The organism is Escherichia sp. WS568, assembly GCF_046486085.1.
GTDB lineage: Bacteria > Pseudomonadota > Gammaproteobacteria > Enterobacterales > Enterobacteriaceae > Escherichia > Escherichia coli.
This window is the reverse complement of record NZ_JBJQMC010000004.1, coordinates 230,687-288,357: the sequence shown is the minus strand read 5'-3', so window position 1 is coordinate 288,357 and position 57,671 is coordinate 230,687. Positions and strand designations below refer to the sequence as shown.

The 57,671-nt window shown below is 52.5% G+C and carries 52 protein-coding genes (2 of these 52 running past the window's edge); 16 read left to right on the top strand and 36 right to left on the bottom strand.

Translation table 11 applies throughout. The features are described 5' to 3' along the window. From metQ to ACJHWR_RS06975, 5 genes are all read left to right on the top strand, one after another. Positions 1-490, top strand: partial view of a methionine ABC transporter substrate-binding lipoprotein MetQ gene (gene metQ / locus ACJHWR_RS06995; RefSeq protein WP_000874226.1) — the 3' portion only. 326 nt of this gene lie to the left of the window's left edge; the window shows 490 of its 816 coding nt (coding positions 327-816); its start codon lies off the left edge, out of view; it ends in the stop codon at positions 488-490. A gap of 117 nt (positions 491-607) precedes the next feature. Continuing rightward, on the top strand, positions 608-1,012 hold the full coding sequence (rcsF, locus tag ACJHWR_RS06990) for an Rcs stress response system protein RcsF (RefSeq protein ID WP_001202329.1): 405 nt from the start codon (positions 608-610) through the stop codon (positions 1,010-1,012). After that, entirely contained in the window at positions 1,009-1,716 is a 708-nt protein-coding gene (tsaA, locus tag ACJHWR_RS06985) for a tRNA (N6-threonylcarbamoyladenosine(37)-N6)-methyltransferase TrmO (RefSeq protein WP_000094026.1), read from the top strand. Before rcsF ends, tsaA begins: the two co-directional genes overlap by 4 nt. A 110-nt stretch (positions 1,717-1,826) precedes the next feature. After that, the gene (proS, locus tag ACJHWR_RS06980) at positions 1,827-3,545 is read left to right on the top strand and encodes a proline--tRNA ligase (protein ID WP_001260694.1); all 1,719 of its coding nucleotides are present in this window, start codon (positions 1,827-1,829) and stop codon (positions 3,543-3,545) included. A gap of 52 nt (positions 3,546-3,597) precedes the next feature. Next, the gene (locus tag ACJHWR_RS06975; protein ID WP_000360456.1) at positions 3,598-4,422 is read left to right on the top strand and encodes a YaeF family permuted papain-like enzyme; all 825 of its coding nucleotides are present in this window, start codon (positions 3,598-3,600) and stop codon (positions 4,420-4,422) included. Between the two features lie 155 nt (positions 4,423-4,577). Here ACJHWR_RS06975 and nlpE read toward each other — a convergent pair whose 3' ends face one another. Genes nlpE through ACJHWR_RS06960 form a run of 3 tightly spaced genes read right to left on the bottom strand, consistent with a single transcriptional unit; the run spans position 4,578 to position 6,266 of the window. Next, positions 4,578-5,288 (bottom strand): envelope stress response activation lipoprotein NlpE, encoded by a 711-nt coding sequence (gene nlpE / locus ACJHWR_RS06970; RefSeq protein ID WP_000251765.1) that lies wholly within the window; start codon positions 5,286-5,288, stop codon positions 4,578-4,580. A 13-nt stretch (positions 5,289-5,301) separates the two neighbouring features. Continuing rightward, the gene (gene arfB / locus ACJHWR_RS06965) at positions 5,302-5,724 is read right to left on the bottom strand and encodes an alternative ribosome rescue aminoacyl-tRNA hydrolase ArfB (protein WP_000635550.1); all 423 of its coding nucleotides are present in this window, start codon (positions 5,722-5,724) and stop codon (positions 5,302-5,304) included. Further along, the gene (locus tag ACJHWR_RS06960) at positions 5,721-6,266 is read right to left on the bottom strand and encodes a YaeQ family protein (protein ID WP_001185282.1); all 546 of its coding nucleotides are present in this window, start codon (positions 6,264-6,266) and stop codon (positions 5,721-5,723) included. Before ACJHWR_RS06960 ends, arfB begins: the two co-directional genes overlap by 4 nt. A 165-nt stretch (positions 6,267-6,431) precedes the next feature. On the opposite strand from ACJHWR_RS06960, the gene ACJHWR_RS06955 reads away from it, so the two are divergent. Next, positions 6,432-6,632, top strand: a complete 201-nt coding sequence (locus ACJHWR_RS06955; protein WP_000417058.1) for a YaeP family protein — start codon at positions 6,432-6,434, stop codon at positions 6,630-6,632. Then, a complete protein-coding gene (gene rof / locus ACJHWR_RS06950) occupies positions 6,619-6,879 on the top strand; it encodes a Rho-binding antiterminator (protein ID WP_233336588.1) in 261 nt (86 codons plus the stop codon). The genes ACJHWR_RS06955 and rof overlap by 14 nt, the downstream gene beginning before the upstream one ends. Before the next feature lie 48 nt (positions 6,880-6,927). Here rof and tilS read toward each other — a convergent pair whose 3' ends face one another. The 20 genes from tilS to rpsB all read right to left on the bottom strand — a co-directional run bounded on the left by tilS (position 6,928) and on the right by rpsB (position 30,418). Further along, positions 6,928-8,226 (bottom strand): tRNA lysidine(34) synthetase TilS, encoded by a 1,299-nt coding sequence (gene tilS / locus ACJHWR_RS06945; protein ID WP_012311864.1) that lies wholly within the window; start codon positions 8,224-8,226, stop codon positions 6,928-6,930. Positions 8,227-8,290: 64 nt separating this feature from the next. Next, positions 8,291-8,680, bottom strand: coding sequence for a VOC family protein (locus ACJHWR_RS06940; protein WP_000901100.1), 390 nt, complete (start codon positions 8,678-8,680; stop codon positions 8,291-8,293). A gap of 56 nt (positions 8,681-8,736) precedes the next feature. Then, positions 8,737-10,878 (bottom strand): lysine decarboxylase LdcC, encoded by a 2,142-nt coding sequence (gene ldcC, locus ACJHWR_RS06935; protein WP_001021006.1) that lies wholly within the window; start codon positions 10,876-10,878, stop codon positions 8,737-8,739. 98 nt (positions 10,879-10,976) lie between these two features. Next, positions 10,977-11,936, bottom strand: coding sequence for an acetyl-CoA carboxylase carboxyl transferase subunit alpha (accA, locus tag ACJHWR_RS06930; RefSeq protein WP_000055746.1), 960 nt, complete (start codon positions 11,934-11,936; stop codon positions 10,977-10,979). 12 nt (positions 11,937-11,948) lie between these two features. After that, on the bottom strand, positions 11,949-15,431 hold the full coding sequence (gene dnaE, locus ACJHWR_RS06925) for a DNA polymerase III subunit alpha (RefSeq protein ID WP_001294789.1): 3,483 nt from the start codon (positions 15,429-15,431) through the stop codon (positions 11,949-11,951). A 36-nt stretch (positions 15,432-15,467) separates the two neighbouring features. After that, entirely contained in the window at positions 15,468-16,064 is a 597-nt protein-coding gene (gene rnhB, locus ACJHWR_RS06920) for a ribonuclease HII (protein WP_000569423.1), read from the bottom strand. Beyond that, on the bottom strand, positions 16,061-17,209 hold the full coding sequence (gene lpxB / locus ACJHWR_RS06915) for a lipid-A-disaccharide synthase (protein ID WP_000139684.1): 1,149 nt from the start codon (positions 17,207-17,209) through the stop codon (positions 16,061-16,063). Before lpxB ends, rnhB begins: the two co-directional genes overlap by 4 nt. Next, the gene (gene lpxA / locus ACJHWR_RS06910) at positions 17,209-17,997 is read right to left on the bottom strand and encodes an acyl-ACP--UDP-N-acetylglucosamine O-acyltransferase (RefSeq protein ID WP_000565966.1); all 789 of its coding nucleotides are present in this window, start codon (positions 17,995-17,997) and stop codon (positions 17,209-17,211) included. The genes lpxB and lpxA overlap by 1 nt, the downstream gene beginning before the upstream one ends. Before the next feature lie 3 nt (positions 17,998-18,000). Continuing rightward, the gene (fabZ, locus tag ACJHWR_RS06905; RefSeq protein ID WP_000210739.1) at positions 18,001-18,456 is read right to left on the bottom strand and encodes a 3-hydroxyacyl-ACP dehydratase FabZ; all 456 of its coding nucleotides are present in this window, start codon (positions 18,454-18,456) and stop codon (positions 18,001-18,003) included. A gap of 104 nt (positions 18,457-18,560) precedes the next feature. Continuing rightward, positions 18,561-19,586, bottom strand: a complete 1,026-nt coding sequence (gene lpxD, locus ACJHWR_RS06900; RefSeq protein ID WP_001139282.1) for a UDP-3-O-(3-hydroxymyristoyl)glucosamine N-acyltransferase — start codon at positions 19,584-19,586, stop codon at positions 18,561-18,563. A gap of 3 nt (positions 19,587-19,589) precedes the next feature. Next, positions 19,590-20,075, bottom strand: coding sequence for a molecular chaperone Skp (skp, locus tag ACJHWR_RS06895; RefSeq protein ID WP_000758956.1), 486 nt, complete (start codon positions 20,073-20,075; stop codon positions 19,590-19,592). Between the two features lie 121 nt (positions 20,076-20,196). After that, entirely contained in the window at positions 20,197-22,629 is a 2,433-nt protein-coding gene (gene bamA / locus ACJHWR_RS06890) for an outer membrane protein assembly factor BamA (RefSeq protein ID WP_001240891.1), read from the bottom strand. A 29-nt stretch (positions 22,630-22,658) separates the two neighbouring features. Continuing rightward, positions 22,659-24,011, bottom strand: coding sequence for a sigma E protease regulator RseP (gene rseP, locus ACJHWR_RS06885; RefSeq protein ID WP_001314482.1), 1,353 nt, complete (start codon positions 24,009-24,011; stop codon positions 22,659-22,661). Positions 24,012-24,022: 11 nt separating this feature from the next. Then, positions 24,023-24,880, bottom strand: a complete 858-nt coding sequence (gene cdsA / locus ACJHWR_RS06880) for a phosphatidate cytidylyltransferase (RefSeq protein WP_000922440.1) — start codon at positions 24,878-24,880, stop codon at positions 24,023-24,025. A 12-nt stretch (positions 24,881-24,892) separates the two neighbouring features. Continuing rightward, positions 24,893-25,651 carry a (2E,6E)-farnesyl-diphosphate-specific ditrans,polycis-undecaprenyl-diphosphate synthase gene (ispU, locus tag ACJHWR_RS06875; protein WP_001295562.1) on the bottom strand — a complete coding sequence of 253 codons (759 nt, stop codon included), beginning with the start codon at positions 25,649-25,651 and terminating at the stop codon, positions 24,893-24,895. A 188-nt stretch (positions 25,652-25,839) separates the two neighbouring features. After that, on the bottom strand, positions 25,840-27,036 hold the full coding sequence (gene ispC, locus ACJHWR_RS06870; RefSeq protein ID WP_000811923.1) for a 1-deoxy-D-xylulose-5-phosphate reductoisomerase: 1,197 nt from the start codon (positions 27,034-27,036) through the stop codon (positions 25,840-25,842). A gap of 91 nt (positions 27,037-27,127) precedes the next feature. Next, positions 27,128-27,685, bottom strand: a complete 558-nt coding sequence (gene frr, locus ACJHWR_RS06865) for a ribosome recycling factor (protein ID WP_000622418.1) — start codon at positions 27,683-27,685, stop codon at positions 27,128-27,130. 149 nt (positions 27,686-27,834) lie between these two features. Next, positions 27,835-28,560, bottom strand: a complete 726-nt coding sequence (pyrH, locus tag ACJHWR_RS06860; RefSeq protein WP_000224573.1) for a UMP kinase — start codon at positions 28,558-28,560, stop codon at positions 27,835-27,837. A 146-nt stretch (positions 28,561-28,706) separates the two neighbouring features. After that, a complete protein-coding gene (gene tsf, locus ACJHWR_RS06855) occupies positions 28,707-29,558 on the bottom strand; it encodes a translation elongation factor Ts (protein WP_000818114.1) in 852 nt (283 codons plus the stop codon). Between the two features lie 134 nt (positions 29,559-29,692). Next, positions 29,693-30,418, bottom strand: coding sequence for a 30S ribosomal protein S2 (gene rpsB, locus ACJHWR_RS06850; protein WP_000246882.1), 726 nt, complete (start codon positions 30,416-30,418; stop codon positions 29,693-29,695). Positions 30,419-30,785: 367 nt separating this feature from the next. Between rpsB and map the strand changes: the two genes are divergently transcribed. From map to ACJHWR_RS06830, 4 genes are all read left to right on the top strand, one after another. Then, positions 30,786-31,580 carry a type I methionyl aminopeptidase gene (map, locus tag ACJHWR_RS06845; protein ID WP_001018194.1) on the top strand — a complete coding sequence of 265 codons (795 nt, stop codon included), beginning with the start codon at positions 30,786-30,788 and terminating at the stop codon, positions 31,578-31,580. Between the two features lie 61 nt (positions 31,581-31,641). After that, entirely contained in the window at positions 31,642-34,314 is a 2,673-nt protein-coding gene (glnD, locus tag ACJHWR_RS06840; RefSeq protein WP_001094562.1) for a bifunctional uridylyltransferase/uridylyl-removing protein GlnD, read from the top strand. Between the two features lie 30 nt (positions 34,315-34,344). Beyond that, on the top strand, positions 34,345-35,169 hold the full coding sequence (gene dapD / locus ACJHWR_RS06835) for a 2,3,4,5-tetrahydropyridine-2,6-dicarboxylate N-succinyltransferase (protein ID WP_001186652.1): 825 nt from the start codon (positions 34,345-34,347) through the stop codon (positions 35,167-35,169). A gap of 314 nt (positions 35,170-35,483) precedes the next feature. Continuing rightward, positions 35,484-35,870 (top strand): DUF3461 family protein, encoded by a 387-nt coding sequence (locus ACJHWR_RS06830; protein WP_000272188.1) that lies wholly within the window; start codon positions 35,484-35,486, stop codon positions 35,868-35,870. 53 nt (positions 35,871-35,923) lie between these two features. Here ACJHWR_RS06830 and cdaR read toward each other — a convergent pair whose 3' ends face one another. From cdaR to dgt, 3 genes are all read right to left on the bottom strand, one after another. Beyond that, entirely contained in the window at positions 35,924-37,081 is a 1,158-nt protein-coding gene (gene cdaR, locus ACJHWR_RS06825; RefSeq protein WP_000929433.1) for a DNA-binding transcriptional regulator CdaR, read from the bottom strand. A gap of 154 nt (positions 37,082-37,235) precedes the next feature. After that, complete coding sequence (gene degP, locus ACJHWR_RS06820; RefSeq protein ID WP_000753942.1) at positions 37,236-38,660, bottom strand: serine endoprotease DegP; 1,425 nt, start codon at positions 38,658-38,660, stop codon at positions 37,236-37,238. A 129-nt stretch (positions 38,661-38,789) separates the two neighbouring features. After that, entirely contained in the window at positions 38,790-40,307 is a 1,518-nt protein-coding gene (gene dgt / locus ACJHWR_RS06815; protein ID WP_000057067.1) for a dGTPase, read from the bottom strand. Between the two features lie 83 nt (positions 40,308-40,390). On the opposite strand from dgt, the gene mtnN reads away from it, so the two are divergent. From mtnN to ACJHWR_RS06800, 3 genes are read left to right on the top strand one after another with little or no spacing between them, the layout of a single operon-like run. Then, on the top strand, positions 40,391-41,089 hold the full coding sequence (gene mtnN, locus ACJHWR_RS06810) for a 5'-methylthioadenosine/S-adenosylhomocysteine nucleosidase (protein ID WP_000689844.1): 699 nt from the start codon (positions 40,391-40,393) through the stop codon (positions 41,087-41,089). Beyond that, a complete protein-coding gene (gene btuF / locus ACJHWR_RS06805) occupies positions 41,082-41,882 on the top strand; it encodes a vitamin B12 ABC transporter substrate-binding protein BtuF (protein WP_001129927.1) in 801 nt (266 codons plus the stop codon). Before mtnN ends, btuF begins: the two co-directional genes overlap by 8 nt. 37 nt (positions 41,883-41,919) lie before the next feature. After that, entirely contained in the window at positions 41,920-42,543 is a 624-nt protein-coding gene (locus ACJHWR_RS06800; RefSeq protein ID WP_000964221.1) for a TRIC cation channel family protein, read from the top strand. A gap of 46 nt (positions 42,544-42,589) precedes the next feature. On the opposite strand, the gene erpA is transcribed toward ACJHWR_RS06800, so the two are convergent. Genes erpA through yadX form a run of 4 tightly spaced genes read right to left on the bottom strand, consistent with a single transcriptional unit; the run spans position 42,590 to position 44,496 of the window. Next, positions 42,590-42,934, bottom strand: a complete 345-nt coding sequence (gene erpA / locus ACJHWR_RS06795; protein ID WP_001295564.1) for an iron-sulfur cluster insertion protein ErpA — start codon at positions 42,932-42,934, stop codon at positions 42,590-42,592. Then, a complete protein-coding gene (gene yadW, locus ACJHWR_RS06790) occupies positions 42,927-42,992 on the bottom strand; it encodes a small protein YadW (RefSeq protein WP_120795373.1) in 66 nt (21 codons plus the stop codon). Before yadW ends, erpA begins: the two co-directional genes overlap by 8 nt. A gap of 23 nt (positions 42,993-43,015) precedes the next feature. Beyond that, on the bottom strand, positions 43,016-44,437 hold the full coding sequence (gene clcA, locus ACJHWR_RS06785; RefSeq protein WP_000845408.1) for a H(+)/Cl(-) exchange transporter ClcA: 1,422 nt from the start codon (positions 44,435-44,437) through the stop codon (positions 43,016-43,018). 11 nt (positions 44,438-44,448) lie between these two features. Then, positions 44,449-44,496, bottom strand: coding sequence for a protein YadX (yadX, locus tag ACJHWR_RS06780; protein ID WP_211180485.1), 48 nt, complete (start codon positions 44,494-44,496; stop codon positions 44,449-44,451). A 165-nt stretch (positions 44,497-44,661) separates the two neighbouring features. On the opposite strand from yadX, the gene hemL reads away from it, so the two are divergent. Continuing rightward, the gene (gene hemL / locus ACJHWR_RS06775) at positions 44,662-45,942 is read left to right on the top strand and encodes a glutamate-1-semialdehyde 2,1-aminomutase (protein ID WP_000045305.1); all 1,281 of its coding nucleotides are present in this window, start codon (positions 44,662-44,664) and stop codon (positions 45,940-45,942) included. Between the two features lie 34 nt (positions 45,943-45,976). Here hemL and fhuB read toward each other — a convergent pair whose 3' ends face one another. The 6 genes from fhuB to hrpB form a co-directional block, all read right to left on the bottom strand. Further along, the gene (fhuB, locus tag ACJHWR_RS06770) at positions 45,977-47,959 is read right to left on the bottom strand and encodes a Fe(3+)-hydroxamate ABC transporter permease FhuB (protein ID WP_000044122.1); all 1,983 of its coding nucleotides are present in this window, start codon (positions 47,957-47,959) and stop codon (positions 45,977-45,979) included. Next, the gene (gene fhuD, locus ACJHWR_RS06765) at positions 47,956-48,846 is read right to left on the bottom strand and encodes a Fe(3+)-hydroxamate ABC transporter substrate-binding protein FhuD (RefSeq protein ID WP_001361647.1); all 891 of its coding nucleotides are present in this window, start codon (positions 48,844-48,846) and stop codon (positions 47,956-47,958) included. The genes fhuB and fhuD overlap by 4 nt, the downstream gene beginning before the upstream one ends. Beyond that, positions 48,846-49,643, bottom strand: a complete 798-nt coding sequence (fhuC, locus tag ACJHWR_RS06760; RefSeq protein ID WP_001158929.1) for a Fe3+-hydroxamate ABC transporter ATP-binding protein FhuC — start codon at positions 49,641-49,643, stop codon at positions 48,846-48,848. Before fhuC ends, fhuD begins: the two co-directional genes overlap by 1 nt. A gap of 50 nt (positions 49,644-49,693) precedes the next feature. Next, entirely contained in the window at positions 49,694-51,952 is a 2,259-nt protein-coding gene (gene fhuA, locus ACJHWR_RS06755) for a ferrichrome porin FhuA (protein ID WP_000124395.1), read from the bottom strand. A gap of 219 nt (positions 51,953-52,171) precedes the next feature. Continuing rightward, complete coding sequence (gene mrcB, locus ACJHWR_RS06750; protein ID WP_410226681.1) at positions 52,172-54,706, bottom strand: bifunctional glycosyl transferase/transpeptidase; 2,535 nt, start codon at positions 54,704-54,706, stop codon at positions 52,172-52,174. A gap of 93 nt (positions 54,707-54,799) precedes the next feature. After that, a complete protein-coding gene (gene hrpB / locus ACJHWR_RS06745) occupies positions 54,800-57,229 on the bottom strand; it encodes an ATP-dependent helicase HrpB (RefSeq protein WP_024175790.1) in 2,430 nt (809 codons plus the stop codon). A 73-nt stretch (positions 57,230-57,302) separates the two neighbouring features. Between hrpB and thpR the strand changes: the two genes are divergently transcribed. Next, positions 57,303-57,671, top strand: the 5' portion of a protein-coding gene (gene thpR / locus ACJHWR_RS06740) for an RNA 2',3'-cyclic phosphodiesterase (protein WP_001294704.1). 162 nt of this gene lie beyond the right edge of the window; the window shows 369 of its 531 coding nt (coding positions 1-369); it begins with the start codon at positions 57,303-57,305; its stop codon lies off the right edge, out of view.

The window sequence follows — 57,671 nt, the reverse complement described above, 5'->3', positions numbered from 1 at the left end:
TTTTGTTTATCCGATTGCAGGTTACTCCAAGAAAATCAAATCACTGGATGAACTGCAGGATGGTTCGCAGGTTGCCGTGCCAAACGACCCAACTAACCTTGGTCGTTCACTGCTGCTGCTGCAAAAAGTGGGCTTGATCAAACTGAAAGATGGCGTTGGCCTGCTGCCGACCGTTCTTGATGTTGTTGAGAACCCAAAAAATCTGAAAATTGTTGAACTGGAAGCACCGCAGCTGCCGCGCTCTCTGGACGACGCGCAAATCGCTCTGGCAGTTATCAATACCACCTATGCCAGCCAGATTGGCCTGACTCCAGCGAAAGACGGTATCTTTGTCGAAGATAAAGAGTCCCCGTACGTAAACCTAATCGTAACGCGTGAAGACAACAAAGACGCCGAAAACGTGAAGAAATTCGTCCAGGCTTATCAGTCTGACGAAGTTTACGAAGCAGCAAACAAAGTGTTTAACGGCGGCGCTGTTAAAGGCTGGTAATATTTAGGCTGTTTCCACAATTTGTAATATCATTCAGGACGGGCGCTTGCCCGTCTTGTCATTTTTACAAGCGCCTGATTCAATATTGACGTTTTGATCATACATTGAGGAAATACTATGCGTGCTTTACCGATCTGTTTAGTAGCACTCATGCTAAGCGGCTGTTCCATGTTAAGCAGATCCCCTGTCGAACCCGTTCAAAGCACTGCACCCCAGCCGAAAGCGGAGCCTGCAAAACCGAAAGCGCCGCGCGCCACGCCGGTCCGAATTTATACCAATGCAGAAGAATTAGTCGGCAAACCGTTCCGCGATCTCGGTGAAGTCAGTGGCGACTCTTGCCAGGCCTCTAATCAGGACTCTCCGCCGAGCATTCCAACCGCACGTAAGCGGATGCAAATCAACGCCTCGAAAATGAAAGCCAATGCGGTATTACTGCATAGCTGCGAAGTCACCAGCGGTACGCCAGGCTGCTATCGTCAGGCTGTATGTATCGGTTCTGCGCTTAACATCACGGCGAAATGAGCAGTTTCCAGTTCGAGCAAATAGGCGTTATTCGCTCGCCCTATAAAGAAAAATTCGCCGTTCCGCGCCAGCCAGGTCTGGTAAAAAGCGCCAACGGCGAACTGCATCTCATTGCTCCCTACAACCAGGCCGACGCCGTTCGCGGCCTGGAAGCGTTCAGCCATTTATGGATCCTTTTCGTCTTTCATCAAACGATGGAAGGCGGCTGGCGTCCAACTGTGCGTCCGCCTCGTCTTGGCGGTAATACCAGAATGGGTGTTTTCGCTACGCGCTCCACTTTCCGCCCTAACCCGATTGGTATGTCGCTGGTAGAGCTGAAAGAGGTTGTTTGCCATAAAGATAGCGTGATTCTGAAGCTCGGCAGTCTGGATCTCGTCGATGGTACGCCGGTAGTGGATATCAAACCGTATCTCCCCTTTGCTGAATCGCTTCCCGATGCCAGTGCCAGCTATGCGCAAAGTGCGCCAGCGGCAGAAATGGCGGTGAGTTTTACCGCAGAGGTCGAAAAGCAGCTTTTGACGCTGGAGAAGCGTTATCCGCAGTTAACGCTGTTTATCCGCGAAGTACTGGCGCAGGACCCGCGCCCGGCCTATCGTAAAGGTGAGGAAACGGGCAAAACCTATGCCGTCTGGCTGCATGATTTTAACGTTCGCTGGCGCGTCACCGACGCAGGTTTTGAAGTCTTTGCGCTGGAACCGCGTTAAATTCACGCCCTTCTCTTTTGACATTTCTTTTGCACTGGTAAACTAAATCACTTTTTTTGTCCCAGGCTCGCCTTGAGCCTGTTCTACCTTCCAACTGGAACCGTAACAACATGCGTACTAGCCAATACCTGCTCTCCACTCTCAAGGAGACACCTGCCGACGCCGAGGTGATCAGCCATCAGCTGATGCTGCGCGCCGGGATGATCCGCAAGCTGGCCTCCGGGTTATATACCTGGCTGCCGACCGGCGTGCGCGTTCTGAAAAAAGTCGAAAACATCGTGCGTGAAGAGATGAACAACGCCGGTGCGATCGAGGTGTTAATGCCGGTGGTTCAGCCATCTGAACTGTGGCAAGAGAGTGGTCGTTGGGAACAGTATGGCCCGGAATTGCTGCGTATTGCTGACCGTGGTGACCGTCCGTTCGTACTTGGCCCAACTCATGAAGAAGTGATTACCGACCTGATTCGTAACGAGCTGAGCTCTTACAAACAGCTGCCGCTGAACTTCTATCAGATCCAGACCAAGTTCCGCGACGAAGTGCGTCCGCGTTTCGGCGTCATGCGTTCCCGCGAATTCCTGATGAAAGATGCTTACTCTTTCCATACTTCTCAGGAATCCTTACAGGAAACCTACGATGCAATGTATGCGGCCTACAGCAAAATCTTCAGCCGCATGGGGCTGGATTTCCGCGCCGTACAGGCCGACACCGGTTCTATCGGCGGTAGCGCCTCTCACGAATTCCAGGTGCTGGCGCAGAGCGGTGAAGACGATGTGGTCTTCTCCGACACCTCTGACTATGCAGCGAACATTGAGCTGGCAGAAGCTATCGCGCCGAAAGAACCGCGCGCTGCTGCTACCCAGGAAATGACGCTGGTTGATACGCCGAACGCGAAAACCATCGCGGAACTGGTTGAACAGTTCAATCTGCCGATTGAGAAAACGGTTAAGACTCTGCTGGTTAAAGCCGTTGAAGGCAGTAGCTTCCCGCTGGTTGCGCTGCTGGTGCGCGGTGACCACGAGCTGAACGAAGTTAAAGCAGAAAAACTGCCGCAGGTTGCCAGCCCGCTGACTTTTGCGACCGAAGAAGAAATTCGTGCCGTGGTTAAAGCCGGTCCGGGTTCACTGGGTCCGGTAAACATGCCGATTCCGGTGGTGATTGACCGTACCGTTGCGGCGATGAGTGATTTCGCTGCTGGTGCTAACATCGATGGTAAACACTACTTCGGTATCAACTGGGATCGCGATGTCGCTACCCCGGAAATTGCTGATATCCGTAACGTGGTGGCTGGCGATCCAAGCCCGGATGGTCAGGGTACGCTGCTGATCAAACGTGGTATCGAAGTCGGTCACATCTTCCAGCTGGGTACCAAGTACTCCGAAGCACTGAAAGCCTCCGTACAGGGTGAAGATGGCCGTAACCAAATCCTGACGATGGGTTGCTACGGTATCGGTGTAACGCGTGTGGTAGCAGCGGCGATTGAGCAGAACTACGACGAACGCGGCATCGTATGGCCTGACGCTATCGCGCCGTTCCAGGTGGCGATTCTGCCAATGAACATGCACAAATCCTTCCGCGTACAGGAACTTGCTGAGAAACTGTACAGCGAACTGCGCGCACAAGGTATCGAAGTGCTGCTGGATGACCGCAAAGAGCGTCCGGGCGTGATGTTTGCTGATATGGAACTGATCGGTATTCCGCACACTATCGTGCTGGGCGACCGTAACCTCGACAACGACGATATCGAATATAAATATCGTCGTAACGGCGAGAAACAGTTAATTAAGACTGGTGACATCGTCGATTATCTGGTGAAACAGATTAAAGGCTGATGCCAGAAAGGGTCCTGAATTTCGGGGCCCTTTTTTACATGGATTGTATAAAATGGATAAACCAAAGGCGTACTGCCGCCTGCTTCTCCCCTGCTTTCTTTTACTTTCGGCCTGTACCGTTGATATCAGCCAGCCAGACTCATCAGCCACAGCGGTAAATGCCGAGGCGAAAACATGGGCTGTTAAATTCCAGCATCAAAGCTCTTTCACCGAACAATCAATAAAAGAAATAACAGAACCAGATCTCAAACCCGGCGATTTGCTTTTCTCCTCAAGCCTTGGGGTAACCTCATTTGGTATCCGCGTATTCAGCACTTCCTCTGTGAGTCACGTTGCAATCTATTTGGGAGATAATAACGTTGCCGAAGCGACAGGCGCTGGCGTCCAGATTGTTTCACTTAAAAAAGCCATGAAGCATAGTGATAAGCTTTTCGTCTTACGAGTCCCGGACCTTACCCCGCAACAAGCCACAGAAATCACCGCGTTCGCCAATAAAATCAAAGATAGCGGTTATAACTATCGCGGCATTGTCGAATTTATTCCATTTATGGTGACTCGCCAGATGTGCTCACTGAATCCGTTCTCCGAGGATTTTCGCCAACAGTGCGTCAGCAGCCTGGCGAAAGCGCAGTTAAGTAACGTTGGCGAAGGAGACAAAAAGTCGTGGTTTTGTTCGGAATTTGTCACTGATGCATTTGCCAAATCCGGGCATCCGCTTACGCTGGCGCAATCGGGCTGGATTAGCCCTGCCGATCTGATGCATATGCGTAGTGGTGATGTCTCTGCATTTAAACCAGAAACGCAGTTACAGTATATTGGGCACCTGAAGCCAGGGATTTATATTAAAGCAAGTCGCTTTGTTGGACTGACTCAGTGATAAAAGCCAGCCTCGTGCGCAAAATGCCGGATGCGGCGTGAACGCCTTATTCGGCCTACAAAATCGTGCTAATTCAAAATATTGCATTGTATGCTTTAGGCCTGATAAGCGCAGCGCATGAGGCAATATTTCATTTGTTTCTGTCTCAAGACGGGTTACAGCCCCAAACTACTGCAATCATGGTTCGGGTAAAATTTACCCGCCGTATCGGGCGCTAATACTTTAGTCGGCGCACCGGTATCGGGATTAGCCTCCAGCGTAAAGTGACCTTCAACTGACAGTAACACTGGTTTTTCACTGTTACCCCGCGCAGCCAGGTAGCCACGCTCCAGCTCTGCGTTATTCGCCACAATAAAACGTTTTCCGGTCGCGCAATCAGTAAAGGTCGCCGCATCAGCCATATAGAAATACATGCCACGCAGGGTCATCGGCGTCATTGGCATGCTCGATTTTGCCGGTTCCAGCGTGTAGTTGAACTGCGATTCAATGGGATTACCTTCACGATCGAGCATCTCCAGTGCATCCCCTTTCGCTCGATAATATGACTTTTCACCTTTGCTGTCGGTTAATACCAGCTTGTCGGCAGTTCGCGCCCATGTACCGTAGGAGGCAAAGGATGAAGGCTCTTCACGAGCGCCAAGATAGCGCTCGCTCATCACCCAGGTTCCATCTTTTTCGAGGAACAGAGAGGTTTCGATCCCTTCGCAATCGGCACACGGCAGCACGCCGCGCCAACTTTGCGGCATCGGTTTCAGTTCGGCAGCCTGCGCCGGAGAAAGCGTGTCGACTTCGGCCCGATTGTTACATCCCATCAGAGTAAAGAGGCTGATTACAGCCATCGCTGTCACTATCGCTTTTCTCACCATCCATTCCTTCTTTTTACTCCCGACCGCTGCGCACTTTGCCGCGCATCGCCTTCACGCTTGATTTTTGTGCCTTCGATGCCAGCCTGCGCTCTTTTGATGCGCGGGTGGGCCGCGTGGGTCGTCGGGCTTTTTGTTCTGTTGTTAATTCTTTAATCACTGCCACCAACCGGGCCAGCGCCGCTTCGCGGTTGAGCTCCTGACTACGGTATTCCTGCGCCTTAATGACAATCACGCCATCGCTGCTGATTAAATGATGGCTGGCGGCGAGCAGGCGCTCTTTGTAATACTCTGGCAGGCTGGACGCCCGAATGTCAAAACGCAGATGAATGGCCGTTGAGGTCTTATTAACATGCTGCCCGCCCGCGCCCTGCGCACGAATGGCGGTGATCTCAAGCTCACCATCGGGGATAGCAACATGTCGGGAAATCACAATCATGAAGGTTGTTGCCAGGCGGTTAAGTTCACTTCCAGATTATTCTTATCATCCGATAACCAGATCACGCCATCCTGAATCGTTGCCTGCAGCGTCATGGTACGATCGGCAAAGGCGCTCACTTTCGCCAGCTGCTCGTCGTCCAGATACCAGACGGAAAGATTGGCAAACTGCGCACATTTGCTCTGATTTTGCTGCCACCAGATTTGCGCCGCCCGACTATTATAGGCAAACAGCGCCACTTCTGCGGCCTGAGTGCAGGCTTTCTTAATCCGTCGCTCATCCGGCAGCCCCAGTTCAATCCATAAATCAATGCCCAGGTGATCGTTACGCAGCCACGCTTCCGGCTCATCATCGGCACACAAACCTCGGGTAAATTGCAGACGTTCATCAGCATATTTCAGCCACGCCAGCAGGCGCAGCATCATGCGCTCCTGGGTTTCTGAAGGATGGCGCGCCAGCGTCAGAGAGGCATCGAGAAACTGGTTGCGGTCGAGATCGGCCACATTAACCGTCGCTTTATAAATTGTCGCTTTAAGCGCCATAAGAAAACTCCTTTCGAATCAGGAGGCCATTGTAACGGAATACGTGCAGTTGCGACGCTGATATTGCAGAAATGAGTGTGGTATAGTCACCTTGCGAAACAGAGTTTATCTTCGTAGGCTTAGACTTGCATCCACGGTTAAGTCAGAGTGCTGACAGGAGGGCATGTGGAAAAATATTGTGAGTTAATACGCAAGCGGTACGCGGAAATCGCCAGCGGAGACTTAGGATACGTTCCGGACGCGCTGGGCTGCGTTTTGAAAGTGCTGAATGAAATGGCTGCCGACGACGCCCTTTCTGAGGCTGTCAGGGAAAAAGCAGCATACGCTGCGGCAAACTTACTGGTGAGCGATTATGTCAATGAATGATACGTATCAACCAATCAATTGTGATGATTACGATAATCTTGAGCTCGCCTGCCAGCATCATTTAATGCTGACACTTGAGCTGAAAGATGGCGAAAAATTGCAGGCGAAGGCCAGCGATTTAGTCTCCCGCAAAAATGTGGAGTATCTGGTCGTCGAGGCCGCTGGTACAACCCGCGAGCTGCGTCTGGATAAAATTGCCAGCTTTAGCCACCCGGAAATCGGTACGGTGGTGGTGAGCGAGTCCTGATTGACTTTCGCCGGATGCGACGTTTGATGCGTCTTATCCGGCTTTCACTTAACTAAGCGTTTTCTGCCAGACAAAACTGACGCCATTCTCACCTTCAGCCACACCTTCTTGCGTCACAAATACCCCTGCCGCCGCAATCAACGTTTCGCCATAAAACAGCAGTGGCGTGGTGTCACGTAGCCACGGCGGCACACCCAGCTCTTGCCAGATTTTCTTCAGCTTACGTCCGCCATTGCGCCCGACAATATGCAGCAATCCAGGCGCTTTGAAACGCACGCTGACCGCTTCGTCTGCACGCGGAGGGCGAATATCGCCTCCCGCAGTAAGCTGTACACTTCCCAGTCCCGCCGGTAATTCCAGCGGTTGTAGCCACGTCTGCCACGGCACAATGGTTTCGCTTTGCCCGGCAACGGATTTAATCCACCACAGTTGCGATTGATAGCGGCGGATTTCAAACGCCCCCAAACGTAAACAGGGGGAAGCATCTTCTCGCGCCAGCGCCACTTCCTGCCAGATCCTCACCAACGCGTCGCGGGAAGGCATCGGTGCATTCTGCCCTGCCAGCCAGCGGCGGATAATCGCCGCGCGACGGGCATCACTCATCGCCAGCATTGGCGCAATCTGCAGCGTCCCCTGCGGCGTTTGACAGTGTGCTAAATCATCTGCCAGCAGTTCATCCAGCAGGCTCTCTTGCTCAGCACAAAGTGCAGCGCTGCGGGCCGTTGCTTCGGCAAAATGCGGCCAACGCTGCTGCAATAACGGCACTACGCGCAGGCGCAGAAAGTTACGATCGTATGAGTCGTCCTGATTACTTTCGTCTTCAATCCAGCGTAAACCATGCGCCAATGCCCACTGCTCCAGTTCCCCCCGCGTGCGGGCGAGCAACGGGCGGATAAGCTGTGTTCCGGCAAACTCCGAAACTTCCCCCATAGCCGAAAGCCCGGCAGGGCCGCTACCGCGTTTTAGCGCCAGCAGAAAGGTTTCACATTGGTCGTCGAGATGTTGCGCGGTGACCAGCACTTCACCGGGTAACAGGGTACGAGCAAATGCCTGATAACGCACCTGCCGCGCCTGGGCCTCAATGCCCAGTCCTTCTTGCGCAAGTTGCACGCGCTCGACCACCAGCGGCACCTGCCACTGTTGGCAGATGTTCTCGCAATGCCTAACCCAGGCATCGGCATTGGCACTTAAACCGTGATGCACATGGATAGCGCGTAGAGTGACGCCCGGATTTTCCGTCCGCCACTGCACCAACTGATGCAGCAGAACGGTGGAGTCAAGCCCGCCGCTAAAGGCCACCAGAATCTGGCGTGAGGAGAGAAGTTGTCTATTGAGCGTGAGTGTCATGATGATGCGATTTTACAGTAGCAATGCCCGGCACGTTACCGGGCAAATATGGCGATGACAAGCCTTACTGCTCATACAGTTCCAACGGCAGTCCGTCCGGATCGTTAAAGAACGTGAAGCGTTTTTGCGTGTAGGGATCGACACGGATGGCTTCACACTTCACGTTATGGCTTTCAAGGTACGCCACTGCCGCATCGATATCATCAACGCTAAAAGCCAGATGACGCAGGCCGCAAGCTTCCGGTCGGCTGGGGCGCTCCGGCGGGAACGGAAATGAGAAAAGCTCAATCACATATTGCCCATTAAGCGCCAAATCCCCTTTCCACGAATCGCGCGCTTCGCGATAGACTTCGCTTTGCAGCGTGAAACCAAGAATATCGCAGTAAAACGCTTTGCTCACCGCATAATCCGTCGCAATAATCGCAATATGGTGAACCTGTTTTAAACCCAGCATAACGTCTCCTTTATTTGTTAACAGCACGTTACTCGCCCGGAAGCCGCTCTGGCAAGTTATCCCGCCATTTTTAGGACTCGTACGCGGTAAATGCCGTCTTCGTCCTGTTTCGCGCCGTGAATATCCGTTTCAAAACCGGGGTAATGTTGCCCTACGGAACAAAGCATCAGTAGAAAATCGAGTACCGTGCGGCTCTCTTCGGTCAGCATTTCTCCAGGCATCAACAGCGGTACGCCGGGTGGATAAGGCAGGATCATATTTGCCGATACTCTACCGACCAGTTGTTCCAGCGCAATGGTTTCTACTTCACCTTTAATCTGTCTCTGCCATGCCTGATGTGGCGTCATGATCATCTCCGGCAAGGTATCAAATGCCCGCAACATCAAACCGGGAAGATCGTGTTTACGAATCAGCTTATGGATCCCTTGCGCCAGATCCTGAATACGCATACTGCGGTAGAAATCGGGATCTTCTGCATAGAGATCGGGCAGCATATTTTTGATCCGCAGGTTGAGATCGTAAGAGCGCTTAAATTCCGTCAACCCACGCAATAATCCCATTGCTTTGGTTTTATCGATGCCAATACTAAAGAGAAACAGCAGGTTATAAGGGCCGGTTTTCTCTACTACGATCCCACGTTCGTCGAGGAATTTTGCCACCAGCGCCGCCGGGATCCCCTCCTCGCTCATATTGCCCTGCTCGTCCATCCCCGGTGTCAAAATAGTGACTTTAACCGGATCGAGAAACATATGATCGGCATCCGCATCGTTAAAGCCGTGCCACTGTTCGCCAGGCGCAACGGGCCAGCATTCGGCTTCATCCACCTGCGGCGGTTGCCAGATATCGAAAAACCAACCGTCAGACTCTTCCCGCAGCCGCTGGACCTCTTTGCGAAAATGCAGCGCCCGCTCCACCGAACGGTTAATCAGCCGTTTGCCCGGATTACCACGCAGCATCGCCGCCGCCGTCTCAACCGAAGCAACAATGGGATAACTGGGCGAGGTGGTGGTATGCATCATAAAGGCTTCGTTAAACGCCTCTTCGTCATACTCGCCTTTAATGTGGATCAGCGAAGCCTGCGATAACGCCGCCAGCATTTTGTGGGTCGATTGCGTTTCGAAGATCACTTTTCCCGCAACACGCTCGCCGCTCATACCACTTTTACCCTGGTAGATCGGATGAAAATGGGTGTACGGCACCCAGGCAGAATCGAAGTGAATCGACGGGACATCCAGCGTCTGTTTGATCCAGTCGGTGTTGTAGAGCAAGCCATCATAGGTGGAGTTGGTAATCACCGCATGAACCGGCCATTGTGCTTGCGTGGTAGCAGCGACTTTCTCTTCGATACTGTCGCGAGAAAATTCACGGCGCGGGATCCCACCAAGAATCCCCAACGCATTACGTGTTGGTTTTAGCCAGACCGGCACTACATCGTTCATCATCAACAGATGCGCCAGCGATTTATGACAATTGCGGTCAATTAACAGCGTACTGCCGGATGGCGCGGCGTACATACCCACAATTTTGTTCGACGTCGATGTTCCGTTGGTGACGATATAACTCTGTTCCGCGCCAAACGTCCGCGCGATGTACTCTTCCGCTTCCAGGTGTGGCCCGGTGTGGTCGAGCAACGAACCAAGCTCGGTGACCGAAATAGAGACGTCCGCCTTGAGGGTATTCCCGCCGAAAAAATCATAAAACAGACAGCCAACCGGGCTTTTTTGATATGCGGTGCCGCCCATATGCCCCGGCGTACAAAAGGTGTACTTCCGCTCTTTGACGTAGGTAAACAAGGCTTTCGTGAACGGCGGCGTAATGTTATCAAGATATTCGTTGGTGTACTGACGCATACGAATGGCGATATCTTCCGCCTGCCCCAGCGCATATTCAAAAAACCAGAGCGCCATCCGCATATCCTGCACGCTGACATCCATCGTCGAGTGGGTGTTGATGAAGGCATAAAGCGGGAGATATTCATTAAGCTGATTGATATCGCTACATAAATCGAGACTGTACTCATCCCAGTCAAAAATCACGCCGCAAATTCGAGGGTTATGTTCGATAAATTTCAGCAAATCAACGCTGTTTTGTGGCCAGATAATCTGAAAGCCTTGCGCCACCAGCGCCGACTCCAGTTCTTTGATGGGCTCATCTTTATAAAAGACGCCATGCGGTCCCATAATGGCAATGATGTTCATGTGTTCCTCCTGGAAAATCCTTCCTTAATCATAGCCTGCTCAAACCGTGGCGATAAAAAAGGGCCACCGAAGTGACCCTTTTTCAGAACTTTTGCGAATTACGCGTAACCGTAGCTCATCAGGCGCTGATAACGACGATTTTTTAAATCTTCAGTGCTTAACACGTCGAGATCGGCCAGATCCGCCAGCAGTTGCGCTTTCAACGATGCCGCCATCGCTTCCGGGTTACGATGAGCGCCGCCCAGCGGTTCCGGGATGATGGAGTCGATCAGTTTCAGCTCTTTCAGGCGCGGAGCGATGATACCCATCGCTTCAGCCGCCAACGGCGCTTTGTCGGCGCTCTTCCACAGAATGGACGCGCAACCTTCCGGCGAGATAACGGAATAGGTGCTGTATTGCAGCATATTCACTTTATCGCCCACGCCAATCGCCAGCGCACCACCAGAACCACCTTCACCGATAACGGTACAAATAGTCGGTACGCTAAGGCGAGACATTTCACGCAGGTTGCGTGCAATGGCTTCAGACTGACCGCGCTCTTCTGCGCCCACGCCCGGATAAGCCCCCGGGGTGTCGATAAAGGTGATGATAGGCATTTTAAAACGTTCAGCCATTTGCATCAGACGCAGTGCTTTGCGGTAACCTTCTGGCGCTGGCATACCAAAGTTACGGCGAATTTTTTCTTTGGTTTCACGACCTTTTTGATGACCAATGATCATCACCGGACGACCATCGAGACGGGCGATACCACCGACGATAGCTTTATCGTCTGCATACGCGCGGTCGCCAGCCAGTTCGTCAAATTCATCAAATGCCAGGCGAACGTAATCCAGGGTATAAGGACGCTGTGGATGGCGTGCCAGTTGCGCAATCTGCCATGCACCGAGATCGGCGAAGATTTTACGCGTCAGTTCTACGCTTTTTTCACGCAGACGATGCACTTCTTCATCGATGTTAATATCCAGTTTCTCATCCTGGCGGCTAACCGCAGTCAGAGAATCGATTTTCGCTTCCAGCTCTGCAATCGGCTGTTCAAAATCAAGGAAATTCAGACTCATAGTATTCCTGTATTAGTCAAACTCCAGTTCCACCTGCTCCGAACCAATGAGGCCACGGAGATCGTTTAATAAACGATCGCTCGGAGAGACACGCCACGTCGCGCCAAAACGCAACCGCGCGCGTGCATCCGCCCTCTGATAGTAGAGATGTACTGGAATTGTCCCAGAGCGGTGGGGTTCCAGAGACTGACGGAGTCGGTTTAAAAGCTGGTCATCAATTTGCCTGTCCGTCAGCGAGATAGCAAGCCCGCGAGCATATTTTTCCCGGGCTTCGTCAATATCCATCACTTCGCGAGCGGTCATTTTAAGCCCACCGCTGAAGTCATCAAAGCTGACCTGTCCGCTGACGATAAGTATGCGGTCTTTTTCCAGCAATTGCTGGTATTTATCCAGGGCGTCAGTAAACAACATCACTTCCAGCCGCCCGGAACGGTCATCCAGCGTGCAGATACCGATACGATTGCCGCGCTTGGTGACCATAACCCGCGCAGCAACAACGAGCCCCGCAGCCGTGATGACTTTACCACGTTCTGTCGGGTGCATGTCTTTCAGCCTTATGCCTCCGACATAACGCTCAATCTCTTTTAAATACTGGTTGATAGGGTGTCCCGTCAGGTACAGACCTAACGTTTCACGTTCCCCATCTAATACCACCTGCTCCGGCCACGGTTGGCAGCTGGCGTAGGATTGTTCAATTTGTTCCGGCTCTTCTGCCAGCACGCCGAACATATCGGCCTGACCGATGGCTTCCGCTTTTGCGTGTTGATCAGCCGCTTTTAACGCATCGCCCAGCGAGTTCATCAACGCCGCGCGGTGTGGCCCAAGACGGTCAAACGCCCCGGACATGATCAATTTTTCCAGCACTCGCCGGTTTAACTTTTTGGTGTCGGTTCGGGCGCAGAGATCAAACAGTTCGCGGAAGTAGCCGCCTTTATTACGGGCTTCGATGATGGCCTCAATCGGACCTTCACCGACCCCTTTGATCGCGCCAATACCATACACGATTTCGCCGTCGTCGTTGACGTGGAAATGGTAAAGACCGGAGTTTATATCTGGTGGCAGGATTTTCAGCCCCATCCGCCAGCACTCATCCACCAGGCCCACCACCTTCTCGGTGTTGTCCATATCGGCGGTCATTACCGCCGCCATAAACTCCGCCGGATAGTGCGCTTTCAGCCATAACGTTTGATATGACACCAAAGCATAGGCCGCAGAGTGCGATTTGTTAAATCCGTAACCCGCGAATTTCTCCACCAGGTCGAAGATTTTCATCGCCAGTTCGGCGTTAATTCCGTTCTTTTCTGCACCTTCAGCAAATACAGAACGCTGCTTAGCCATCTCTTCCGGCTTTTTCTTACCCATCGCACGACGCAGCATATCCGCGCCACCGAGGGTATAACCAGAAAGCACCTGGGCAATCTGCATGACCTGTTCCTGATACAGGATGATGCCGTAGGTTGGCTCCAGTACCGGTTTCAGGCTTTCATGCTGCCACTGCACGTCCGGATAGGAGATCTCTTCGCGACCATGTTTACGGTCGATAAAGTTATCCACCATCCCTGACTGCAACGGACCAGGGCGGAACAGTGCCACCAGTGCGATCATATCTTCGAAGCAGTCAGGTTGCAGACGCTTGATCAGGTCCTTCATGCCGCGCGATTCAAGCTGGAATACCGCCGTGGTTTCCGAGCGTTGCAGCATGTCGAAGCTTTTCTTGTCATCCAGCGGGATCGCGGCGATATCCAGCGGCGGCTCGCCATTCTTCGCCCGCCGCTTGTTGATCATCTCCAGCGCCCAGTTGATGATGGTGAGCGTACGCAAACCGAGGAAGTCGAACTTCACCAGCCCGGCGTATTCAACGTCGCTTTTATCAAACTGGGTGACCGGATGTTTGCCCTCTTCATCGCAGTAAAGCGGCGCAAAATCGGTAATTTTGGTCGGTGCGATAACCACCCCACCGGCGTGCTTACCGGCGTTACGGGTGACCCCTTCCAGTTTGCGCGCCATGTCGATCAGCGCCTTAACTTCTTCATCCGCTTCGTAGATTTCCGGCAGCTGCGGCTCGGCTTCAAACGCTTTCGCCAGCGTCATCCCCGGATCGGGCGGGATCAGTTTCGAGATACGATCGACAAAGCCGTACGGATGGCCCAGCACGCGGCCTACGTCGCGGATCACCGCTTTCGCCGCCATCGTACCGAAGGTGATAATCTGCGATACCGCATCGCGACCGTACATGTCCGCCACATGTTCGATAACCTGGTCGCGTTTCTCCATACAGAAGTCAACGTCGAAGTCAGGCATGGAGACACGTTCCGGGTTAAGGAAACGTTCGAACAGCAGGTCAAATTCCAGCGGATCGAGGTCGGTGATTTTCAGCGCGTAGGCCACCAGTGAACCCGCACCGGAGCCACGGCCTGGCCCTACCGGTACGCCGTTATCTTTCGACCACTGGATAAATTCCATAACGATGAGGAAGTAACCCGGGAAGCCCATCTGGTTGATAACCTGAAGTTCAGTCTCCAGACGCTCGTCATATTCCGGGCGGCGCTTCAGACGTTCTTCCTCGTCAGGGAATAAAAAGGCCAGACGCTCTTCCAGGCCTTCTTTTGCACGCTTGACCAGATAATCTTCGGTGCTCATGTCCCCGGTCGGGAATTGCGGCAAGAAGTATTCACCCAGACGCACAGTTACGTTACAACGTTTGGCTATCTCAACGGTGTTGGCAAGGGCTTCGGGAATGTCGGCAAAAAGCTCGCACATCTCCTCTTCGCTACGCATATATTGCTGCGGCGAATAGTTACGCGGGCGTTTAGGATCGTCGAGGGTAAAGCCGTCGTGGATCGCGACGCGGATTTCGTGTGCGTCAAAGTCGCTGCTGTCGATAAAGCGCACGTCGTTGGTCGCCACAACGGGCAAACCGCGTGATTCCGCCAGTTCCACCGCAGCGTGCAGATAGCTTTCTTCGTCCGGCCTGCCGGTGCGGATCAGCTCGAGAAAATAGCGATCCGGGAAGTGTTCTTCATAAAACGCGACACACTCATCTACCAGCGCGCTGTTACCACGCAAAAGACTGCGTCCAACGTCGCCCATGCGCCCGCCGGAAAGAAGGATCAACCCTTCATTTAATTCGATAAGCCAGTCGCGATCGATGATCGGCCCGGCGGCACCGTACCCGCGCTGATACGCTTTTGAGATCAGCAACGTCAGATTCTGATAGCCGGTATTGTTCGCCGCCAGCACCGTCAGGTGGGTTAACTCATCACCCAGCAGGTCGCACTGGACGTTAAAATCCGCCCCGACGATGGGCTTAATCCCTGCGCCATGTCCCGCTCCGTAGAACTTCACCAGACCGCAAAGGTTGGTGAAATCGGTGATCGCCAGTGCTGGCATACCCAACGCCGCCGCCTTTTTTACCAGCGGTGCGGTTTTGGCCAGGCCATCGATCATCGAGTAGTCGCTGTGCACCCGCAGGTGTACGAAACGTGGTTCAGACATCTTCAGATTCCGGTTTACTTAATCTCGACACAAGAATCAGGACGCAAGTCCCAGTGCGCGTTTGACAGGCCCAAAGCTGCGCCGATGGTGTTCGGTCGCGCCGTGTTCAGCCAGTTTTTCCAGATGAAAAGCGGTTGGATACCCTTTGTGTTGGGCAAAACCATATTGCGGGAAAACAATATCCAGCGCCGCCATTTCGGCGTCACGCGTCACTTTCGCCAGGATAGACGCGGCACTGATTTCCGGTACGCGGCTATCGCCTTTCACCACAGCCATCGAAGGCATCGGTAATTTCGGGCAGCGGTTACCATCAATCAACACATATTCCGGCGCAATATGCAGTCCAGCGACGGCACGCTGCATCGCCAGCATGGTCGCATGTAAAATATTCAGTTCGTCGATTTCGTGAGGTTCCGCGCGGCCCAGACTCCAGCTCAACGCTTTCTCTTTGATCTCTTCACAGAGCGCCAGACGGCGTTTTTCGCTCAGCTTTTTGGAATCATTCAGCCCGGCAATTGGGCGCGCCGGGTCAAGGATTACAGCAGCGGTAACCACCGCGCCAACCAACGGCCCGCGTCCAACTTCATCCACACCCGCAACCAGCTGCGTGTGTGGATAAACAAATTCGATCATTGTGCTAACTCCAGAACGGCTTGTGCCGCCTGCTCATCGGCATTGCAGCGGATCTGCTGATGCAGTTCACGGAAGGTATCGTGCATCGCGTGACTGGTTTTCCCGTTCGCCAACAGCGGTAACAGCGCCGCAGCCAGTTTTTGCGGCTCACACTCTTCCTGCAATAACTCTTTGACTAACTCTCTGCCCGCCAGCAAATTTGGCAGCGAGACATACTCGGTTTTCACCAGCCGCTTCGCCAGCCAGAAGGTAAAAGGCTTCATGCGATATCCCACCACCATCGGGCATTTCGCCAGCATGCACTCCAGGGCTGCCGTACCCGACGCCAGTAGCGCCGCATCACTGGCGACCATCGCCTCACGGCCCATTCCATCCAGCAGATGAACAGCAAGGTCCGGTGCGACTTCAGCTTTGATACGCTCAAACTGCTCGCGGCGTTTGGCATTCACCAGCGGCACCACGATCTCGAGATCGGGATATGTCTGACGCAAAAGCTGGGCCGTTTTCAGGAAATCGGCACTAAGCATTTCGACTTCTGCACCACGGCTGCCCGGCAACAATGCCAGACAGTGGGCATCGTAAGGGATACCCAGCACATCACGGGCACCATTTTTATCTGGATCTAATGGCATGGCATCAGCCATGGTATGACCGATAAAGCGGCACGGTACGTTGTATTTGTCATAAAACGCCTTTTCGAAAGGCAGAAATGCGAGCACCAGATCGGTGGCTCTGCCTATTTTGAAAACGCGTTTCTGTCGCCACGCCCAGACGGACGGACTAACGTAATGAATGGTTTTGACACCCTGCTTTTTGAGGTTACCTTCAAGAGTAATATTGAAGTCTGGCGCATCAATACCGACAAAAACATCTGGCTTCAGTTCGCCAAAACGCTTTGTCAGATCGGCACGAATATGCAGTAAGCGACGCAGACGCCCGAGCACTTCAACAATGCCCATCACCGCCAGCTCTTCCATTTCGTACCAGGCTTCGCAGCCTTCGGCTTGCATTCGTGGCCCGGCAACACCAACAAAGCGGGCATTGGGCACACGTTCTTTCAGAGCACGGATTAAACCGGCCCCCAGGATATCGCCGGAGGTTTCTCCGGCGACCAGGGCAATCGTTAATGGACGCTGTTCAGTCATTAACGAATCAGACCGCGCGTTGAGCGTGCAAAGAAATCGGTAAAGGCTTTCACTTCCGGATATGTTTCCGCCAGTTCAGCAATTTCCGGTTTCACTTCATCGAGCGTTTTACCGCTACGATAAATCAGCTTATACGCATTGCGGATAGCGGTAATCGCCTCACGGCTGAATCCGCGGCGCTTCAGCCCTTCGATATTGACACCGAACGGCGTTGCGTGGTTACCCTGCGCAATGACATAAGGAGGGACGTCCTGCGCCACACCGGAGCAGCCGCCAACCATCACATGCGCACCAATGATGCAGAACTGATGGACTGCGGTCATGCCGCCGATGATCGCGAAGTCGTCAACCGATACGTGACCCGCCAGCGTTGCGTTGTTGGCGAGGATGCAGCGGTTACCTACCGTACAATCGTGCGCAATGTGCGCATTGATCATCAGTAAGTTGTCGCTGCCCACCTTCGTCAATCCACCGCCCTGGACTGTGCCACGATGAATGGTGACGCTTTCGCGAATGCGGTTACGATCGCCGATTTCCACGCGGGTCGGTTCGCCAGCATATTTCAGATCCTGGTTAACTTCGCCGATGGAGGCGAACTGATAAATCTCATTATCGCGGCCAATTTTAGTATGACCATTCACGACAACGTGAGATTTCAGTACGGTACCCTCACCAATTTCGACATGGGGTCCAACGATACAAAAAGGACCAATGTGAGCGTTCGCGCCAATCGACGCGCCCTCTTCCACAATGGCGGTTGGATGCACAAAGGCGGATTTATCAATCACGTATCAGGCCTCCCGGCTACGAGCACACATCATCGTTGCTTCGCAAACTACTTTACCGTCGACCAGAGCAACCCCTTTAAAACGGGTCAGGCCGCGGCGCGTTTTTTCGAAAGTGACTTCCATGATCATTTGATCGCCAGGCACGACCGGGCGCTTAAAGCGCGCTTCGTCAATACCGGCGAAGTAGTACAGCTCACCCGGTTCCAGTTTTCCTACGCTTTTAAACGCCAGAATACCTGTTGCCTGTGCCATTGCTTCCAGAATCAGCACACCCGGGAAAATCGGTTTTCCAGGGAAATGGCCCTGGAAGAATGGCTCATTGACAGAGACATTTTTTACTGCGCGCAGAAAACGACCTTCTTCAAAATCCAGCACGCGATCCACCAGTAAGAACGGGAAACGGTGCGGCAGAAGTTCTAAAATCTCTTCAATCTGCAGAGTATGAGTGTTAGTAGTCAAGATACTCTTCCTGTCAAAATATAAGAAACGACAATAATAACACGGCCTGCCGCAATCGTAAGAATGAGACAGGCCGTAAAGTTTGGCGAACAAAAGATGGAACGTTAGTCTTGTTGATTAACCTTGCGCTCAAGCGATTTCAGACGCTTGCTCATGTCATCAATGTTCATCACCAGTGCAGCGGTTTTGCGCCAGACTTTGTTGGGTTGCAGCGGAATGCCTGAGGAATAGACGCCTGGTTCAGTGATGGGACGCATCACCATACCCATGCCCGTAACCGTCACTTTGTCGCATATTTCCATATGCCCGTTGATTACGCTGGCTCCGCCGATCATGCAGTAACGACCAATTTTCAGGCTGCCCGCCATAATGACGCCACCGGCAACTGCCGTATTGTCGCCAATCACGACGTTATGTGCAATCTGGCACTGGTTATCAATGATCACACCATTGCCAATAACAGTGTCATCCAGCGCACCGCGATCGATGGTAGTACATGCGCCGATCTCCACGCGATCGCCAATAATTACGCGACCTATCTGCGGGATCTTCACCCAGTTACCACGATCGTTGGCATAACCAAAGCCGTCTGCGCCTACCACTGTTCCGGACTGGATCAGGCAATTCTGACCGATCTGGATCTCATGGTAAATGGTTACGTTCGCCCAGAGACGCGAACCTGCACCGATTTTGCTGTTTTTACCTACGAAGCAACCGGCACCGATAATCACGTTATCGCCCAGTTCAACGCCGGACTCAATCACCGCGTTAGCGCCAATTGAGACGTTGTTACCCAGCTTCGCCGTCGCGTCAATCACTGCACTGGGTGCAATGTTCTGCGCGGGCTGCGGCGTGGTATCTAAAATTTGCGCCATGCGCGCGTAAGTCAGGTAGGGATTCTTCACTACCAGCGCGGCACTTTTCGCGAAAGGAAGATCGTCCTGGGTCATGACAACCGCGGACGCCTGGCACAAGCCTAAATGCTCACGGTATTTTGGGTTAACCATGAACGTAATGTGACCTGTTTGTGCAGATTGCATGGACGCAACGCCGGTGATGACGATATCGCCATCACCGTGTAGTTCTGCATCCAACTGCTGCGCTAAATCAGCCAGTCGAATTGAAGGCATTACTTATTTAACCTGTTTCAGTACGTCAGCAGTGATGTCTTTTACATCGCTGCTGTTGTAAGCAACGGCGTTTGCATCAACAACCAGATCGATATCCTGGCTGTTGGCAACGGATTTCACAGCAGTCTGGATACGAGTAACCAGTTTGCCACGTTCTTCGTTGGAACGACGAGCGCGATCCTGCTCAAAAGCCTGCGCTTTCTGAGCAAAAGTCTGGCGCTGAGCCATCACGTCTTTTTCCAGCTTAGTGCGATCGCTGCCGGCTTTCATGGACTGCAGCTTTTTCATTTTAGCTTGCAGATCAGTTTCCATACGCTGCAGTTCGCTGGCACGGCCTTTGAACTCATTTTCCAGCGTATTAGAAACACCGGTTTTCTGCGCTACCTGCTGAAACAGGCTGCCCATATTGACGATTGCAATTTTGTCAGCCGCCTGAGCAGAAGTTGCCAGTGCTAAACCGAGACCTGCCGCTAATAACCACTTTTTCACAATAAACTCCTTACCATCCCATTTGCACCGGAAGGTGCAGTTCTTTGCGTGGCCCGGCGATCTTATCGAGATCGCCTAAAGTCATCGCTACACTACCACTACATTCCTTTGTGGAGAACACTTACCAGGTTTTACCAATGTTAAACTGGAACTGTTCAGCCTTGTCTCCATCGTACTTTTTGAACGGCTGGGCGTAGGAGAACACCAACGGCCCCAATGGGGACATCCATTGTAATGCGATACCCGCAGACATACGGATATTGCTTGGATCACTATAGTCCGGATATCCAGAATATTGGCTGGAATCCCAGTTTGTATCCCAAACGGTACCCATATCCCAGAAGAAGGAGGTACGGACCGAGTTGGCATACTTGTCGCTAATGAACGGCGTCGGAGTGATGAACTCGAGGCTGGCAACCGCCATAGCGTTACCACCTACAGCATCATCCGATTTACATAAATCTTTTGCCCCATCCTGCGTCGCACACGCATAGTCATTACTTGGGTCATAGCCATTAGGGCTATATGGGAAGTAAACCGCTTTCGGACCAATGGTGTTGGACTGGAAGCCACGCACGGTGCTGGAACCACCGGCATAGAAGTTCTCGTAGAACGGCATCTCTTTGCCGCCTAAACCATCACCATAACCCCAGCGGGTACGACCCAGAACAACCCATTTGTGATCGTCATCGATCGGCACATAAGTCGCCGTGTCTAACGTCACTTTGTAGTATTCGTTATCCGATCCCGGAATGGTCACTTTACCGGTCAGGTTGACACGTGAACCATCTGTCGGGAAGTAACCACGGTCAAGCTTGTTAAAGGTCCAACCATAGTTGAACGTGAAGTCGTCCGTTTTGAAGCTGTTATCCTGATCAGAGGTGCTCGGATGTTCACCCATAGAGTACAGATAACGCCACATCGCAACCTGAGGCTGCATGTTGGACAGGGAGTTATGTACATAACCCAGACCTGCACGCAGCGAGTTATATTCGTTAATCGGGAAGCCCAACGTCACGTCTGTACCATAACTCTTGTTGGTATAGTCGGACAGGTCGGCGTCATCTGCCTGGAAGTCATTATAGAAGAGACGACCACCGAGGCTTACACCATCTACGGTGAAGTACGGGTTGGTTACCGATAGTTCAGCATAAGTCTGGTAATCGTTTTTGGTCCCGTTGATACCAACAGCATAACCCGTACCTAACCAGTTATCCTGTTGCACGCCAGCCTGGAAGCTCACGCCACTTTCAGTACCGTAACCAATCCCGAAGTTGAAGCTACCGGTGTTACGTTCTTTCACCTTGTAGACTACATCAACCTGATCCGGGCTACCCGGAACACGTTGGGTATCGGTATCGACAGTTTCAAAGAAGCCCAGACGGTTCAGACGCTCCTTACCCTGATCGACCAGATCGCTCCCCAGCCATGCACCTTCCATCTGACGCATTTCGCGACGCAGGACGGCATCTTTCGAGGTATCGTTACCTTCAAAACGGATCTTACGCACATAGAAACGGTTACCCGCATCAACGTTCACGCGTAATTTAACGGTTTTGTCGGCATCGTTAATTTCAGGCATCGACTGTACGCGCGGATAGGCATAACCATAGCGACCAAGAAGCTTTTTAATGTCATCTTCCATTTTGGTCACTTTGGTGCCGTTATACAGCTCGCCCGGCTCGATCTTAGTCAGCTGCTCAATTTCAGCGGAGTGCCCGGCAAGATTGCCGCTCACTTCAACGCCAGAAAGCTTGTACTGATCGCCTTCGGTGATGTTCACCGTGACGTAAATACCTTTTTTATCTGGCGTCAGACTGACCTGGGTAGAATCGATGTTGAAACGGGCATAACCGCGATCCAGATAGTAACTGCGCAGGGTTTCAAGGTCGCCTGCCAGTTTCTGTTTCTGGTATTTACGATCGCCTACCACGTTCCACCACGGCACTTCGTCACGCAGTTGGAAATGAGAGATCAGTTCATCGGTGGTGAAAGCATGGTTACCAACAATGTTAATTTGCTGGATTTCAGCTGACACACCTTCCTGGAACACCAGTTTTAGGTCAACACGGTTGCGCGGCAGCGGGGTCACGACAGCTTTAACGCTGGCGCTATATTTACCGACGCTGTAGTAGAAGTCTTCCAGACCTTTCTCGATATCGGCAATGGTGGTGCGATCGAGGGATTCGCCCACACGCACACCAGAAGCCTCGAGGTTTTGCTTCAGCATGTCATCTTTCACCGATTTGTTACCGGAGAAAGTAATGCTGGCAATGGTCGGACGTTCTTTTACCTGAACCAGAAGGGTATCACCATCACGAAGGACGCGAACATCCTCAAAGTTGCCGGTAGCAAACAGAGCGCGAATGGTATTACTGATATCTTCATCATTAACCGTGTCGCCTGTGCGCACCGGCATACTGAGGAGGGCCGCACCAACGGCGACACGCTGAAGGCCTTCGAAATGAATATCTTTCACTACGAACCCTTCAGCACCGTATACGGTGGCGCTGCTAAACAGCAGCGACGCTATGAGCAACTTTTTCATCGCCATCGTTATTATGCGTTCTTCCTAACTAACTCTCATAACCGAGAGAAATCATTGAAAAGTGCAAGCCCCATTAACAGCACCAGCAGAATCGAGCCAATGCGATAACAAAAGTCTTGAACCCGCTCGGATACCGGTCCGCCCTTGATCTTTTCGATCGCAAGGAACAGCAGATGCCCCCCGTCAAGTACGGGCAACGGAAACAGGTTAATTATCCCTAAGTTCACGCTAATAAGCGCAAGAAACGGCAGGTAATAAACAACCCCGAGTTCCGCTGTCATCCCAGCCCCCTTGGCGATAGAGATCGGCCCACTGAGGTTGTTCAGTTTCACATCACCGGTGATCAATTTTCCCAGCATACTGACCGTCAGCTTCATCAGCTGCCACGTTTTGTCCGTGGCTTCGACAATGGCGTTGAACGGCCCATACTGGCGTACAACTTTATACTCATCTGGCAAAGGAATGACTTTCGGCTCAATACCGACAAAACCAATCGCTTTACCATTACCCGGTTTACTCTCCGGGATTAATGTCAAAGACAAAGGACTCCCCTGCCTTTCGATTTCTAACGCTAAGGATTTACCCGGGTTATCCCGGACAAGCATCACAAAGGTCACCCACTGCGTTAAGGGCTGACCATCGACTTTAACGATCCTGTCGCCTGCTTGCAAACCTGCCTTGCTTGCCGCCGAGTTTGGCTGCACATTTTCCAGTACAGGTTCAATTTGCGGCCCACGAGGACGAATCCCCAGCGAAGTTACCGGATCTTCTTTATCAGGCTCAAACGCCCAGTGACGTAAATCGAGCTTTACATCCCGCCGTTGGTCGCTGCCAAATGGCGCTACCGTAATGGTGGTGCTTTCATCGCCAATTTTATCGACCAACTGCAAACGCACGGCATCCCAATCAGGCGTTTCGATACCATCTACGGCTTTTAGTTCCGTACCTGGTGCAATTTGTGCTTCCGCAGCTATCGAATTGGCTGCTATTTCACCAACCACCGGACGTACGCCAGGCACACCAATAATAAAAACCAGCCAGTAGGCAAAGATAGCAAAAATGAAGTTTGCAACCGGACCTGCGGCAATAATCGCCGCTCGTTGGCCGACAGATTTATTATTGAAGGCATGGTGGCGGAGTTCCGGAACGACCGGTTCTGCGCGCTCATCCAGCATTTTGACATAACCGCCCAACGGGATCAGGGCGATAACATATTCGGTGCCGAGCTTATCAGTTCGCCGCCAGAGCGCCTTACCAAACCCTATTGAGAAACGCTCAACGCGAACACCACAACGCCGGGCAACCCAGAAATGACCAAATTCATGCACGGTGATAAGTACACCCAGTGCAACGATGAACGAAGCCAAATCCCAGAGAAAACTCAGCATATTACCTTCCGTTAAAGCGTCCTGAATACCAGTAACAACAAGCAAGCAAAGACCGGTACCGCAGCCGTCAGGCTATCAATACGATCTAAAATACCACCGTGTCCTGGAATTAAATGACCGCTGTCCTTAATTCCTGCTTCACGCTTAAACATACTTTCGGTCAGATCGCCGAGCACTGAGGCTAACGCTGCGACAATAGAGCAAATGAGTAAGGTAACGGGAGCGACGTCGAGATTCACCCACATGCCATAACCCCATGAGATTACCGCTGCGGTCGCGAGTCCACCGATAAAGCCTTGCCAGGTTTTACCCGGAGAAACCTTCGGTGCCAGTTTATGTTTACCAAACAATTTGCCAAACATATATGCGCCAGAGTCAGCGCCCCATACCAGGATCATGACATAGAGCAGCCATATTGCGCCACTGTAATGATTCTCGTCGTAGTGCCAGGCCCGTAACGCCAGCATGCCCCAGAAGAAGGGAACAATGGTTAGCACGCCAAAAATAATGCGCAATGTTTTAGAGTTACGCCAGATTGCTGCGGAACCTGGGTAAAACAGCACCAGCAATAGCGCGACAATCCACCAACCCAGCGAAGCCCAAAGTGAGATTTCAACCAGCGGTTGATGAATATTTCGGTGATATTCCGGCAACAGAAAAAGCATCAGCGCCAACAATAACCCGCATAACACCGCCAACCATACTCGCTGCGAACGAGTGGTAAAACCGCTAAGCTGTCCCCATTCCCACGCTGCCAGCATACAGACCACCAGCGTTACAATGGCGAACCCCACCGGCGGCAACAGAAACAACGCCGCGATGACGACGGGTATTAACACAAAAGCAGATATCAGGCGATACTTCAGCAAAAGCGACCCCCATCAGGCTGTTTCATCACCGGGCTCGGTGCCGCCGAAACGACGCTCTCGATTAGCAAAGGCATTTAACGCCCCTTCAAAGTCTTGTTCATCGAAATCGGGCCAGAGAACATCTGTAAAGTAAAGTTCGGCATAGGCAATTTGCCAAAGCAAAAAGTTACTAATGCGATGCTCCCCCCCAGTCCTAATTACTAAATCTACAGGGGCCAGTTCATGCATACAGACATGCTGGTTTAGCATCTCTTCATCTATCTGATCTGGTTGCAGGTTTCCTTGCTGCACCTTTTCAGCCAGTTGCCTGACTCCCTGGACTATATCCCAACGTCCACCGTAGTTCGCCGCAATATTCAGCGTCAGACCGGTATTCCCGGCTGTTAGCGCTTCAGATTTACGAATACGTTCTTGCAAACGCGAGTTAAAGCGACTGGTATCGCCAATAATACGCAGACGCACGTTATGTCGGTGCAGACTCTTTACTTCGCTATCAAGCGCCCACACAAACAGTTCCATTAACGCACTGACTTCCTGCGCTGGTCGGTTCCAGTTTTCACTACTAAAGGCATACAGAGTTAACGCCTCAATACCGTTGTTGGCCGCAAAAGAGACAGCCCGGCGGACGGATTTTGCCCCGGCTTTATGCCCAAAGGCACGAATCTTCCCTTGCTTTTTTGCCCAGCGACCATTGCCGTCCATAATGATCGCAACATGACGACAGCCATGCGCTGGCAATTTTTCGCTAAGTGGTTGAGTAGCAGACAACATCACGCGTTTCTTATTCCCTGACAGGGTTTACGGTACTCAGGAATACTGAAGCCTATACAAAAAAAAGCCGTGTAAAACCACGGCATACCTGACCTTATAAAGCCAACTACTTACGATCAGATGGCGCAGACTATATCACTGAAGCCCTACGCTAACAAATAGCGCGACTCTCTGTAGCCGGATTATCCTCAGCTTGCGAGACGCATCACCTCTTTTCTGGCGACTTCACGCGCGTTCGCATCAACAGATAACACATCGTCCACACATTGTGGTTCGCGCATATCCATTTTTTCCAGTACGGATAAATTCAACGCGGCGATATCCGTAAAGCGGATTTGTTGCGCAAGAAAAGCAGCAACGGTGATTTCGTTTGCGGCATTCAATGCTGTCGTCGCTGCCTGGCCTTGTTCGAACGCCTCCATCGCCAGTTTCAGGCATGGATAACGATCATAATCCGGTGCGGCAAATGTCAACGCACTTAGTTTGCAAAAATCGAGCGGCTTCACGCCAGAGTTCACGCGATTCGGCCATGCCATGGTGTGGGCAATTGGCGTACGCATATCCGGTTCCCCCAGCTGCGCCAGAACACTGCCGTCCTGATAGCGCACCATTGAGTGAATCACTGACTGCGGGTGAATCAGCACTTCCATCTGGCTGGCGCTGGCGTTAAACAGCCAACGCGCTTCAATGTATTCCAGACCTTTATTCATCATGGTAGCCGAATCGACAGAAATTTTACGCCCCATCGACCAGTTCGGATGACGGCAGGCTTGATCCGGCGTCATTGTTGCCAAATCGCGCAATGGCGTCTCACGGAAAGGGCCACCAGACCCGGTAAGTAAAATGGACACCACGCCATTTTGCTCAAGGTCAGCGTATCCCAGATTATGCTGGATAGGTTGCGGTAAACTCTGAAAAATGGCGTTATGTTCGCTATCGACCGGTAACAATTGCGCTTTGCTCTGCTTTACGGCGTCCATAAACAGACGTCCGCAGGTAACCAGTGATTCTTTATTGGCCAGCAAAATGGTTTTACCCGCGCGGATCGCAGCAAGCGTAGGTAACAGCCCAGCAGCGCCAACAATGGCTGCCATCACCTGATCAACATCCTCAAGCGCTGCCATATCGCAAGCGGCTTGTTGCCCACTTAAGACTTCGGTGCGGCTACCCTGTTGCTGTAGCATCGTTTTAAGAAGTTTCGCACTCGCTTCATCGTCCATTACGGCATAGCGGGGAGAGAATTCCAGGCACTGTTCTACCATGCGAGTGACATTTTTGCCTGCCACCAGCGCAACTACGCGGAAGTGTTCGGGATTATGGCGCACCACGTCCAGCGTGCTGCAACCAATCGAGCCGGTCGAGCCCAGAATGGTGAGTTGCTTCATGAAACATCCAGAGTTGAGACAGAATAAAAAGCAAAACGCCGCCAGCCGATCCGCAAGGATCTACTGAGCGGCGTTTTTGTCGTTCAAGAAATCAGAACTGCATCAGTTCTGCTTCTTTGTCTGCCAGCGCCGCTTCAATTTTCTTGATTGCAGCATCAGTCAGTTTCTGTACATCGTCCTGAGAACGGCGATCGTCGTCTTCGCTGATCTCTTTATCTTTCAACAGTGCTTTCACTTTGTCGTTCGCGTCACGACGCACGTTACGTACTGCAACACGCGCTTGTTCTGCTTCACCACGAACGATTTTGGTCAGATCTTTACGACGTTCTTCCGTCAGCGGCGGCAGCGGAACACGGATGTCGCTACCCGCAGAGTTCGGGTTCAGGCCAAGATCGGACGCCATAATCGCTTTTTCAACGGCCGGAGACATTGAACGATCAAACACGTTGATTTTCAGAGTACGGGAATCTTCTACCGTTACGCTTGCCAGCTGACGCAGCGGCGTCGGCGTGCCGTAATATTCCACGACAATGCCATCCAGCAGGCTGGGAGAAGCACGACCCGTGCGTATTTTGCTGATTTGGGTTTTGAACGCTTCTACGCATTTGTCCATGCGTACTTCAGCATCTTTTCTGATATCGCTAATCACGTTACGAATCCTTGAAAACTTGTCTCAGTCAGACCAGACAGTCACACACAGTGGAAGTGTGCTAAGTATAGCCCTGATTAAACATATTACGGGTAAGATCCCCCGCGATACTTACGCGGAATCTTACCCTTATTTATCCATCACGGGAATTATTCCGTGATTAAAGTCCCTTCTTTTTCACCCATTACCACACGGCGCAGCGCACCCGGTTTGTTCATGTTGAAAACACGAATCGGTAATTTATGGTCACGAGCCAGCGTGAAGGCCGCCAGGTCCATGACTTTCAGCTCTTTTTCGAGCACTTCGCTGTAAGTCAGTTGCTCGTACATGGTTGCGGTTGGATCTTTCGCCGGATCAGCGGTAAACACGCCGTCAACTTTGGTTGCTTTCAGCACCACATCGGCTTCAATTTCGATACCACGCAGGCACGCTGCTGAGTCGGTGGTAAAGAACGGGTTACCTGTACCGGCGGAGAGGATCACCACACGGTTGTTGCGCAACAGGCTGATAGCTTCTGCCCAGCTGTAGCTGTCGCACACGCCATTCAAGGGAATAGCGGACATCAGACGAGCGTTCACATAGGCGCGGTGCAGTGCATCACGCATTGCCAGGCCGTTCATTACGGTCGCCAGCATCCCCATGTGGTCGCCCACAACGCGGTTCATACCCGCTTTCGCCAGACCAGCGCCACGGAACAGGTTACCCCCACCAATCACCACACCAACCTGAATACCCAGTTCAACCAGTTCTTTGATTTCCTGAGCCATGCGATCCAGTATGCTTGCATCAATACCGAAGCCTTCAGTGCCCTGCAGAGCTTCGCCACTCAACTTAAGCAGAATGCGTTTATAGACGGGTTTTGCATTGGTAGCCATGTTTCTTTCCTGAGACTGTCAACGATTGAAATGAATTAATACTAGCGACATTGTACGTCGCTTTTCAGCGCAGCCCCACAAGGGTTAGCTGAATTTACAAGATGGGCACAAAAAGAAGCCGCCCTCAGGCGGCTCCTTTTCGATAATTAAGACTGCTTGGACATCGCAGCAACTTCTGCTGCAAAGTCAGTCTCAACTTTCTCGATGCCTTCACCCACTTCGAAGCGGATGAAGCCAGTCACTTCAGCGTTATGCTCTTTCAGCAGCTGACCAACAGTTTTGCTTGGTTCCATAACGAACGGCTGACCGGTCAGAGAAACTTCGCCGGTGAATTTCTTCATGCGGCCTTCAACCATTTTCTCTGCGATTTCTTTCGGCTTACCAGACTGCATCGCGATATCCAGCTGTACCTGGTATTCTTTTTCTACCACTTCAGCGGATACATCTTCTGGTTTGATGAATTCTGGCTTGCTTGCAGCAACGTGCATAGCGATGTGTTTAACCAGCTCTTCGTCAGCGCCTTTAGCAGCAACCAGAACGCCGATACGCGCACCGTGCTGATAAGAACCCAGAACGTCGCCTTCCAGCGCAGCAACGCGGCGAATGTTGATGTTTTCACCAATTTTCGCTACCAGCGCAACACGTTCTTCTTCGAACTGTGCTTTCAGAACTTCAACGTCAGTGATTTTGCCAGCAACAGCTGCGTCCAGAACTTTGTCTGCGAACGCCTGGAAACCAGCGTCTTTTGCAACGAAGTCAGTCTGGCAGTTAACTTCCAGAATGATGCCGTAGTTGCCGTCGATTTTGGTTTTGATCACGCCGTCAGCAGCAACGTTGCCTGCTTTTTTCGCTGCTTTAATAGCACCGGACTTACGCATGTTTTCGATTGCCAGCTCGATGTCGCCGTTAGCTTCAGTCAGTGCTTTTTTGCAATCCATCATGCCTGCGCCAGTACGCTCACGCAGCTCTTTTACCAGGGATGCGGTAATTTCAGCCATTCTAAAATCCTCGGAGATGTGATCTGCCCGGCATTAAACCGCACAGATATAAAAGTGAAAAAGGGGGCCATATGCAGGCCCCCTAACCAAACGTGTACTACCTGGTCTATAAGGGCTCGTACGAGCGTGCCTTATTACTCAGCTTCTACGAAGCTTTCTTCCGCCTGGGAAGCCAGATCCTGAGAACGGCCTTCACGTACGGTTGCAGCAACAGCGCCCAGGTACAGGGTCACAGCACGGATTGCGTCGTCGTTACCCGGGATAACGAAGTCAACACCGTCCGGATCAGAGTTGGTATCAACGATAGCAAATACCGGAATACCCAGGTTGTTTGCTTCTTTGATAGCAATGTGTTCGTGGTCAGCATCGATTACAAACAGAGCGTCCGGCAGACCGCCCATGTCTTTGATACCGCCCAGGCTGTTTTCCAGTTTCTCCAGCTCACGAGTGCGCATCAGCGCTTCTTTCTTGGTCAGCTTGTCGAAAGTACCGTCCTGAGACTGAGTTTCCAGGTCTTTCAGACGTTTGATGGACTGACGAACGGTTTTCCAGTTAGTCAGCATACCGCCCAGCCAGCGATGGTTCACGAAGAACTGGTCGCAGCTCAGAGCAGCGTCTTTCACCGCTTCGCTTGCAGCACGTTTAGTACCAACGAAAAGGATTTTACCTTTGCGAGAAGCAATCTTGTTCAGTTCAGCCAGAGCTTCGTTGAACATCGGTACAGTTTTCTCAAGGTTGATGATGTGAACTTTGTTACGCGCACCGAAGATGAACGGCTTCATTTTCGGGTTCCAGTAACGGGTCTGGTGACCGAAGTGAACACCAGCCTTGAGCATGTCGCGCATGGAAACAGTTGCCATGATTAAAACCTCTATATAAAAGTTGGGGTTATGCCTCCACGTATCCCATATTACCGACCCCAAAGGGCACCCCGGAATATGTGCCGATACGTGTGTGTTGTTACACAAAGTGAGATTGTCGCTTCCGTCCAGTCTGTGTATACGAAATGGATCGGAAGTCCGGCGCGCTTTATACCACAAATACGTCGCGGACACCAATAATTGTTGGCGCTGTGTACAGCATCAGACGTTGAATTTTCTATTATAGAAAACCTTCAGTGGCACGTTTGGCGAAATTCAGAATGATTCTCAATTTGCCCGGGTGTGATACCATTGACGGCACTTACATATATATTGTCGGTATCACCGACGCTGATGGACAGAATTAATGGCTATCTCAATCAAGACCCCAGAAGATATCGAAAAAATGCGCGTCGCTGGCCGACTGGCTGCCGAAGTGCTGGAGATGATCGAACCGTATGTTAAACCGGGCGTCAGCACCGGCGAGCTGGATCGCATCTGTAATGATTACATTGTTAATGAACAACACGCGGTTTCTGCCTGCCTCGGCTATCACGGCTATCCGAAATCCGTTTGCATCTCTATTAATGAAGTGGTGTGCCACGGTATCCCGGACGATGCGAAGCTGCTGAAAGATGGCGATATCGTTAACATTGATGTCACCGTAATCAAAGATGGTTTCCATGGCGATACCTCGAAAATGTTTATCGTCGGTAAGCCGACCATCATGGGCGAACGTCTGTGCCGCATCACGCAAGAAAGCCTGTACCTGGCGCTACGCATGGTAAAACCTGGCATTAATCTGCGCGAAATCGGTGCGGCGATTCAGAAGTTTGTCGAAGCAGAAGGCTTCTCTGTCGTTCGTGAATATTGTGGACACGGTATTGGTCGCGGCTTCCATGAAGAACCGCAGGTGCTGCACTATGACTCCCGTGAAACCAACGTCGTGCTGAAACCGGGGATGACGTTCACCATCGAGCCAATGGTCAACGCGGGTAAAAAAGAGATCCGCACCATGAAAGATGGCTGGACGGTAAAAACCAAAGATCGCAGCTTGTCTGCACAATACGAGCATACTATTGTGGTGACTGATAACGGCTGCGAAATTCTGACGCTACGTAAGGATGACACCATCCCGGCGATAATCTCGCACGACGAATAAAATGAAGCCGGCGAATGCCGGCTTTTTTAATGCAATAATTTAATCTTATGGGTGGCGCACAATGAATACCCTTCCAGAACAGTACGCAAACACCGCTCTCCCCACCCTGCCCGGTCAACCGCAAAATCCATGCGGCTGGCCCCGTGATGAATTAACCGTTTGTGGGATAAAAGCCCATATTGATACTTTCCAGCGTTGGCTGGGTGATGCCTTTGACAATGGAATCTCTGCAGAAGAGTTGGTTGAGGCGCGTACCGAGTTTATCGACCAGCTCCTGCAACGGTTATGGATTGACGCGGGATTCAGCCAGATTGCCGACCTGGCACTGGTTGCCGTCGGTGGTTATGGTCGTGGCGAGCTGCATCCACTTTCTGACATCGATTTACTGATTTTAAGCCGTAAAAAGCTCCCGGACGATCAGGCGCAAAAAGTGGGCGAGCTGTTAACGCTGCTCTGGGATGTAAAGCTGGAAGTGGGTCATAGCGTGCGCACGCTTGAAGAGTGCATGCTGGAAGGGTTATCGGATTTAACCGTCGCCACCAATTTAATCGAATCCCGCTTATTAATTGGCGATGTTGCGCTGTTCCTCGAACTGCAAAAACATATTTTTAGCGAAGGATTCTGGCCTTCCGACAAGTTCTACGCGGCGAAAGTTGAAGAACAGAACCAGCGCCATCAGCGTTACCACGGCACCAGCTACAACCTTGAACCAGACATCAAAAGTAGCCCCGGCGGCTTGCGCGATATCCACACTCTGCAATGGGTGGCCCGCCGTCATTTTGGCGCAACATCGCTGGATGAAATGGTCGGGTTTGGCTTCTTAACCTCAGCGGAGCGGGCAGAATTAAACGAATGTCTGCATATATTGTGGCGTATTCGCTTTGCGCTGCATCTTGTCGTCAGCCGTTACGATAATCGCCTGTTATTCGATCGCCAGCTTAGCGTCGCCCAGCGTTTGAATTACAGTGGTGAAGGTAACGAACCGGTCGAGCGGATGATGAAGGATTACTTCCGCGTTACACGCCGCGTCAGTGAACTCAACCAGATGCTGCTGCAACTGTTCGATGAAGCCATCCTCGCCCTTCCCGCCGACGAAAAACCCCGTCCAATCGACGATGAGTTTCAGCTACGCGGAACGCTGATCGACCTGCGTGATGAAACACTATTTATGCGCCAGCCGGAAGCCATCTTGCGTATGTTCTACACCATGGTGCGCAACAGTGCGATCACCGGCATTTACTCCACCACGCTACGCCAGTTACGCCACGCCCGTCGCCACCTGCAACAACCTCTGTGTAATATTCCGGAAGCGCGAAAACTGTTTTTGAGCATTCTGCGTCACCCCGGAGCGGTGCGGCGCGGGCTATTGCCAATGCATCGCCATAGCGTGCTCGGCGCGTATATGCCGCAATGGTCGCATATCGTCGGGCAGATGCAGTTTGACCTGTTCCATGCCTACACGGTGGATGAACATACTATCCGCGTGATGCTGAAACTGGAGAGTTTTGCCAGTGAAGAAACGCGCCAGCGCCATCCGTTGTGTGTGGACGTCTGGCCGCGTCTGCCGTCAACTGAGCTGATTTTCATCGCCGCGCTGTTTCACGATATCGCCAAAGGGCGTGGCGGCGACCACTCCATTCTCGGTGCACAAGACGTGGTGCATTTTGCCGAACTCCACGGGCTTAACTCGCGCGAAACACAGCTGGTCGCCTGGCTGGTTCGCCAGCACTTGCTGATGTCGGTGACAGCTCAGCGCCGCGATATTCAGGACCCGGAAGTCATCAAGCAGTTTGCCGAAGAAGTTCAAACGGAAAATCGTCTGCGCTATCTGGTATGCCTGACAGTGGCTGACATTTGCGCCACCAACGAAACACTGTGGAATAGCTGGAAGCAAAGTCTGTTGCGCGAACTCTATTTTGCCACCGAAAAACAGCTACGACGCGGAATGCAAAACACGCCGGATATGCGCGAACGGGTTCGCCATCACCAACTCCAGGCGCTGGCACTGCTGCGCATGGATAACATCGACGAAGAGGCGCTGCACCAAATTTGGTCACGCTGTCGTGCTAACTATTTTGTCCGCCATAGCCCAAATCAACTGGCCTGGCATGCGCGCCATTTATTACAGCATGATTTAAGCAAACCGCTGGTATTGCTTAGTCCGCAGGCTACGCGTGGAGGCACCGAGATTTTTATCTGGAGCCCGGACCGCCCCTATCTGTTTGCCGCCGTCTGTGCCGAATTAGACCGCCGCAATTTAAGTGTTCACGACGCACAAATTTTCACCACTCGCGACGGTATGGCGATGGATACCTTTATAGTGCTGGAACCCGATGGTAGCCCGCTATCCGCAGATCGTCATGAGGTTATTCGGTTTGGTCTGGAGCAGGTGCTGACACAAAGTAGCTGGCAGCCACCGCAGCCCCGTCGCCAACCCGCTAAATTGCGCCATTTTACTGTTGAAACCGAAGTGACGTTTTTGCCGACCCATACCGACCGCAAATCGTTCCTCGAACTGATCGCCCTCGACCAACCTGGACTGCTGGCGCGAGTCGGGAAAATTTTTGCCGATCTGGGAATTTCGCTTCATGGCGCCCGAATTACAACCATTGGCGAGCGAGTAGAAGATTTATTCATAATTGCCACCGCTGACCGGCGTGCGCTTAATAACGAGTTGCAGCAGGAAGTGCATCAGCGGTTGACAGAGGCCCTCAATCCAAACGATAAAGGGTGATGTGTTTACTGATATGAAAAGAGTTTAACAATGCAGCAGTTACAGAACATTATTGAAACCGCTTTTGAACGCCGTGCCGAGATCACGCCAGCCAATGCAGACACCGTTACCCGCGAAGCGGTAAATCAGGTGATCGCCCTGCTGGATTCCGGCGCACTGCGTGTAGCGGAAAAAATTGACGGTCAGTGGGTGACGCATCAGTGGTTGAAAAAAGCGGTGCTGCTCTCTTTCCGTATTAATGATAATCAGGTGATCGAAGGGGCAGAAAGCCGCTACTTCGACAAAGTGCCGATGAAATTCGCTAACTACGATGCAGCACGTTTCCAGAAAGAAGGCTTCCGCGTCGTGCCACCAGCGGCAGTGCGTCAGGGCGCGTTCATTGCCCGTAACACCGTGCTGATGCCGTCTTACGTCAACATCGGCGCATATGTTGATGAAGGCACCATGGTTGATACCTGGGCGACCGTCGGTTCCTGTGCGCAGATTGGTAAAAACGTCCACCTTTCCGGTGGCGTGGGTATCGGCGGCGTGCTGGAGCCGCTGCAGGCTAACCCGACCATTATTGAAGATAACTGCTTCATCGGCGCACGCTCTGAAGTGGTTGAAGGGGTGATTGTCGAAGAAGGTTCCGTCATTTCCATGGGCGTATACATTGGTCAGAGCACCCGTATTTACGACCGTGAAACCGGCGAAATCCACTACGGTCGCGTTCCGGCAGGGTCTGTGGTTGTTTCAGGTAATCTGCCGTCGAAAGATGGCAAATACAGTCTCTACTGTGCAGTTATCGTTAAGAAAGTTGACGCGAAAACTCGCGGTAAAGTTGGTATTAACGAACTGCTGCGTACCATCGACTAAAAGTATGTACACGGGCAGCACGACGCTGCCCGATTGCTTTCTGGTTCAGAATAATTCGTCCTGCTCATTCTTCCTCCCCCCTTTTTTAAATACTTTTTCATCTTGTTTCGGACTGTCATGTAATTCGCAAAACGAAGATAAATGTGCTAATCCATCCCATGGAATATCGCCACAATAAAGCAGGTAATTTTTTGATTTTTACGCCATGATAGAAGTCTGGAAGAAAAAGGCTTTCTGCGATCACAGTCGAGCCGGGCGGGCCAGGCCAAATGCTAAAATAAGCACAATTTACTGACTCATTTTGAGGTAACGCTATGTACGACAATCTGAAAAGTCTGGGTATTACCAATCCTGAAGAAATTGATCGTTACAGCCTCCGGCAGGAAGCCAACAACGATATTCTGAAAATCTATTTCCAGAAAGACAAAGGCGAGTTTTTCGCCAAGAGCGTGAAGTTTAAATATCCGCGTCAGCGTAAAACGGTCGTCGCTGATGGTGTGGGTCAGGGTTATAAAGAAGTCCAGGAAATCAGCCCGAATCTACGGTATATCATTGATGAGCTTGATCAAATCTGCCAGCGTGACCGCAGCGAAGTTGATCTTAAGCGTAAGATCCTCGACGACTTACGTCACCTGGAGTCAGTAGTAACCAATAAGATCAGCGAGATTGAAGCCGATCTGGAAAAACTGACGCGTAAATAATGTCATTCTGTGGGCCGGGTAAAGTCTCACCCGGCTGTAATTTTGTCATCGACCTACCGCTCTTCATCCAGTTGTAACGCCACATACAGCAGCAACCTGTCATCAAAATTGCCCAAATCAAGCCCGGTCAGTTCCGATATACGATTAAGCCGATACTCCAGAGTATTACGATGAATAAACAGCGCCTTTGACGTTGCCAGCGGTTGCACATTGTGACGAAACCACGCCGCCAACGTTCGCCGCAGTAAACCATTATTGTCCATCGCTTTCAGCCGCGCCAGCGGTCGCGCCAGTTCGTTGGCCTGCCAGTCGCCACGCAAACTGTCGAGTAACACAGGCAACATCAGATCCTGATAAAAATAGCAGCGACTTTCTGGCATCCGCTGTTTACCCACCACCATCGTCGTTTTCGCCGTACGATAGGATCGGGCAATACCGCCAGGACCGGTAAAATAGTTGCCCAGCGAAACGCGAAAACGCAGCTGGCCGTACTCTTTCATGCGGGTAATCAGTTGTTCAACTCGCTTACGATGATCTTCTGCATCCCAGCGCCCAAAAGAGTTCAACGCCGGTTTCAACACCACCATTTCGGTCAGCGAAACAATTGCCACCAGATTATTACGCTCGGGCGTAGTCAGCGCGTTTTGCAGTTGCTGTAACTCCGCCATTGCGCTGTCCACGCCAAGCTGACCGCTGTCGACCTCAACAATAGCTACCACTCGCGGTTGATTGAGATCGATCCCCAGCCGTTGCGCCCATTCCGTAAGTGCGGGAGTATTCTCCTCAGCCTGAATCAGGTTCATCACCAGTTCTTCCCGCAAACGGCTATCCTGCGCCAACAGGTGCATCAACCGCGACTGTTCCAGCATCATTTCAGCCGTCATGCAGACCAGTTCGCCATATTTACGCAGATTCTCTGGTTCACCTGTCAGGCCAATTACGCCGACAATTTCACCTTCCAGCCGTAACGGTAGATTAATCCCCTGCCGCACACCGTGCAGATGACGTGCCACCGCGTCATCGATATCGACGACTCGTCCCTGTGAAAGTACCAGCAATGCTCCTTCGTGCAATTCACCAATACGCTCACGATCGCCGCTGCCGATAATTCGCCCGCGGGCATCCATTACGTTGATATTGGTATCGATGATGCGCATGGTACGTGCCACGATATCCTGCGCCATTTTGGTATCAAGATGCCAGCCAGCCATAAGTCCTCCATTATGCACGGCTTAGCATAAGGAAGTACGTAACGTACGGCATTGTGCAAATGCCCAAAGGATGATGAAGATGTATGGAGTTGTGGTGAAGTTCACAGATTGTAAGGAGAACCCCTTCCCGTTTTCAGGAAGGGGTTGAGGGAGATTACTGCATTAACAGGTAGATGGTGCTGTCGCCGCGCTGAATGTTCAGTGCCAGCACAGACGGTTTGCTGTCGAGAACTTTACGCAGTTCAGCGATGTTTTTCACTGCCTGCTGGTTCGCGCCAATAATCACATCACCTTTCTTCAGGCCGATCTGCGCAGCCGGAGTGCCCGTTTTCACGTTGTTCACCACCACGCCCTGATCTTTGCCTTTGTTACTCATCTCAGCGCCTTCAATGCCGTTGAAGATGGTGCTGGAATCAACCTGATTCTGGCTGCTCTGCTGAAGTTCCAGGTTCACGTTAACCTGCTTCCCGTCGCGCAGTAAGCCCAGGGTCAGTTTGCTACCTACCGGCATAGTGCCCACCTGAGCACGCAGTGCGGCAAAGCTGCTGATTGGCTTACCGTTCAGTGAGGTGATCACATCACCCGCTTTAATGCCCGCTTTCGCGGCGGAAGAATTCGGCAGAACCTGGCTTACGAAAGCACCGCGCTGGGCGTCAACTTTCATCGCTTTCGCCAGATCGGAGTTCAGCTCAGTGCCCATAATACCCAACTCACCGCGTTTCACCTGGCCGTATTCCACCATCTGCGAGGTCAGGTTTTTCACCATGTTGCTCGGGATAGCAAAACCGATACCGATGTTGCCGCCGTCCGGTGCGAGGATCGCGGTGTTGATACCGATCAGTTCACCGTTCAGGTTAACCAGCGCACCACCGGAGTTACCACGGTTAATCGCTGCATCGGTCTGGATGAAGTTTTCGTAGTTTTCGGCATTCAGGCCGCTACGCCCCAGCGCAGAGACAATCCCGGAAGTTACCGTCTCGCCCAGACCAAACGGGTTACCAATCGCTACGGTGTAATCACCCACGCGCAGTGCATCAGAATCCGCCATCTTAATTGCGGTCAGGTTTTTCGGGTTCTGGATCTGGATCAGCGCGATATCAGAGCGCGGATCTTTGCCAACCATCTTCGCGTCGAACTTACGGCCATCGCTCAGTTGGACTTTAATCACCGTCGCGTTATCAACAACGTGGTTGTTGGTGACGACATAGCCTTTATCGGCATCAATGATGACGCCGGAACCCAGCGCCATGAATTTCTGTTGCTGGCCGCCACCATTACCGCCCTGGCCACCCTGGCAGAACGGAGAACTCTGGAACGGAGAACCTTCCTGGCAGAACGGAGAATCATCACCGAAGAACTGCTGGAAATTACGCGGCATACGCGGCGTATTAACGGTTGTGCTACCTTCTACGTTAATGCTGACCACTGAAGGCATCACCTTTTCGAGCATCGGTGCAAGGCTTGGCATCTGCTGGGCTGTCGTTGCTGAAGAAGTCTCAGCCGCCGTTGCAGAGAGCGGAGATAACGCCAAACCTAAACTCAGAGCCAGTGCACTCAGTGCTAATGTGGTTTTTTTCATGTATTTCAGTCTCGATTAACAGATAACGCAAAATTGCTGTGTTCTTCAGATTCGTTTTATAGCGCGAAGTTCCGAACTAAAGTTTCTGCAAAAGGTAAAAATTTATTGTTCGTCTTTACAAAAGCCTGGTTATTGTTCTACGGCCATCAGACGTCGGTATTCATCCCAGGCATAGAGGTCGGTCATACCGCTGATATAATCCTGCAGCAGGCGGCAACGGTAATAATATTCCCATAGCGGAAACTCAGGAGAATCTGACGGTAATTTACTGACAGCCTCGACATAGGCCAGCCGATGGCGCGTCGAGAGTTTGTGGAATAAGCGCGATTCAATAGGGAAACGTTTCACCCGTTCTTTTTCTACCAGTTCAGTAAAGTCTGATAACGACAGGCTTAATAAAGGGCGATAAATCTCTAATAATCCGCTAATGACCCGATAGCCCTGCAATTCAAGCTGCTCGACATCTGGATGGCTAAACACATGTTTTACAGCGACATTTTTATAAAGCTTAAGAAGATCGCTGCATTCGCTGGCATCTTCCAATAATGCATGATTAAACGTTCCGGCGAAAATCGCAGGCAGATTATCAATAAATCGTTGTGCCGCGTAGGGTACCAGTTTATTTAGAGTGTTTACCCTTAAATACATAAAAAACTGATCTTCCGTACTGCGGCTTAAACTATTTGAGCGTGATTTTTCCCAGGCATTTTCAACCACCAGCGAAAAGAGCGAACCTTTCTCATGCTGGCCCCACGCTTCGTGCAAATGATGATAAAGCTGCTCAACGGTAAATATTCTTTTCTCTACCGCATCTTCAAGATCTGCCACACAATAGGAGATGTCGTCGGCAGCTTCCATAATCCACGTTAATGGAAAACGACTGTAAAGCGCCAAATTAAGTTCTTTACGCAACCGGGCAATATAGGCTTCCTCAGAAAGATAATAACCCGGCTTTTTCATTAAATAGTGATGTGTCTCAGGCGTTTCGCCACGCCACCACGCCGGACGGGTATATTTTAAAATACCGCCAACCTGTGCCCAGGTGAGATTCATCCGCATCAATGTATGCACCAAACGAATACCCTGTGCGTTACCTTCAAAATGACATAAGTCCTGACGTATTTTGCGCCGCAGCTCGTTAAGCGGTTCTTCCCCGTCCCGTAAACGTAGTGCTGCCACGCTGCAGCGATCGTCAGTCAGAGGCTGGCTTTCGGCATCTTCCGGGTGCAAACGCTGGCGAAACCAGTCATTTATCGCCGCTTCGCCAAAATGACCAAACGGCGGATTGCCGATATCGTGCATAAGGCATGACATCTCAACAATGCTTTCAAAGGGGCCGGTCAGTTCATCCAGGCCGTATGCTTCCAGCAATTTAAGCTCTTTCAGACGGCTTAAAATTTCTTTGGCGATGTAGCGCCCCACCTGCTGGACTTCCATCGAGTGGGTAAGACGCGTGCGCACGGCGGCATTGCGCTCCAGTGGAAAAACCTGGGTCTTTTGTTGCAGACGACGAATTGCCGGAGAGTTGATGATACGCCCGCGATCGCTCTCGAAGATCCGCAGGATCTCATGTTCGGTTTTAACGCCCTGTGGTGAACGGTAACGACGATGCCAGTTTATTTTTTTTCGGAAATCAATCTGTGCCATGTCCTCTCCCGCGTGAGAAATACGCTTCCCCGTAAGCGCATGGTAAACTATGCCTTCAAATCGGGCTTATCGCGAGTAAATCTATGAAAATCGGCATCATTGGTGCAATGGAAGAAGAAGTTACGCTGCTGCGTGACAAAATCGAAAACCGTCAAACTATCAGTCTGGGCGGTTGCGAAATCTATACCGGCCAACTGAATGGAACCGAGGTTGCGCTTCTGAAATCGGGCATCGGTAAAGTCGCTGCGGCGCTGGGTGCCACTCTGCTGTTGGAACACTGCAAGCCAGATGTGATTATTAACACCGGTTCTGCCGGTGGCCTGGCACCAACGCTGAAAGTGGGCGATATCGTTGTCTCGGACGAAGCGCGTTATCACGACGCGGATGTCACGGCATTTGGTTATGAATACGGCCAGTTACCAGGCTGCCCGGCAGGCTTTAAAGCTGACGATAAACTGATCGCTGCCGCTGAGGCCTGCATTGCCGAACTGAATCTTAACGCTGTACGTGGCCTGATTGTTAGCGGCGACGCATTCATCAACGGTTCTGTTGGTCTGGCGAAAATCCGCCACAACTTCCCACAGGCCATTGCTGTAGAGATGGAAGCGACGGCAATCGCCCATGTCTGCCACAATTTCAACGTCCCGTTTGTCGTAGTACGCGCCATCTCCGACGTGGCCGATCAACAGTCTCATCTTAGCTTCGATGAGTTCCTGGCTGTTGCCGCTAAACAGTCCAGCCTGATGGTTGAGTCACTGGTGCAGAAACTGGCACATGGCTAAGTCACTGTTCAGGGCGCTGGTCGCCCTGTCTTTTCTCGCGCCGCTGTGGCTCAATGCCGCGCCGCGCGTCATCACGCTTTCTCCCGCCAACACTGAACTTGCCTTTGCCGCCGGGATCACGCCGGTTGGGGTCAGCAGCTATTCCGACTATCCTCCACAAGCGCAAAAGATTGAGCAGGTTTCCACCTGGCAGGGGATGAATCTGGAACGCATTGTCGCGCTGAAACCCGATCTGGTGATTGCCTGGCGTGGAGGTAATGCCGAGCGGCAGGTTGACCAGCTGGCTTCGCTGGGAATAAAAGTGATGTGGGTCGATGCGACAAGCATTGAACAAATTGCCAATGCGTTACGTCAACTGGCCCCCTGGAGTCCGCAACCGGATAAGGCCGAACAAGCCGCGCAATCCCTGCTGGATCAGTACGCGCAATTGAAAGCGCAATATGCTGATAAACCTAAAAAACGTGTTTTTCTGCAATTCGGCATTAATCCGCCATTTACCAGTGGAAAAGAGTCGATTCAAAACCAGGTACTCGAAGTTTGTGGCGGAGAAAACATCTTTAAAGACAGCCGGGTTCCCTGGCCGCAAGTTAGCCGTGAACAGGTGTTAGCACGCTCGCCACAGGCGATTGTCATTACAGGCGGACCGGACCAAATTCCTAAAATCAAACAATACTGGGGTGAACAGCTCAAAATTCCCGTTATTCCTCTCACGAGTGACTGGTTTGAACGTGCAAGCCCACGTATTATCCTCGCTGCACAACAGCTCTGTAATGCGCTTTCACAGGTAGATTAGCGCCTGACCTTTTCAGGTGCTCAGTGGGGATTGAACAATGCTCGTCTATTGGCTGGATATAGTCGGCACAGCGGTATTTGCCATCTCCGGCGTTTTGTTAGCCGGAAAATTGCGTATGGACCCTTTTGGTGTTCTGGTACTGGGCGTGGTAACCGCAGTAGGCGGCGGAACAATTCGCGACATGGCGCTGGATCACGGCCCGGTATTTTGGGTGAAAGATCCCACCGATCTGGTCGTTGCAATGGTCACCAGCATGCTGACCATCGTGCTGGTGCGCCAGCCAAGACGCTTACCAAAATGGATGTTGCCGGTGCTGGACGCCGTTGGTCTGGCGGTGTTTGTCGGCATTGGCGTGAATAAAGCCTTTAATGCGGAAGCCGGTCCGTTAATCGCGGTTTGTATGGGCGTCATTACTGGCGTTGGCGGCGGGATCATTCGTGATGTACTGGCCCGCGAAATCCCCATGATTTTACGTACAGAAATCTACGCAACTGCCTGTATTATCGGCGGTATTGTCCACGCTACGGCTTATTACACATTTTCCGTACCACTGGAAACAGCCAGTATGATGGGCATGGTCGTGACGCTATTGATTCGGCTGGCGGCTATTCGTTGGCATCTTAAGCTACCGACGTTTGCGCTGGATGAGAATGGTCGTTGAAGAGAGAAGATGTGCCGGATAGTTTATCCGGCACATGAACAGCAGATTAGATACTAAAGGAAGAACCGCAACCGCAGGTACTTTTCGCGTTCGGGTTGGTCACGATGAAACGAGAACCTTCCAAACCTTCGGTATAGTCAACGGAACCGCCGACCAGATATTGCAGGCTCATCGGATCAACCACCAGGCCAACGCCCTGTTTTTCGATGGTCATATCGCCTTCGTTCACCTGATCATCAAAGGTGAAACCATACTGGAAGCCGCTGCAACCGCCACCGGTGATATACACGCGTAATTTCAGATTCGGGTTATCTTCGTCAGCGATCAGGCTTTTAACTTTGTTGGCTGCTGCGTCGGTAAACTCCAGCGGCAGTGCTACGTCATCACTCATATTTTGCTCCAAACGACATCGGCAATTGGGCAAATTCTAACCCAATAATAATCGCCATTATCTAATACCCTGGTATTTCGTTCAAGTATTCTCGCTGGCTGATGCGGCCTTGCTTCGCGCCAGTTGCTCAGCTTCCTGTTTCGCCAGCGTGCGCGCAAGAATCGCCGAGTATAGCGGTTTCCCGCCGGTAAATTGCGCTAATAGTGTTGCGCCAAGACCGGTAATAATCATTGGCAAAATGAGCTGGTAGTTATCGGTCATTTCCAGAACCAGAATAATCCCCGTTAACGGCGCACGAATAGATGCCGCCAGTAACGCCCCCATTCCGGCAATAGCAAAAGTGCCTGCTTCAAGGTGATATTGCGGAAACAGCTCAACGGCAACCATTCCGAAAGCGGTTCCCAGCACAGTACCCAGCGCCAGCATAGGGGCAAAAATACCGCCCGGCGCGCCGGAAGAGAAACAGAGTAAGGTGGTAATGACCCGCGCGACGAAAATAAACACCAGCATTCCCATGCTGAAATTCCCTGCGGTAGCGATAGGAATCAGGTTAAAGCCGCCGCCCGACGTTGCTGGTGCCACAAACCCCAGCAATCCACACAGACCGCCAATTGCACCGCCCATCAGTACCCATTTGGTAATATTGCCGCCGTGCACACGGTGCAGCAAATCCTGCATCCCCAGCACCCATTTATTAAAAATAGGGCCGAAAATGCCAAAAATAATACCGAGGATCAGATAAAGCCACAGCGTATTAAGCGGCGCGTCAGAAAGTTTACCGACGTCAATCAATGCAACTTCATGATTAAAAATCCGGTACATAATGGTCGACATAATGACGCCAATAAATACCGCTTTAATCGAAATTAACGTATAGCGAAACTGCGGACGCATCTCTTCGATAATAAACAAAATACCCGCTAGCGGGGCGTTAAAGGCCGCCGCCAGACCCGCCGCCGCACCGGTTGCCAGTAGCGTATGACGAGCTTCGTCACCTTTCAGGCGGAAAACATCGAGTACCATCCGCCCGATATTGCCGCCTATCTGCACGGTTGGCCCTTCGCGCCCCAACACCATGCCTCCGCCAAGTGTTCCCAGCCCGCCAAAGAATTTCACCGGCAACACACGCCACCAGCGAACGGGACGTTGATCTTCCAGCGCCCCTTCAATTTCCGGGATCCCCGAACCACCTGCTTCCGGCGCGTATTTGCGCACCAAAAAGTAGCCGAACATCGCCAGCACCGCCGAACAGAGAAAAGCGACGGTTAACAGAAGCGGATAATTATCAGCAGTATGTACCAGTGCCCCCATACGTTGGTTCTGCAACCAGGCGACACCTTTGTCAAAAGCAACCGCAGCCAGCCCGACAAGCGTGCCGACGACTGCCGCCATAAACAAAATGGCTAACGGGGTTTTATCGCGCTCAAGAAGTTGGCGAATCAGTTGTCTGCGTCGCAGGCGCGCGGCCTGCGGTGTTTCTAAAGAGGGAGTATCAGTTTTCATCCAATGATCACTTATTGGTCATACAAATAAGATGACGGCATTTTACTCGCACGTTCCATGAAAATCCTTTGCAAAGCGTAATGTTTCAAATGCACAAAACTTTTATACTCTAAGAAATCAGGATTGCACCAGTACAAGCAGCCTGATGTTTGACGAGTATTTAACTTGTTATGAATAACATAGAATAGCAGCCATTCACTTTTTCTACGAATCAGGAACCCTCCATGAGTAAGTCTGAAAATCTTTACAGCGCAGCGCGCGAGCTGATCCCTGGCGGTGTGAACTCCCCTGTTCGCGCCTTTACTGGCGTGGGCGGCACTCCACTGTTTATCGAAAAAGCGGACGGCGCTTATCTGTACGATGTTGATGGCAAAGCCTATATCGATTATGTCGGTTCCTGGGGGCCGATGGTGCTGGGCCATAACCATCCGGCGATCCGCAATGCCGTGATTGAAGCCGCCGAGCGTGGTTTAAGCTTTGGTGCACCAACCGAAATGGAAGTGAAAATGGCGCAACTGGTGACCGAACTGGTCCCGACCATGGATATGGTGCGCATGGTGAACTCCGGCACTGAAGCGACGATGAGCGCCATCCGCCTGGCCCGTGGTTTTACCGGTCGCGACAAAATTATTAAATTTGAAGGTTGTTACCACGGTCACGCTGACTGCCTGCTGGTGAAAGCCGGTTCTGGCGCACTCACGTTAGGCCAGCCAAATTCGCCGGGCGTTCCGGCAGATTTCGCCAAACATACCTTAACCTGTACTTATAACGATCTGGCCTCTGTACGCGCCGCGTTTGAGCAATACCCGCAAGAGATTGCCTGTATTATCGTCGAGCCGGTGGCAGGCAATATGAACTGCGTTCCACCGCTGCCAGAGTTCCTGCCAGGTCTGCGCGCGCTGTGCGACGAATTTGGCGCGTTGCTGATCATCGATGAAGTGATGACCGGTTTCCGCGTAGCGCTAGCTGGCGCACAGGATTATTACGGCGTAGTGCCAGATTTAACCTGCCTCGGCAAAATCATCGGCGGTGGAATGCCGGTAGGCGCATTCGGTGGTCGTCGTGATGTAATGGATGCGCTGGCCCCGACTGGTCCGGTATATCAGGCGGGTACGCTTTCCGGTAACCCGATTGCGATGGCAGCCGGTTTCGCCTGTCTGAATGAAGTCGCACAGCCGGGCGTTCACGAAACGCTGGATGAGCTGACAACACGTCTGGCAGAAGGTCTGCTGGAAGCGGCAGAAGAAGCCGGAATTCCGCTGGTGGTAAACCACGTTGGCGGCATGTTCGGTATTTTCTTTACCGACGCCGAGTCCGTGACGTGCTATCAGGATGTGATGGCCTGTGACGTGGAACGCTTTAAGCGTTTCTTCCATATGATGCTGGACGAAGGTGTTTACCTGGCACCGTCAGCGTTTGAAGCGGGCTTTATGTCCGTGGCGCATAGCATGGAAGATATCAATAACACCATCGATGCTGCACGTCGGGTGTTTGCGAAGTTGTAATGATTTTGCCTCGCCCACCGGGCGAGGCATTCTATTAACGGCTCTGCTTTCTCAACAAATAGATAAAATATGGCGCGCCGATAAAGGTCGACAGCAGCCCCGCCGGGATCTGGAATGGAAACAATACCATCCGCCCACACCAGTCAGCGAACACCAGCAGTAAACCACCCACCAGCGCCGAAATTACGATGTGTGGCATCGTCCGTCGAAAGCCCATCATCCGCGCAATATGCGGTGCCATTAAACCAACAAAACTCAACGGTCCAATGGTCATTGTCGCAGTCGCTGTCAGGCAAGCCGCTAACAGCAGCAGCGCAATTCGCGTCGGCGTCAGCGCCATTCCTACGGCTCGTGCGGTATCACCGCCCAGCGGTAAAATGGTCAGCCAGCGGCGGCACAGCGGGGTAATCGCCAGCAAAATTACCATCACAATTCCCGTGCGCCAGACCTGCGCCTCGGTCGCGTTGTAGGTCGAACCGGAAATCCAGGTCAGAACTTGCGCCATTCGCGGGTCACCACTTGCCTGCAACATCATCAAAAGCATGGTGAACGCGGTACTTAACGCCATCCCCGCCAGTAACATGCGGTGTGGGGAAAATCCACCGCGTCCGGCGGCGATCATAATGATCAACAGCGTCACCGCCGCCCCGAGGCTGCCCGCGGGTAACAGCCAGCCAAAGGCATTACCCGGCACCAAAAACAGCATCAACACCACACCAAACGCCGCGCCGGAACTAATCCCCAGCACTTCCGGGCTTGCCATCGGGTTTCCGGTCAGCCGCTGAATAATACAGCCCGCCACTGCCAGCATGATGCCCGCAAACAGTGCCGCCATAATTCGCGGCCAGCGCCAGGGCATTAAATCATCGAGCAGCGCCCCGCTCGCCCACGTCCAGCCGTGCGCATCACGACCAAACGACAGCGCCACCACCACAGCCATCAACAGCAGCACGCCGCCCGCGAGGGCAAACGCCAGCACGTGTTGGCGTTCAGTCTCGACACGATCGTTGACCTTCATATCCGGCGCGCTAATGCTGCGTAAACGCGGCAGCAACCACAGTAGCAGCGGCGCACCGATCAACGCAGTGACCGAACCGGTGGACACTTCCATCCACACGCGAGTCAGCCAGAGGATGATTTGATCGGAAAGCCAGAGGATCAGCGCACCAATCAGCGACGCCAGCATCAACCTTGGTAGCAGACGCCGCGCCCCCAGCATTTTCGCCAGCAGTGGCGCGAACAAACCGATAAAGCCGATAATCCCCACCGCGTTCACCAGCAGCGCACTGATGACAATCGCCAGCGACAACGCCGCCAGACGCGCCAGCGACAAGGCCAGCCCGAGATTGCGCGCCACTCCATCATCAAGCCCCATCAGAGTTAACGGGCGAAGTAGCAATAACGTCAGCATCACGCCGCCCAGCAGCTGCGGCCATAAACGCTCAACGCCGCCCCAGTCGGTTTGCGTCAGCGTTCCGGTGCTCCACAGGAACATGCTTTGCAGTTGGTCATGATGGAAGATAACCAGTAACTGATTGATTGCGCCGCAATAAAGGCTCACTACCAGCCCCGCGAGGATCAGCGTTACCGGCGAAAGCCGTTTCCCCCACGCGACGCCAAAGACGATTAAGCCAACCACACAAGCCCCTGCCAATGCAGCAAACTGGCTCGCCATAGCACCTGGGATCGCCCAGAGCGTGGTGACGGTAATCCCCAGTTGCGCGCCTGTTGCAACGCCCAACGTCGTCGGTTCCGCCAGCGGGTTACGCAGCACTTGCTGAAACAGCACGCCCACCAGCCCCAGGCCCGCGCCCACCAGCAGCGAAATCGCCAGACGCGGCAACAAGCTGTAGTGAAAAATCATCTGCTCGATGACGTCAATATCCGGCGACCAGGCGGCCTGCGCCCACTGGCTGCGCGGCAGCGCCTGCGAGAAGTTCATCCAGGTCAACGCCGCAGCAGCAACCACCAGCAGCACCAGCAATAACACCGGAAAAAGCGCAATTCGTTTACTCACGCTTTACCTCCGATGGCGTTATCCAGAATACGCACAAAGTGCATTGCAGAAAGCGTCGCACCATAGAACCAGACCGCCGGAACGCGCTGAAAGCGTCCGGCGCGGACAAACGGCATGGCCTGCCACAGCGGGGTTGCCATTAGGGTGTCCATGTCTTTGCTGTTGTCGTGATCAAAACAGAGCACATCAACGTCTTTATACGCTGCCAGACGATCGATACTGACAGCGGTACTGCCCCAGAAGTTGGTTTCCCCTTGCCAGGCATTTGGGATGCCGTACTCATCAAGAATTTCCTGGAACAGGCTGTTTGGACCGAAGACCAACATATGGCGCGGATCGATAAGTGTCGTCAGCAATAACGGGCGTGCACCACGCTTCACAAAGCGGGGTTTCATGCTGCGGATAAAGTCTTCATAGTGCGCTAAATGCGTTTCTGCTGCGCTTTGCAGGTTAAGTAAATCTGCCATTTCCGTCAGTGATTTACGCGCCATCGCCAGCGGCTGTTTGCCATCGCTGAAGTTAAATCCGCGCCCCGGCGCAATGCGTGCCAGCATTTCTGGTGAAGGGCCATATCCTGCCGACCAGACCATAAACGATGGTTTCATTTCGGTCAGCAGTTCAAGGTTAGGTTCTGTGCGCAAACCGACGTCGATCACTGAGTCCGGCAATGGTGGTTCGCTGACCCACAGGCGATAGTTGATGGTATCCGCCACGCCGTAAGGCACGATGCCGAGCGCCAGCAGTAATTCCACCGGCAACCACTCCAGCGCCACAATACGATTGGGATCAATAGCCGCCGCGTGGGCGGTATTCATCTGCCATAACAACGGAGAAAGCGCCATCGCCGTTAACAGTCGACGGCGCGAAATAAGAGGTAAGCCGCTCATCAATAAACAAAACTCACAGGTGCAGCACCCGCCGGATGCGGCAAAATACCCATCGGGATGCCATAAATCATTTCAAGGGTTTCGCCGCGCATAATTTCCGCAGGCGTTCCCTGAGCAATCATTTCACCACCGCGCAGGGCGACCAGATAATCACAGTAGCGTGCCGCCATATTGATATCGTGCAACACGGCAATGACCGTCAGGCCACGCTCCTGACTTAAACGGTGCACCAGCGCCAGCACATCAACCTGGTGGGCGATATCCAGCGCCGAGGTCGGTTCGTCGAGCAACAGACAACGGCTATCCTGTGCCACCAGCATAGCGATCCACGCCCGCTGACGTTCGCCGCCAGAGAGACTATCGACCAGCCGATGCGCCAGCGGTTTTAAACCAACCAGCGAAATCGCCTCTTCGACCTTTTCGCGATCTGCCGCACCAAAGCGCCCCAGTGCGCCATGCCACGGGTAACGACCAATCGCCACCAGTTCACGCACGGTCATCCCTTCTGCCGGAGGAAGCTGCTGCGGCAAATAAGCCACTTTGCGGGCAAACGCTTTGCTGCTCCAGCTTTCCAGCGGCTGGGCATCAAGGAGAATCTCCCCTTCCGACGGTGGCTGGTGACGACCAAGCATTTTGAGCAGAGTGGATTTACCAGAACCGTTGTGACCAATCAGACCGGTCACTTTCCCGGCAGGAAAGGTTAACGACAGCGGATGCAAAAGCGTGCGCCCGGGCACACGAAAGGAGATATTACGCAGTGCAAAAGTGGTATCGGAATGATTCGTGTATTCCTGCATAACAGCCAACTTGTGAAACGGGCACGGAAATCCGTGCCCCAAAAGAGAAATTAGAAACGGAAGGTTGCGGTTGCAACGACCTGACGTTCTGCGCCCCAGAAGCAGCCATAGGTGTTAAAGCAGCTGGCGACGTATTCACGATCGAACAGGTTGTTGACATGCAGCGCCACGTTGGAGCCAGCCATGCCGACTCGCGCCAGATCATAACGCACTAACGCATCCACGACCGTATAACTTCCCACTTTAAAGGAGTTAGCCGGATCACCATAGCTGGAGCCAGTATAACGACCACCGGTGCCCAGCGTCAGACCTGAAAGCGGACCGTCAAAGAAGGTATAGTCAGCCCACAGCGAAGCCATGTGTTTTGGCACCTGTGCAGGCGTATTGCCTTTATAGGTAGTGTCGGTGGTGTATTCCGCATCGGTGTAAGTATAAGAACCTACTACGTTAACACTCGCCGACAGCGCCGCTTTTGCTTCCAGTTCTACACCACGAGCGCGAATCTCACCGCCTTCAATCGAGAAATTGGGATTATTCGGATCCGCCATCAGGTTGTTGGTTTTGGTAAGCTGATACAGTGCGCCCGTCAGCACAATTGGGCGATCTTCCGGCACATATTTCACACCAACTTCATACTGTTTGCCTTTCGAAGGTGCAAACAGATCACCGTTTGCATCTGTCAAAGATGCTGGCTCAAACGACTCACTGTAGCTGAAGTAAGGCGTTACCCCGTTGTCGAACAGGTAGTTTACGCCACCACGCCAGGTGAACTGTTTGTCATCACGATCGGATTTATTACCGTAATCACGGTTGAAAGATGACTGTTCCGCCCAGTCATAGCGACCACCCAGAGTCACCAGCACCTTATCCCACTGCGCCTGATCCTGAACATACAGACCGGTTTGTTTCTGTTTAAGCAAAACGCGGTATGGGCCAGACGGATCCGGGTGAGCACCAAAATCAAAGTCACTACGGTCTAAATTATAGATATCAGACGGTGCAACGGAACCGGCGTAACCGAACCAGGAGTCAATATCATTACGCATACGCATAAAGTCAACGCCGGTCAGCAGAGTGTGTTCAACCGAGCCGGTTGCGAATTTACTTTGCAACTGAGTATCAACAGAGAAGTTTTCTAATTTCTCATTATCGATAACGTACTGACGAGTCAGTGTATGATTCCATTCTGACTGCGGGATACTTAAACATGGACTCGCCTTGAGTGCATCGTCGTCTTTGGTATACAGCGGATCCGAGCACATGCCGTAGCCATATACGCTCTTTTGCGAGACTTTATTTTGCGCAAAGCGCAGGTTCTGACGCACAGTAAAGGTGTCGTTAAATTCGTGATCGAAGCTGTAGCCCACCATCTTCTCATTACGAGAATAGGTGTTGTTCTTCGCCCCTTCATTAAAGTCTGTCGGCAGACGCTTACCGTTCGGCAGCGGCTCAACGGTTCCCTCTTTCGGCAACCAGCCGTAATAACCGGTTTCCGGTTCGTTCTGGAAGTAAGAAAGGAAAGTGAAATTGGTTTTATCATCCGGGCGCCAGGTGAACGCTGGAGCAATAGCATAACGCTGCTCTTCTGCCCCCTTCTGCTGAGCATTGGCTGAACGCGCAATACCAGTCAGACGATAAGAGTAAACGCCGTCATCATCCAGCGCATCACTGAAGTCAAAACCAGTCTGGAACAGGCTGTCAGTACCGGCTTTAAACTGAATTTCTTTCAGCGGTTCTGTAGTCGGGCGCTTGCTGACCATGTTCAACAGGCCGCCAGGGCTGCTTTTCCCGTACAGCACGGATACCGGACCACGCATGATTTCAGCGCGCTCCAGCATATACGGATCGATAACTGCATCGTTATAGAAGTTGCCCTGCATCTTCAGGCCATTCAGATAGTTGTTCTGGCTTTGGCCGTCAGCGGCAAATCCGCGGATGATCAGGTAATCGTAAGTGTTGGATGCGCCACGAGTTCCCACGGCAACGCCAGGAGTGTAGCTAAGAGCTTCTTTTACCGACTTCGGCTGATGCAGCGCCATCTCTTCGGCGGTCACAACAGAAATAGACTGTGGCACTTTTTGAATCGGCGTATCGGTTTTAGTGCCGGTAGCGGACTGTCGCGCCGCAATAGTTGCAGCTGGCCCCCATGCGCTTTCTTGCGGCGCAGGTGCAGCGGTAACGGTGATAGTGTCTTCTTTCGGTTCAACCGCTGCCTGTGCATAAACAGACATGCCGCTAACCGCTGTGGCTACTACAACTGCGATTTTACGCAGTGAGTGTTTTGGCTGAGCAGTTTTGGAACGCGCCATTGGTATATCTCTGATGTAAAGTGAATGATAACGTAAACGAGAATGATTATTATAAAGATAAGATAATATTCGAAACGCTGGCGGGTTCGCAAGCGGTACGCAATCTGAGCGTTCCTGAAGGGTTAATAAACAACCAGATGAAAAGAAAGGGTTAATACTTTAGGTGGGATGTTATTTTACCGGATGGCTACTCGCCATCCGGTATGTCACGCTTAGACGTTAATTACTACCAAACATATCCTTGATCCAACCGGCTACACCGTCGCTGTCTTTCTGCTCTTGCTGAGCAGGTTGCTGTTGCGGCTGTTGCTGCGGCTGAGAAGACTGATCAAACGGATTGCCTGACGGCTGCTGCTGCATCTCACTCTGCTGGCACAGCGATTGCGGATCGCTGGTCCAGACCGGCAAGACACGCATACCACCGCTGCAAACAAAGTTGCCGTCGTAGTCCACGCCCATATCTGCAATATCTTCCGGCGGAACAAGATTCAGCGGTGTTGGCGTCTGGTTAGCCAGATAACGCTGATAAATCGACATTGCCCCGCTGGCTCCATACAGTTTGGTCGGTTGGTTGTTATCACGGCCTACCCAGGTGATGGTCACCGTGCTGCCGTCAATGCCCGCAAACCAGGTATCTACCTTATTGTTGGTAGTTCCTGTTTTCCCTGCCAGATGCAGGTTCGGGTATTTCGCCCCAAGCTGACGCCCCGTACCACGTTGTACCACCTGCTGCATGGTCCATAGTGTCAGATACGCCGCCTGCGCCGGAACCGCGCGTTCCGCCTGCGGGAAGCTCTGATACAGCACTTTGCCATCTTCCGCAATTACCGAACGCAGCGCAGAAAGCGGTGCACGGTTACCGCCGCTGGCGATAGTCTGGAATGCCTGCGCCACTTCGATTGGCGTTAAGTTCAACGCCCCCAGCAGCATCGCCGGAACCGGATGCAGCTGATCTTTCGGCACGCCCAGTTTAATCCAGGTCTCCGTAACCGCAGGCAGCCCCAGCGCCATCCCCAGATTCACCGTCGGCACGTTCATCGAACGGGTCAACGCATCCACCAGCATCACTCTGCCACTTTCGCTATAACGACGGTCATCGTTCTGCGGTGACCAGACCTGGCCATTCGGCTGACGCAGCGCGATGGGCGCATCGGCAATCCACGTGTTCAGGCGATAGATTTTCGGCTGGCTTAAGGCAGTCAGATAAGTCGCTGGTTTTGCGAGGGAACCAATCGAACGACGCGCCTGCATCGCACGGTTGTAGCCCGCAAACTGCGGCTCAGAACCACCGACCATCGCACGAACTTCACCGCTAAAGCGGTCAACAACCACAATCGCGGTTTCAAGATCGCTCAACTTACGCTGTTTTTTCAGTGCCGGAATGCCTTCCACGGCGGCTTTTTCTGCCGCGTCCTGGGCCACCGAGTCAAAGGTAGTGAAGATCTTCACGCCGGAGAGATCTTTTACCTTATCGCCTAATTTAGCCTGAAGCTCCTGGCGCACCAGTTGCATAAAGGCTGGCTGAGGAGAGATCACCCCACCGCGCGGCTGAACACCCAGCGGACGTGCACTCAACATGTCATAGAGTTCTTGATCAATAATCTGTTGCTGTTGCAGCAGACGCAGTACCAGGTTACGTCGCTCCAGCGCCAGTTTCGGGTTACGCCACGGGTTGTAGATGGACGCCCCTTTCACCATACCCACCAACAGCGCCTGCTGATCGAGGCTCAATTCTTCTACCGGGCGACCAAAGTAATACAAGCTCGCCAGCGGGAAGCCGCGGATTTCGTTGTCGCCGCTCTGACCGAGATACACCTCGTTCATATACAGCTCAAGAATACGGTCTTTGCTGTAACGCGCGTCCATGATCAGCGCCATGTAGGCTTCGTTCGCTTTACGCCAGTAAGAACGCTCGCTGGAGAGGAACAGGTTTTTAACCAACTGTTGCGTCAGCGTACTCGCCCCCTGCACCGTGCGTCCGGCAGTCAGGTTTGCCAGCACCGCACGTCCGATTGAGTAGAGACTGATCCCATCATGCTCGTAGAAATGACGGTCTTCTGTCGCCAGCAAAGTATCCACCAGCAAATCCGGGAAACCACTGCGCGGCACAAACAGACGCTGCTCACCGTTTGGTGAAGAGATCATAGTGATCAGGCGCGGATCAAGACGGAAGAAACCGAACTGACGGTTGTTCTCCATATTGACGATCGTCGCCAGATGATCGCCATCAAAGGTCAGACGTGCACGCACCTGCCCTTCTTTACTGTCCGGGAAATCAAACGGACGGCGGATCATCTCAATGCTGTTGGCCTGCACGGTAAATTCGCCAGGACGGGTCATTTTCGACACCTGACGATACTGGGTCGCCTCCAGCAGATTCACCATCTCGTTCTTGCTGATGGTCATGTCTGGCTCAAGGTTGACCATCCGGCCATAAACTGCCGCGGGCAGTTGCCAGACCTTGCCATCAATACGGCTGCGAATTTTTTGATCGAGATAAACGCCGTAAATGGCGATCAGCACGGCAAAAACGATAGCCAGTTTTAGCAGCAGCCATAGCCAGCCGCGTTTGCCACGAGGCTTACGCCCTTTGCCTTTGCCCTTACCTTTGCGCGGCATCGGTTCTTCATCCTCATAGTCATCATAATCGTCGTAATCATCGTCATCTTCGTAACGACGACGGCTTACCTTTTGTTTGACCGGACGCGTCGGTTTCCCTTTGCGTCCAATTGGCTCGCGGTCATTCCCGGCCATGCTTTTTCTCCGCAATATTCAGGCGCAAAAGCCCGATTTTCTGTTCTTCTGTTGCAAGACAGAAGAAGATATCTCTCAAATTTACTTTGATCTTCACGAATACTTTTTCGTTCGTCGCGTTGGTGCGGTGTTTGCCGGGTCGTCCGGCCAGACATGTTTGGGATAACGCCCTTTCATCTCTTTTTGCACCTCACGGTACGCTCCTTTCCAGAAGGCGCTCAAATCACGCGTGATTTGCAGCGGCCTTTGGGCAGGGGAAAGTAACTCCAGCACCAGCGGCACGCGCCCCTGGGCGATCGTCGGATTGGTGGCCGCGCCAAACATCTCCTGCATTCTCACCGCCAGCGCGGGCGGGTTATCTTCATGATAACGAATGGCGATCCGGCTTCCCGTCGGCACAGTGTAATGCGCAGGCAATTCACTATCCAGACGTTGCTGCATTACCCAATCAAGTAATCCACGCAGTGCCTGATAAATATCGAGTGATTTCAAGCCGCGTAGCGAATGTACGCCTGTCATATGCGGCAGTAGCCACGTTTCCAGCGTCGCCAACAAACTCTCATCATCAACCGCTGGCCAGTCATATTCCGGCAACCACTTTGCGGCGCATAACAAACGCAAGCGTAGCTGTTCCGCTTCCGCCGTCCAGTTGAGCACGCTTAAACCTTTATCACGAATGCCGTTAAGCATCGCCTGATGCAACTCGTCTTCCGAGGGTTTCGCCAGTGGCTGCACTTTCACCATCAACTGACCGATTTGCAGCCGACGCCAGGCTTTCAGCGTACCTTGCGCGTCATCCCACTCCACGGTGTCCGATTGCTGTACCAGCTGCGGGCAGCGTTGTACTAACTCATCAATATCGACCGGTAGCGCCAGTAAAATCCGCGCATCCGGCGAGGCGCTGCCCTGCAATAATAACGGTGCGATCAACCATTCGTGGCGGCTTAGCGCATCGTCGGCATCGAGCATCGCCCCCATGCCGTTCGCCAGTTGATAGCGTTCATCTTGCCCACGGCGACGAGCAATGCGATCGGCATACGCTCTGGCAAGTAGCGGCGCGATAAGCGAACTGTCTGCCTCACCGCCGCGTACGTTTAAGCGTTTTAACAGTTGCTGACTACGTTGCTGCCAGGCGGGTTGATTGCGCGAAAACGCCACGCCCAGGTCACTATTGCCCATCCGTGGCGGCTCTTCGAGAATGGCGGCAATTTTTGCCGCGGTAGCAGCTTCGTCGTCGCTCTTCGCGCTCACCAGCATTGCCGCTAAACGCGGATCGTTCCCCAGCGCTGCCATTTTTTGCCCTTGCGCACTAAGCCGTTCACCGTCCAGCGCCCCCAGCATCCGTAACAGGCGTTTCGCGGCCAGTAGATTCACCGTTGGCGGTTGATCCAGCCAGCTCATCTGCGCCGGATCGCTGCATCCCCATTGCAGTAATTCCATCAGCAAACAGGAAAGATCGCTTTGTAATATTTCCGGTTCACTTTGCGCCGCGGCGCGTTCTGCTTGTTCTTTGGCGATTAAATGCAGGCAGATACCCGGATCCAGACGCCCGGCACGCCCGGCACGCTGCGTCATCGACGCCTGACTAACGCGTTGAGTAACCAGCCGCGTAAGCCCTGTACGCGGATCAAAACGCGCCACACGTTCCTGAGCACAATCCACCACCAGACGAATACCTTCGATGGTTAAACTGGTTTCAGCAATATTGGTCGCCAGCACCACTTTGCGCATCCCTTGCGGTGCCGGGAGGATCGCTTTTCGCTGATCGTTCAGCGACAACGCGCCATACAGCGGGCAGAGCAACACATCACTGCCGATGCGCGAAGCCAGTTGTTCCTGCACACGCTGAATTTCTCCGACGCCAGGTAAAAATAACAGTAATGATCCGCTTTCCTGACGCAGCATTTCGGCGGTGGCTACCGCAACGGCTTCGTCAAAACGCTGATGCGCGGGCAGTGGTAAATAACGGCGTTCAACCGGAAACGAGCGCCCTTCTGAGATGATGACGGGCGCTTCTGGCAGCATTTGCTGCAAGCGGTCGTTGTCCAGCGTAGCCGACATAATCAGCAGTTTAAGGTCATCACGCAGACCTTGTTGCACATCGAGTAACAGCGCCAACGCCAAATCCGCCTGCAAACTGCGCTCATGAAACTCATCGAGGATCACCAATCCAACACCGCTCAGTTCCGGGTCACGCTGGATCATGCGCGTCAGCACGCCTTCGGTAACCACTTCCAGGCGGGTATTCGGCCCGACGCAGTTTTGCGCACGCATCCGGTAGCCAACGGTATCGCCTGGCTTTTCGTTAAGCAGCTCCGCCAGCCGTTGCGCAACGTTACGCGCCGCCAGACGACGCGGCTCCAGCAGGATAACTTTCCCGTTAATGCCTGGATGCGCCAGCAGTTGCAGCGGCAGCCAGGTTGATTTCCCGGCCCCGGTCGGCGCACTTAATAACACCTGCGATGCACCATCGAGGGCAGCAAGTAACTCAGGTAAGACGGCAGCAACGGGCAACGACGACACAAAACGCTCCAGAGGGTTAACATTCTTCGCGCCACATTGTAGCATCGCGGTAATTCATAACCGAGTGCCTCACATGTCTGAACCGCAACGGCTGTTCTTTGCTATCGACTTACCTGCAGAAATCCGCGAACAGATTATCCACTGGCGCGCCACACAGTTTCCACCTGAGGCGGGACGTCCGGTCGCCGCCGATAATTTGCATCTGACTCTGGCATTTTTAGGCGAAGTGAGCGCAGAGAAAGAGAAGGCGCTTTCTCTTTTAGCCGGACGGATTCGTCAACCTGGTTTCACACTCACGCTTGATGACGCCGGTCAATGGCTGCGTTCGCGTGTGGTGTGGTTAGGGATGCGACAGCCGCCACGCGGCTTAATCCAGCTGGCGAATATGCTTCGTTCACAAGCTGCACGCAGCGGTTGTTTTCAAAGCAATCGACCGTTTCAT

Bases quoted from the DNA above. Each gene is read 5' to 3' on its own strand.
- rcsF (WP_001202329.1), top strand. From the start codon at position 608: ATGCGTGCTTTACCGATCTGTTTAGTAGCACTCATGCTAAGCGGCTGT.
- tsaA (WP_000094026.1), top strand. From the start codon at position 1,009: ATGAGCAGTTTCCAGTTCGAGCAAATAGGCGTTATTCGCTCGCCCTAT.
- proS (WP_001260694.1), top strand. From the start codon at position 1,827: ATGCGTACTAGCCAATACCTGCTCTCCACTCTCAAGGAGACACCTGCC.
- ACJHWR_RS06975 (WP_000360456.1), top strand. From the start codon at position 3,598: ATGGATAAACCAAAGGCGTACTGCCGCCTGCTTCTCCCCTGCTTTCTT.
- nlpE (WP_000251765.1), bottom strand. From the start codon at position 5,288: ATGGTGAGAAAAGCGATAGTGACAGCGATGGCTGTAATCAGCCTCTTT.
- arfB (WP_000635550.1), bottom strand. From the start codon at position 5,724: ATGATTGTGATTTCCCGACATGTTGCTATCCCCGATGGTGAGCTTGAG.
- ACJHWR_RS06960 (WP_001185282.1), bottom strand. From the start codon at position 6,266: ATGGCGCTTAAAGCGACAATTTATAAAGCGACGGTTAATGTGGCCGAT.
- rof (WP_233336588.1), top strand. From the start codon at position 6,619: ATGTCAATGAATGATACGTATCAACCAATCAATTGTGATGATTACGAT.
- tilS (WP_012311864.1), bottom strand. From the start codon at position 8,226: ATGACACTCACGCTCAATAGACAACTTCTCTCCTCACGCCAGATTCTG.
- ACJHWR_RS06940 (WP_000901100.1), bottom strand. From the start codon at position 8,680: ATGCTGGGTTTAAAACAGGTTCACCATATTGCGATTATTGCGACGGAT.
- ldcC (WP_001021006.1), bottom strand. From the start codon at position 10,878: ATGAACATCATTGCCATTATGGGACCGCATGGCGTCTTTTATAAAGAT.
- accA (WP_000055746.1), bottom strand. From the start codon at position 11,936: ATGAGTCTGAATTTCCTTGATTTTGAACAGCCGATTGCAGAGCTGGAA.
- dnaE (WP_001294789.1), bottom strand. From the start codon at position 15,431: ATGTCTGAACCACGTTTCGTACACCTGCGGGTGCACAGCGACTACTCG.
- rnhB (WP_000569423.1), bottom strand. From the start codon at position 16,064: ATGATCGAATTTGTTTATCCACACACGCAGCTGGTTGCGGGTGTGGAT.
- lpxB (WP_000139684.1), bottom strand. From the start codon at position 17,209: ATGACTGAACAGCGTCCATTAACGATTGCCCTGGTCGCCGGAGAAACC.
- lpxD (WP_001139282.1), bottom strand. From the start codon at position 19,586: ATGCCTTCAATTCGACTGGCTGATTTAGCGCAGCAGTTGGATGCAGAA.
- bamA (WP_001240891.1), bottom strand. From the start codon at position 22,629: ATGGCGATGAAAAAGTTGCTCATAGCGTCGCTGCTGTTTAGCAGCGCC.
- rseP (WP_001314482.1), bottom strand. From the start codon at position 24,011: ATGCTGAGTTTTCTCTGGGATTTGGCTTCGTTCATCGTTGCACTGGGT.
- ispU (WP_001295562.1), bottom strand. From the start codon at position 25,651: ATGTTGTCTGCTACTCAACCACTTAGCGAAAAATTGCCAGCGCATGGC.
- ispC (WP_000811923.1), bottom strand. From the start codon at position 27,036: ATGAAGCAACTCACCATTCTGGGCTCGACCGGCTCGATTGGTTGCAGC.
- pyrH (WP_000224573.1), bottom strand. From the start codon at position 28,560: ATGGCTACCAATGCAAAACCCGTCTATAAACGCATTCTGCTTAAGTTG.
- tsf (WP_000818114.1), bottom strand. From the start codon at position 29,558: ATGGCTGAAATTACCGCATCCCTGGTAAAAGAGCTGCGTGAGCGTACT.
- rpsB (WP_000246882.1), bottom strand. From the start codon at position 30,418: ATGGCAACTGTTTCCATGCGCGACATGCTCAAGGCTGGTGTTCACTTC.
- map (WP_001018194.1), top strand. From the start codon at position 30,786: ATGGCTATCTCAATCAAGACCCCAGAAGATATCGAAAAAATGCGCGTC.
- glnD (WP_001094562.1), top strand. From the start codon at position 31,642: ATGAATACCCTTCCAGAACAGTACGCAAACACCGCTCTCCCCACCCTG.
- dapD (WP_001186652.1), top strand. From the start codon at position 34,345: ATGCAGCAGTTACAGAACATTATTGAAACCGCTTTTGAACGCCGTGCC.
- ACJHWR_RS06830 (WP_000272188.1), top strand. From the start codon at position 35,484: ATGTACGACAATCTGAAAAGTCTGGGTATTACCAATCCTGAAGAAATT.
- cdaR (WP_000929433.1), bottom strand. From the start codon at position 37,081: ATGGCTGGCTGGCATCTTGATACCAAAATGGCGCAGGATATCGTGGCA.
- degP (WP_000753942.1), bottom strand. From the start codon at position 38,660: ATGAAAAAAACCACATTAGCACTGAGTGCACTGGCTCTGAGTTTAGGT.
- dgt (WP_000057067.1), bottom strand. From the start codon at position 40,307: ATGGCACAGATTGATTTCCGAAAAAAAATAAACTGGCATCGTCGTTAC.
- mtnN (WP_000689844.1), top strand. From the start codon at position 40,391: ATGAAAATCGGCATCATTGGTGCAATGGAAGAAGAAGTTACGCTGCTG.
- btuF (WP_001129927.1), top strand. From the start codon at position 41,082: ATGGCTAAGTCACTGTTCAGGGCGCTGGTCGCCCTGTCTTTTCTCGCG.
- ACJHWR_RS06800 (WP_000964221.1), top strand. From the start codon at position 41,920: ATGCTCGTCTATTGGCTGGATATAGTCGGCACAGCGGTATTTGCCATC.
- erpA (WP_001295564.1), bottom strand. From the start codon at position 42,934: ATGAGTGATGACGTAGCACTGCCGCTGGAGTTTACCGACGCAGCAGCC.
- clcA (WP_000845408.1), bottom strand. From the start codon at position 44,437: ATGAAAACTGATACTCCCTCTTTAGAAACACCGCAGGCCGCGCGCCTG.
- hemL (WP_000045305.1), top strand. From the start codon at position 44,662: ATGAGTAAGTCTGAAAATCTTTACAGCGCAGCGCGCGAGCTGATCCCT.
- fhuD (WP_001361647.1), bottom strand. From the start codon at position 48,846: ATGAGCGGCTTACCTCTTATTTCGCGCCGTCGACTGTTAACGGCGATG.
- fhuC (WP_001158929.1), bottom strand. From the start codon at position 49,643: ATGCAGGAATACACGAATCATTCCGATACCACTTTTGCACTGCGTAAT.
- fhuA (WP_000124395.1), bottom strand. From the start codon at position 51,952: ATGGCGCGTTCCAAAACTGCTCAGCCAAAACACTCACTGCGTAAAATC.
- mrcB (WP_410226681.1), bottom strand. From the start codon at position 54,706: ATGGCCGGGAATGACCGCGAGCCAATTGGACGCAAAGGGAAACCGACG.